A 56,441-nucleotide genomic window follows, 5' to 3' on the forward strand; every position below is an offset into this window, starting at 1 on the left:
GCCGCGTACCGTTCTTCGCTGGCTACCGAGCCACCGCTGTGAACCAGGCCAGCGTGATCGCCACGGTCATCATGGACAGCAGCAGAGCGTCCAGCGGATCTGGCCGTGTCGGCAGGAACTGTGGCAGCAACGCACCGCCCGGCAGAGCACACCCTGCACTGGTCAACCTGACGACGAACAGCCCAAGCCCAAGCCCTACGATCCCACTACCAGCACAAACTCGGCCACCCAGCTTGAGACTTACTCGTCTAGGGCTCGAGCGTGGCGGGCATGTTGAAGGCGGCGACGTGACGGGCACCGATGAAGGCGTTGCTCTCTACGATCTTCCCGTTCTCGATCCGGAGTACGTCGACGACCAACGCCTCGTAGTGCGGGCTGCCGGGCCGGCGGAGATAGTTGATCAGTGCCGGGCGCCCGTTGGCCGAGCTGGGGAACGTACGCCAGTCGAGCGGTCGGCCGAGGAACTCCGCGGCCGCGTCGATCCCGACGACCGGCGGCTCGGGCGGCATCGTGATCCGTACGTCCTCGGCGAGCAGTGCCCGAATCGTCTCCGAGTCCTTCGCGTTGGCGTAGCGGCGCAGAATCTCTTCGTCCTCACTGGTGAGCTGCGGGCGGCGCCAGTCCTTCGGGTCCGACGGAGCGCGCCGCCGGAGGGTGTGGCGGGCCCGCTGGAGGAGGCTGTTGACGGCCGCTACGGCAGTGTCGAGCGCCGCGGCGATCTCCTGCGGCGTCCAGCCGTAGACGTCGCGCAGCACGAAAGCCGCCCGCTGCCGCGGCGGCAGGTACATCAGCGCTGCGATCACGGCCAGCTCGACGGTCTCCCGGGCGGCGAGACCGGTCTGCGGATCGTCGGCCAGCAGAGCGTCGGGATAGGGACCGAGCTCCGTGGACCACTCCAGCGGATCACCGTACGGTACCGTCCGGTGACCGGCCGCCTTGCGGCTGTCGAGGAAGACGTTCGTGGCGATCCGGTAGAACCAGGTGCGCGCCGAGGCCCGACCCTCGAAGCGGTCGCGAGCCCGCCAGGCACGCAGGAAGGTCTCCTGCACCAGGTCGTCCGCGTCGGTGACGTTCCCGGCGAGGCGGTAGCAGTGGACGTGTAGCTCACGCCGGTGCTCGTCGAAGGCGCGCTGCAGCCAGACCGCCTGCTCATCAGGCGAGTCGGACATGTGGTTTCCCCGGGGCTGAGTGGTCCGCACAACCGTACTGACGACCGCGGACCCATCCGTCATCGGTCACCGATGACGATCGCCGACTCGGTCGTCTGTACCTGTGACCGATCCCCATTCCACGAAGGAGATAGCCATGACGGCAACCCCCGCGTCCAGCGCTGCCGCGCCCCCGGTCGTCGACCGGGAGACCTGGCTGCGCGAGCGCGACGAACTGCTGGTCCGGGAGAAGGCCCATACCCGCGAAGGAGACGCGATCGCAGCCGCTCGTCGTCAACTGCCGATGACCTTGATGCCGACGGTGACGGTGCGGGGCCCTGGCGGGGACACCTCGCTGCTGGAGGTGTTCGAGGGCCGCCGGATGCTCATCGCCTACTTCCACATGTGGCACGACGGCAAACCGTACGAGCAGCAGTGCGAGGGGTGCACCTTCTCGACCTGTCACATGCAGATGCTGGACTACCTGCACGCTCGGGACGTCACCTACGCCGTGTTCTGCGAGGGTCCCTACGACGAAAGTGCCCCGTTCGCGGAGTTCATGGGCTACAGGTTCCCCTGGTATTCGGCGAAAGACTCCGACCCGGCTCTGGTCGACGGTCGTGGATGCGGGTTCATCGCGTGCTACCTGCGCGACGGCGACAAGGTCTACGAGACCTACTGGACCACCGGGCGGGGCGTGGAGGCGTTGATGACCACCTACCACGCCCTGGACCTCACGGTGTACGGCCGGCAGGAGAACTGGGAAAACTCGCCTCAAGGCTGGCTGCGGGTCACCGGGCACCCGTGGCGTCTCAACGGCCGCCCCACCGCGCAATGGTCACGCCCCGGCGTCGTACCGCGATGACGTCCTGACGATCGGGCAGCGCGGTGCCCTGACGGACCTACCCGAGCAGCGTCGCCACCGCGGCCACGGTGACCAGCGACAGCGTCGTGGTCACCACCACCGCCCGGTTGGCCACCGCCTCGCCGACGCCGTACTCCTGGCCGTAGATAAACGTGTTCTGCGCTGTCGGCAGGCCCGCGCACACCACCACGGCGAGCAACTGCGATACGGATAGGTGCAAGGCCAGCCCGGCCGCGTACGCGATGACCGGCTGCGCGACGAGCTTCAACGCGGTGATCACGGCCAGCTCGGCCAGCTCGGCCGGCTCGGCCGGCTCGGCCGGCTCTGCCCGCGACGGCGCCGTGCGGTGCAGCGACGCGCCGAGCGCGACCAGGGCGACCGGTACCGCGGCACCCGACAGCAGGGTGAGCGACGCGCCGGCCGCCGACGGCAGATGCAGGCCGGCAGCCGAACACGCGACACCGAGCAGCGACGCCAGGAGCACCGGGTTGCGTACCGGCAGGGAGGCGATACGGCGGACCCGTACCCGCCCGGCCGGGTCGCTGTGCCGGTCCAGGGCGACCAGGATCACGGGGGTCACCACCAGCACCTGCAGCAGCACCACCTCCGCCAGGAACGACACGTTGCCGAGAACCTGCGTTGCGATCGGGATGCCGAGGTTCGCCGAGTTCACGTACCCGGCGGCCATGCCCCAGATCGGCCGTTCGCCAGGCTCGCGACCGAACAGTCGGCTCGCGCCGACCCACCCGAACCCGATGACTGCGGCCGTGCTCACTCCAAAGGCGAGCAGCGAACGGCCGTCGAACTCGGAAAGCGGCATTCGGGACAGGGCTAGGAACAGGGCCGACGGCATCGCAAGATGGAACACGAACCGACCGAGCACCGACGCCACCGCCTCGCCCAGCAGGCCCCAACGACAAGCCGCGTAGCCGATCGCGGTAAGAATCCAGATCGGCACGAACGCCGACACCAAGCTCATCTTGACGTCACCGGCGCACCGGCGTCGCGCCGGCTCAGGGACCGGCGGGCGTCCGGGGCGTACGAGTCGAGAAAGCCGGCGACAATCTCCACTTGGGCGAGGAGGTCATCGACCTGCCGCAGGGTGAGCCCGGTTTCGTGGCACCCCACCGCGCTTTTGTCGACATTCAGATACATCGATGCATCCATGGTGCGACCAGACAACCGGGGCAGCCGGCGGATGTCCCCGTGTACGTTGATCGGGAAGCCACGCAGTCAGCCTCGCATCCCGTCCAGACCGAGCAAACATCCCACTCCCCCGCAGCTTCACGGGGTCATCCCCAACGTGCACCGGGCAGAACCCATGCGCTGTAACCAAAATGGCATAACAGCGGTCAGGTACGCCTTGTTGACGCGTTGTAAGTTCTAATTGGCAAAGCCGGCCAGGGCCAGACCGCCTGACCAGTAAGACCGACGGCATCGGATGCCGGCCTCCAGGCCCTGGGTCGCCTCGCCCGATACGCTGCCGGCATGCTGCCGGGCCTGGACACGATGCCGCTGACTGGCCGGGAACGCGAGTTGGCGGCGGTCACGGCGGCCGTGCGGGCCGGTCGTGTCCCCGGGGTACTGCTCGTCGGAGCGGCCGGGGTCGGCAAGACCCGGCTCGCGCAGGAGGCGGCGGCCGGTGCCCGGGCGGCCGGGCGGCGGGTGCTGACCGTCCGGCCCACCGCCGCGGGTCGCCGGTTGCCGCTCGCCGCGCTCCTCGGCCTGCTGCCCGGCGACCCTCGGGACGCGGCTGCACCGCCCGATACCGGGGCCGATCCGGCCACGCCGGCCGTGGGCCTGGTCGAACGCGGCCTACGCGGGCTGCGCCGATTGGTCGAGGGCACCCCCACGGTGCTGCTGGTCGACGACGCGCACCTGCTCGACGAGGTGTCCGCCGCCGTCGTACACCAGTTGGTCGTCGAACGGAGTGTCAGCCTGCTGGCCACGCTTCGGATCGACGAACTCGGAACCGGTTTCTCCGCCGCACCGGCCACCTCGACCGCCGGGTCGGTCACGCAGCTGTGGAAAGACCGGGACGTGCTCCGGATCGACCTTGCCCCGCTTTCCGACGCCGACACGGACACGCTGGTCAGCGCGGCACTGCGCGGCCCGGTCGAGGGCCGCACGCTGCGTCGGCTCCGGCAGGCCACCGGCGGCAATCCGCTGTTCCTCCGGGAGCTGCTGATCGCCGCCCGGGAAGCCGGCGTCCTGGACCGCGCCGGTGGGGTGTGGCGGCTGACCGGCCCATTGCGTCCGGTGCCTCGGCTCGTCGAACTGCTCCGGGACCGGCTCGCCGTCTCCGAACGGGCCGAACAGGACGCCCTCGAACTGCTCGCCCTCGGCGAGCCGGTGCCGCTGGCCGTCGCCGTGGACCTGGTCGGCGCGGCCAGCCTGGAGACGCTGGAGCGACGCGGGCTGCTCACCGTGGAGACCTCCATGCGGCGCCGCAGCGTACGGCTGAGCCACCCCCTCTACGGCGAGCTGCTCCGCGCCGACCTGCCGGAACTCGCCCGGCTCCGGCACAGCCGGCGGCTCGCCGACGCACTCGACGCGGTCGGCGTCCGCCGTGCCGAGGACGTCCTGCGGGTCGCGCTGTGGCGCCTCGACGGCGGCGGGAGGGTGCACCCGCAACGGATGCTCGCGGCGGCGGACCAGGCCGCGTTGATCCGGGAGTACGCCCTCGCGGAGCGGCTGGCCCGGCACGCGTACGACAGTGGCGCCGGGGTGCCCGCCGGGCTGGTCGAGGTGCGGGCGATGCTGGCGCTCGGCCGGGTCGACGAGGCGCTGCGCCGCTGCACCCACCTGGCCACGGAGGCCACCGGCGACGCCGAACGGGCGGAGGTCGCCATCCAGCACGCCGCCGCACTGGCCCACCAGGGTGACGACCTGCGCGCCGCCCGGGAGGTGCTGGACGCGGCGCCGGTGACCGAACCGCGATGGCGGGAGGCGATCACCGCCTCCCGGTACTACCTGCGCTCGTACGGGCTCGACTGTTCCGCGCTGGACCCGGCCCTGGCCGCGTACCGGGCGGCGGACACGGTGGAGGTCCGCCTCGCCGCCGCCAGCGCTGCCGCAGCGGCACTGATGCTGGCCGGCCGGCATGCCGAGACCGCACACCTGGTCGCTCAGGTCGCCCCGCTGGCGGCCCGGCACACCGGACCGAGCCGGGTGCACGGGGACAGCATGCGTCCAGCCGACGCCTGGATGCGGTGCAACCTGCTCGACCCACTCGGCGCGCTGACGCAGGCCGAACAGACGTACCAGGCGAGCCTGCATCCGCCGGACCGGGCGGCGCAGGCGCTCGGCGCATTCACGCTCGGCCTGGTTACGTTGCTGCTGGGACGGCCGGCGACCGCGCTGCGCTGGGCCACCGAGGCGTACGTCGTCGCCGAGCGGCTCCAGCGGGCGCTGCCCACCTGCCGGTGGGCGGCGGCGGTCCGGTTGCAGGCGGCGGCCCAGCACGGCGCCGCGGACGAGGTGGCCGCGGCCGTTGCTGACCTGGACCGACACCGGGGTGGCCCGGACCGGAACCGCCTCTTCGAGATGGAGGTCGCCCGGGCACTGGCCTGGCACGCCGCCGTCCGCACCGACCAGGCCGGGGTCCGCGCCGTCCTCGGCGAGGAGATCGCCCGGCACGGCGAACAGGGTGCCCTCGGGTCAGCCGTCCTCGGCGCGCTCGACCTGGTCCGGCTCGGAGAGGCCGACCTCGCCGCCCGGTTGCTCGGCCGGTACCCACCGCCGTCGGGTTGGGTTCTGGGCCAGCTCGTGCTCCGGTACGCGTCGACCGCGGCGACCGACGCGCCCGAGCTGTTCACTGTCGCCCGGGAGTTCGCCGGATACGGCCTGCCGCTGCACGCGGCCGAGGCGGCGAGCCGGGCCGCCGGGGCTTGGCGAGCCGCAGGCGAACCCCGACCAGCGACCCGGGCCCAGTTGTTCGCCGAGGTCCAACTCGGCCGGGCTGAACCGGCGGCCACCCCCGCGTTGCGGATGGCCGGCCCGGTGAGCGGACTGACCGAGCGGGAGCGGGAGGTGGCGCTGGCTGCTGCCCGGGGCGAACCGACCCGGCTGATCGCCGACCGGTTGCACCTGGCCGAGCGGACGGTCGAGAACCACCTGCACCGCGCGTACGGGAAACTTGGCGTCACCGGCCGGGCCGGCCTGCGCCAGGTGCTGGATTCCGCCCCGGTCGCACCCCGGCAAGCCGAACCGGCCGGCAGGCCGGCGGACTGAGCACCCGACCGCACAGATCTGAGTACCCCCGTACTCATGCCCTGCGGCTCGTGCCGTGCTGGAGTTACCCGGTCCCCGTGCCGGCGTACCCCGGTCGGGTCCGGCCGGCCCGGTCCGGCGGTCCCGGCCCGGCTCCGTCGGCCGACTCCGTCGCCGGCCTGGTCCGCCCGTCCGACCGCGGAGCCGAACCGGTCCTGCGTCCAGAAGGTTGCCCGTCGATGCGCGTTCCCGTGCTCTTCCGCCGACTACTCGCCCTGCCTCTCGCGGGGGCCCTCGTGGTCGGCGCCCTCATCCTCGGCGTCCCGACACCGGCCCAGGCCGACCCGCCCCGGGTCGTCCTGACCGCCTCCTGCGGTGTCGCCGCGCTCTCCTGGGACACCGGCACCATCGGCGGCACCGAGACCTGGCCGACCACCATCCGCCGCAACGACGTGATCATCGACCGGTTCGAGATGACGGACCGGGGCAGCCGCCGGTACGGCGCGGTCGACGGAGACGTCTTCGTGGTACGCCGCGACGGGCTGCCCGACCAGAATCTCGTGTTCCGCGCGCCGGGGGGCTGCACCGGCGCTGCCCAGTTGACCGTGACCGCCCAGACCGAGTGCTACGGCGTCGAGCTGCGGCTGGCCAACGCCGGCAGTGAACCGATCCGGGGGCTGCGGCTGCTCTCCCCCGCCGCGCCGGCCCCCGAGGAACTGGCCCCGGTGGCACCCGGCGCGGCGACCGTGGTGCTGCGGCTCGCCGACGGCGACAACTACCTGCTGGCCAGCGGCGGAACCGGTTCGGACATGGTGACCTGGTTCGCCGGGACGTACCGTGTCCCGGCGGGCTGCGGCCCGGATGCGGTCTCGGTGGCGGTGACCGACGCCTGCGACGGGGCGCGGATCGAGCTGACCAACCGGGCCGAGGGCGCCGTCCTGTTGCGGGTGACGGTCGACGGTCGGACGGCAGCGGACCGCAGGATCGCGGCCGGTGCCCGGGACGTCTTCACGGTGCCGGCCGAGCCCGGCGCGGAGGTGGTGGTGCGAAATCTCGACCTCGACCTCGAGCTCGCCCGGCACACCCGCACGGCGACACCCTGCCCGCCGTCGCCCTCCGCGACCCCGACCGACGGTGGTCCGGGCACCCCAGGCACCCCGGGCACCCCGAGCACCCCAGGCACCCCGGGCACCCCGAGCGCCCCAGGCACCCCGGGCACCCCAGGCGGGCCGGGCGACGGTGGTTCCGGTGGCGATGACGGCGGCGGGCTGCCGGTCACCGGCGCGTCCGTGGCGATGCTGGTCAGCGCGGGTGCGCTGGTCGTCGGTGCCGGTCTGGCGCTGCTGCTGGCCGCCCGCCGACGGCGCACCCGGTTCAGCGCCGACGGCTGATTCCCTCGGGAGGCGTTCGAGGATTCCGCTCGAACGCCTCCGCCGCGCAACGACGCCCACGTGGCCCGGCTAAGAGCGACCGGCAGTAGGGCGGTGGAGGCGAGGCGGGTCTTGGCCGAGGGTGGCAAGGCGGAGGAGGAGGCCATGCCGGTGTTGCATGGCCGACGACGACAACGCCGCCAGCCGAAGTGCCAGGGCGCGCCGGAGCCCCGCCAGCCCTACTGCCGGTCGCTCTAAACCAGGGGCACTGCTCGTAACCCGCCGCCGCACCACCTCTCAGGCCGTTGAGGCCCGCTGGCAGAGTGAGAGTCTGCTCAGACCCCATGCGGTACGAGGGGCGTCCGACGCACTAGCATTGCTGCGATCTGCGGCGGCTGAAACGAGGCGAGATGCGTTGGCTACGGCAGTTGCTGGGTAGCAAGCGGGTCCAGCTCGATCCAGAGCGGCAGCAGGCACTGCTGCGAGATGTCCGGCACCGGTACGGCACCGGCTCGCCGGTCCATTTTCCGGAGCAGGTCGAAGCGATCACCCGGATGCTGGACGACGACGACGGCCTGGTGGTGGCGGCCCACATGGTCAGCGAGGCCGCCGACGCGGCTCACGCGGACCTGCAGGCCCAAGCCCACGACGTGCACCGCCGCACGGGTCGGCGGCTCCTGGTGCACCGCCGAAACTACCGGCCGCTGTGGAAGGAGGCCGGACCGGCGCTGCGGTGGCCACTGTTCGCGCTGCCGCGCGGCCTCCACCCGTACGTGCAGGTGACCGCCGCCGTCTCAGTGGTCGGCAGCCGCGCCCCCCGGCTCGGCCAGGTGGCCGACCCGAACCTGCTCCTGGCCCGCGTGTTCGAGGTGCTCGACCTCACCATCATCGGCTGGGAGTACGGCCAGGTGCGGGTGGACACCGACGCCGCAGCCCTGGCCGATCGACTGATCTCGACCGCCGGGCAGGTTCTCACAGCCATCGACGACCCGCCCCGGCTGCCGCCTCCGGTCCGCGAGATGATGCGCCGCAACAACACCATCGACGTCCACGATCCAACCGGTCCTCACGTGGTCGGCGGCATCAATCCGGGCGCACGGATGCGGGAGAGTCTGCTGGTGTAGAACACCGAAGCGGACCACGATCGAGAACTGAATCCTCGTACAGCGCGCCTTCCTGACGATCGATTCTGGTGTTACCAGGCGCTCGCCCGCTCGACCTCGCCGCCCCAGCCGTTCCTGCTGGGCTGAGCATGGGAAACGATCGTTGTCTGCCGTGCGGGCGTCGCGGGCGTCACCCATTTCCGATGGTGCGGCAATCCGACCGCCATCGCGTGAGGAAGCCGGAAGGAAGATCAGATGATCACAGATCCGACGATCCTGCGGATCGGCGAGGCCGTGCAACTCAACCACGGAGGCGAGCGAGAAGCCGCTCGCCGCATGTTCGAGGAGATCTGGGAAGAGATCGGCGGAGAGCAAGGCGATCCCCTGCAACGCTGCACGCTCGCACATGCGATGGCCGATGCACAGGACGACGTCGAGCAGGAGCTGCTGTGGGACCAGCGGGCGCTGACGGCGGCCGGCCTGATCACCGAGGAGCGGATCGCGGAGGCCGGGGTGATGCTCTCGGTGGAAGGCCTGTACCCCTCGCTGCACCTGAACCTTAGCGAGTGCTACCGCAAGCTCGGCGACCTCGATCGGGCTCATGAGCACCTCAAGCAGGCACAGGCCACCATCGGGGCATTGGGCGACGACGCGTACGGGCAGTTGATCAGGGACGGTCTCAAGCAGATGACCGAGCGGTTGCGTTGACCAAGCCGCGCCGGATGACCCCGCCCCATTCCTGGTCGACACCGGGCTGATAGCGGGAACGGCGAAGATGACCAGTAGCGGGATCACGTACGCGTCGCACATCCGCACGAACCTTAGCGGCCCTCTCACTGGCCAAGCCTTCAGATTCGTAGTGCACGATCATTGAGTACGGTCGACTCGCCGACCCGCCACCGGTCCACTAGGGACTGTTGGTGAGCAGTTGCACAACATAGCGTTGCGGGAGACACCCCTTCCAACAGAGAGGGCGATCCCATGCCATTCGGGCTCTTCGAAGTTAGGCGGGGTTGAGGTGTCCGCGGTGGCGTCGGGTACGAAGAGCCAGTTTCCTCGCCCATGGTCTGTGAGGAAGTAGGGGCCGGTAGGGAGGTTCGGCTGATTGGCTCTTCGCGGTGCATTGTCCACGGTGCCATGGGCCGCCGATTTGGTGCAGCGTAATCCCTCGCTTCTGCCAGTAATCCGATTCATTCCTCAGCCGCTCAATGATGCCACGGAGTTCCTTCGCTGAGTACTGTGCGTCATGCATCCGGACTCGATCTCGCCACGGTTCAGCCGAAATCGCCAGGTCGAACGAATTGTCGAGCGGATGATGTCCTCCGCGCAGCCGGATCGATGTCGACGGCAGCGAAGACAACCGCCGTCATGCGCACTCGAAGTGCGCGCGGATGCTGCGGATCTGTGCCCGATGATCGACACAATCCGATTCGGACGTGGGCTACGAGGTACCGACGGACCTGCCTGGCAGACGCTGATTGTCGGCGGGCTACAGGTTGTTGATCCGGGCCAGCAGCTCTTCCTCGGTCAGGTTTTCCAGGACCGCATCCTGCTTGCGGCCCAGGACTGCCAGCAGCTTCTCCTTCTCCAGCTTCTTGGCCGCTGCCGCCTTTGCGGCCTGGTCCTCCGCGAGGCGGACGGCGATGACGTGCTTGACGACCTCCAACTTGGTCTCCAAAATCGCCTTTGCCGGATTGGCCTCCGTGGTGACGAACGACTCGGTGTCGACGGCCTTGAGTTCGGCGTTGACCGCCTTGGCCACGTCATCGAGGCTGAAGCCGGACTTGGCGGTCAGCGGAAGCTCCCACAACTGCTCCGTGGTCAGCAATCCCTTGGCCGACGGATAGCGGAACTTCTCCCGCGTGGCCTGCTCAAAGATGGTCACGATGGCCTCTCTCCGATTTCTGGGTAGGGAATCAGAACTGGATGCTGGTGAGGCGGCGCCGGCCGCCGGTCATGGTCACCTTGGCGATCACAGAGCTGCGGACCGTGGAGCTGAAGCCGAGGCCGGACAGCTGATCCGGAGACGGCTCACACTTCGTGCGGTCGCCGAGAACCTCGAACACCTTGCGATGCGGTTGCAGGTCGCCGCGGAGGAACTCGTTGTAGATCCCCCGCGTCGGCTGGTCGTTCACGCACCCCTTCAGGATGAAGAAGTAGTGCCGGTTGCCGACCTCGTTGTCGTCGAAGTAGTTCGGCGAGTACATGATCGTGGACACCGGCACGAACTGTTCGGTGGTGATGCCCCACAACTCCTTGCCCGCACTGCCCGGCTGCACGTCCTTACCCGGCCGGAAAGCGGTGATCACCCCGCCGACAACCGTCATCCGGCCCACCTCGACGGTCTCTTTGTGGCCGACCGCGCGCTCGTGGCTGTAATGCTCGATCTTCCCGTTGCTCTCGGTCTCGATCACGAAGCCGACGTCGCTGCTGTCCCGCTTGCGGTACTGGTTCACCTCGATCCGGTACTCACCGTCGGGGACACGGTCGGTCCAGGTGACGTTCTCCACCGGCTCGCGGGAGAGCGTCCCACCCGCGTTCATGTCGACGTCCAGCTTGTTGCGCTTCTCCTGGTACCAGATATGGTCGCCGTTCGGTTCGAACACATGCAGGTCGAGGTCGTCGTGGTTGAACCAGGACAGGCTCACCCGCAGCCTGCCGGTGACGTTGCCGCCGGCCCGCTTGACCTTCTCCTTGATCGAGTCGGTGACGTTGCCGTTGTAGGACCAGGCGAAATCGTTGTCCCAGGTGAACAGCCGCGGGGCGGCCGGGTGCCGGCCGGTGGTGAGACTGACGAGGTGCGGTTCGTGGCTGTTGGCGACCCACAGGTCGATGGTCGCGGCACCGGGCAGGATGTCTTTGATGAAGGAGACCACCGGAACCTCCTCCGGCTTCGCGTGATGGAGGCGCGCACCTGACGACCTGGTGGTGGCCGCCTGCATGAGCAGCCCTTCGATGCCGTCCTTCATCCGCGACTGGGTGTCGTTGTCGACCCACAACACGTTGGTGACCGACACGTCGGACAGCCGGGCGAACCGTCGCTGCAACGACTCCTCGATGCCCAGCTCGTCGATGGTCTTCATGGCGGCCTTCACCATGACCGGGGTGATCAACGCCCTGGGGCGCTGGTAATTCTGCGGCGCCACCTTCGTCTCGAACGACCGGACCGCCTGCTCCAGGTCGACGCCCACGGAGAGGTCCTGGGCGAGGGTGCCGATCACCGTGTTGCGGAACCGGGCCGCCGGGTTCATGGCGTTGGCGAAGACGAAGGCCCGTCCGTCGGTCGCCTTCGTCCACCGGTTCTGCAGCGACCGGAACTCGGTCACCGCCCGACGATGCTCCGTGCCACGGTAGAGGGCGTTGTCGTCGATAAGGTCGACGACGGTGTCCAGAGCGTGCTGGCTCAGCTCGGCCAGGCCACGCTGGAAGACCTGCACCGCGGCGTCGAACTGGCCCTGTGCCGCGCCGACGTCTTCGCTGCGATGCCGCTTCTCCACCCGGCCGTGCAGGTGGTGCCACACCTCGACCTGGCCGTCGCGCAGCGTTCGGGTGGTCTTCGTCCCGTACTGAGCCTGAGTGCACCGGAAGATGGTGGACAACGGCAGCGACAGAACGAACTCGTCCAGAGCGGCGGCGACGACGGAGAAGACCGGGTCGGAGGCCGACACCCCGGACCAGACGGTACGGACCCGCCCGTCGTCGATCTCAACGACGTTGCCGAAGTGCTTGATGAAACCGCGGCAGGTCGAGCAGTCGTACTCGGATCGCTCACGGAACCGCAGATTGGTGCCGGCGGGGAAGGAATCGAGGAAGGTGAGCCAGAGTGAGTCCCGGTCGAGACCGTCGCCGACGATGTACAACTCACCCTTGGACATCGTGGACAGACGCGTAGTCACATCCGTCACGAACTGCTGGAAATCGTCCACCGTTCCATCCCCCTTGATCGCGGAGATCTTACGGAGCGAGCGCCAACCGGAGAAACACGTTTCCGGTTGGCCGAATGGCCACGGACGGGCGCCGGTGGACGGCGGCCAGTCGACCGGTACGGCGGTGGGGTGCCGGTCGTGCGGTCAGCAGTTGACCGATGGCGCCGTTGAGTACGCCCCGGCTCAGGCTGTGGTTGCCTTGCCGGTCGACTGAATCGACGGTGACGAACCACCGTACGGCGTGCACTGGAGACCGCCTCGGTGGTGCGGTGGGCGGCAGGGCGTGCGTTCGTCTGGCTCGACGACGAAATCACCGACACCGACCGGCGTTGGGTCGCCGCACACCACCCACACCCGGCGCTGCTGCACCGCGTCGATCCGCATGTGGGACTGGCCGACACCGACCTCACGGCAGTCCGGCGGTGGCTCGACCACCGAGACACGGAAGTGTGACCCGCTGCGCCGTCCCTCACAGGCTCGCGCAGCTCGATGTGGTCCGCGACCAGCTGCTCACCCTGGCCGACCGGCTGCCGACGCCCGGGACGTACGCGGCGAACAGTTGATGGTTGCCGGGATCACACCGGCAGGAAGGAACAGGTGGATGTAGTTGAGTGTTCAACTAGATGTCACCGCCTCATCTCTTTCTCAACGCGTGCGGGGGGATTACGGAAAACGGAGGACATCATGGATAGCAGCGCGAGTCGTCGCAGTGGCTCCATCGGCACCGTGACCCAAGAGGGCATCCCCGAACAGGTGGATGTAGCCATCGTCGGGTCCGGCGGTGCGGGCCTGATGGCGGCACTGACCGCGGCCAAGGAGGGTGCACGAGTCCTGGTCGTCGAGTCCCGGGAAATCGTGGGCGGCGCTACGGGCATCTCTGCGGGTGCCGCGTGGATTCCCAACCACGGCTTCTCGACCAAGAGCCTGAAGGTGAAGGACGACCTGGAGCAGGCGCGACGCTACATTTACGGCGAAGGCCGCGACAAGGTCCTCGACCCCGACCTGGTGGAGAAGTTCCTGGTGACCGGACCGCAGGTTGCGCGGTACATCGAGGAGCACACGTCCTTTGGTTGGATCCCCACGATCTGGCCCGACTACCGCTCCGACATCGATGGCGCCTCCGTCGGTCGGGCGCTCTTCCCCGGCCCCTACTCCCCCACGGGGCTGGGAGATGCCGCGAAGTACGTGCGGCCAGCCCTGACGACGGGCATGGCCAAGAACCCGCTCCCGTTCTGGTTGCTGGGTGGAATCGGCATCGATGACGTCTGGCTCGCCGGACCGGCGCTGGTGGGGGCCCTGCTCGAGGCCGGCCTGCGCAATGGCGTCGACGTGCGGGTCGAGGCGCCCGCGACCCGACTCATCATCGAGGAGTCGGCGGTGCGGGGGATTGTCGTACGAGCTGACGACGGCGTGGAGCACACCGTTCGCGCCACCAGGGGTGTCCTGCTGGCCAGCGGCGGGTTCGAGAGCTCGAGCGACCTGACGACAACGTATCTCGACGCGCCATTCGGCGTGCAGGTCTCCCCCAAGGGCCACGACGGCATCGCGGTTCAGCTGGCCAAGGACGTGGGCGCTGACCTGACCGGTATGGAGGACGCCTGGTGGATGCCGGGCGTACAACTGCCCGGTGAAGAACTGGAGGGCCGTCCGCTCAGTCGCGTCTTCCTGGGCGAACGAGCGCTGCCACACAGCATCATGGTGAACAGCAACGGGGAGCGCTTCGCGAACGAGGCGCTCGCCTACGACCAGTTCGGAAAGATCATGCGCGAGGTCGACTCGGAGACGGGCACCATGCCGAACGCCACGGCGTGGCTGATCTTCGACCAGAACTACTGGACGAAGTTCGGGATCTTTGGCGTGACTCCAAGGGGACCCGTCCCCGACTACCTCCACAGCGCCGACACCTTGTCGGAGCTGGCCGCCAAGATCGGGGTCGACGAGGTCGGACTGCTCCGCACGGTCGACCGGTTCAACCCGGAAGCGCGCCGAGGTCGTGACCCTCAGTTCAACCGCGGTGAGACCCTGTTCGACCGCTACTTCGGCGCCTACTACCCCAGGCTGGGCAGGTACTCGCCCGATGCGCTCTTCCCCGCCGCGACGGCGAAGGCGCGGATGCGTATCGCCGCCCTGCTCGGTCCGGTCGTGCGCAAGCTGGCGGGGCGGGTGGCGAAGAAGGCCGACCCCGAGCGCCTGCGTTCCGTCGTGGTCGGCCCCCTGGCGAAGATCATCCGCCCGATGCTGAAGAGCCCGAGGTCGAGCGTGCTCGGCCCGGTCGACACCGCGCCCTACTACGCGCTCAAGGTGCAGGCCAGTGCGCTCGGAACGGTGGGTGGTCCCCGGACCGACGCATCGGGACGCGCGCTGAACACCGAAGGCAAGACCATCCCCGGCCTGTACGCCGCCGGCAACGCGGGTGGCGCTCCCATGAAGGGGTTCTACGGAGGCGCCGGAGGGACGATCTCGCTGGGGCTGGTGTTCGGCTACCTGGCGGGCCGCGACGCCGCGCGACGGCAAGGATGACCCTCCCCGTTGGTGGCCCCGACCGTCGAGACGACGGTCGCGGCCACCCCGCACTGCCAACCGAGACCTTGGACAGCCTGGTCATCGGCGGCGGGCAGGCTGGCCTCGCCGCGTCCTTCTTCCTCCGGGAAAGGGGCATCGATCATGTGGTTCTCGATGCCAACCCGGCGCCCGGGGGCGCCTGGCAGCACCGCTGGGACTCGCTCACCATGGAGGATGTCCATGGGGTCGCCGACCTGCCGGCCGCACCGGCGCCAGCGCGGTCGCACCGGCGGGCCAACGAGGTGATCCCTGCCTACTTCGGAGAGTACGAGCGGCGGCATCGGCTGCCGGTGGTCCGACCCGTCCACGTCACTCGTGTGGAAGCCGACGGTGATCTGCTTCTGGTGCACGCCGGCGAGCGGCGATGGCGTACGCGCACCCTGGTCAACGCAACCGGCACCTGGACGCGACCGTTCGTGCCGTACTACCCAGGGATCACGTCGTTCACCGGCGAGCAGCTCCACACCGTGGCTTTCCCCGGGGCCGAGCACTTCCGCGACAGGCGGGTGCTCGTCGTCGGTGGCGGCGCCTCGGCTGTGCAGTTCCTCGGTGAGCTTGCACCGGTCACCGACACCCTGTGGGTCACCCGGCGTCCACCGGTGTGGCGTGACGACGACTTCGACTCCGAGGCCGGTCTCGCCGCCGTGGCAAGGGTTGAGGAGCGCGTACGCCAAGGACTTCCACCGGCCAGTGTGGTGAGCGTGACCGGCCTGGCGCTGCGGCCCCAGGAGCGTCGCGCGGCGGAGCTCGGCGCCTACGTGCGGCGTCCCATGTTCTCGGTGATCGAGCCGGACGGGGTGCGGTGGGCCGACGGTTCCTTCGAGGCGGTGGACGTGATCTTGTGGGCAACCGGATTCCGCGCTGCTGTCGACCATCTGGCTCCGCTCGGACTGCGGTCACCGCAGGGCGGCATCGCCCTCGTGCAGGTCCCCGGCAACGTTCAGGGCGCCACCACGGCCGTGCGAGATCCGCGCGTGCAGTTGGTCGGCTACGGCCCGTCAGCGAGCACCGTCGGGGCGAGCCGGGCCGGACGGGCCGCCGCAGCCGCCGTCGTGCGGCACCTGGCGCGCGACGCCGCGGCGACACCGTCAGCGTGGAGGTGACCTCGGAGCACGCGTGGCGCTGCACCAGCAATGAGGCCATGCACGTCGGGGTGCTCCGGTGCCACCGGGTGGTGCCGACGCGGGTGGCGCACCCTCCCCACGCACGTGGGGGTGCTCCGTTGGGGTTGCCCCGGGACCTTGCTGAGGCGAGGATACGGCAATGACAGCGCTCCAGCCGGCACGATCCGCGGCGCCGAAACCCTGCACTGTGCCCCGCGTGCGGCGGATCGTGGCACCGGCATGACGGCCGCCCATCGTCACCGCCCGGTCGTCACGCTGGCCGCTCTCTACGGCGCGGGTGGCAGCGTCGTCGGGCCCCGGGTGGCCGAGCGGCTCGGCGTGCCGTACCTCGACCGGGCGATTCCGGATGCGGTCGTCCGGCAGACCGGCCTGCCTTCGGACGCCGTCGCGGATGTCGACGATCAGCCCCACAGCGCCATGCGGCGGCTGGTCGCCCGCCTTGGCCGCAGCACGACCGCCACCGGCGGCGCGGCCGGGTCCGCCGAGCACCTCGACCTGGCTGAACGCACGGTGCGCGCCTACATTGAGGAGGCCCTGGCTCGGGCGAGTGCGGCCGGCGGGGTGGCGCTCGGACGGGGCGGCATGGTCGTTCTGCGGTCGGTGCCCTGGGCCTTGCACGTTCATCTGGGCGGGCCGCAGGAAAACCGCCTGCGGCAACGGATGGTGATCGAGGGCATCGACCGGGAGACCGCCGCGAGGCGGCAGCGGGTCGAGGACCGCACCCGCAGGCAGTACGTACGCCGCGCGTACGGCGTCGACGGCGATGACCCCAGCCTGTACCACCTGATGATCGACTCGACCGCGATCGACCTGGATACCTGCGTCGACTTGATCGTGGCGGCCAGCCAGGCGCGGGTCCGGGCATTGGAGGGCCAGGCGTGACGAACGAGACGGCATCCTTGGGGGCTCGGGGCGACGCGCCGGCACGGTTGCGGCGTGCCCAGTACCTCGGTTACGCCGCCGGAGACGTCGGGAACAATCTCACGTTCTCGCTCGCCGCGACCTTCCTGCTCATCTACTACACGGATGTGGTCGGCATCGCGGCGGCGACCGCGGGCACCCTGTTCCTGGTCATCCGGATCTGGGGCGGAGTCACCGATCTGTTCGCCGGCCGGATCGTGGACTCCACGTCCACGCGGTGGGGACGGTTCCGCCCGTACGTGCTGTTCGGATCGATTCCACTACTGGCGCTCAACGTCGCCCTGTTCACGATCCCGAGCGGCCTGAGCCCGGGGGCGAAGGTGACGTACGCGTACGTGTCGTACGCCCTGTTCAGCCTCGCGTACAGCTTCGTGAACATCCCGTACGGCTCCCTTTCGGCCGCGATGACGCAGCTGCCCGAGGAACGCGCCAAGCTCTCCACCGCCCGCATGGTCGCCTCCAGCCTCACCATCCTGCTCATCGCCGTCGTCGTGGCGCCGCAGATCCAGAGTGCGGACAATCTGCAGCGGTCGCTGACGGCCATCACCGTCGCGTTCGGCGTGATCGGCTTCGTCCTGTACCTGGGCACCTTCGCCACCTCCCGGGAATCGGTGCATCGCAGCACCGCAAAGGTCAGCATGGGTCGCACGCTGGCCATGATGCGCCACAACCGTCCGCTGATCGTGTTGTGCGTATCCACTCTGCTGTGTCTAGCTGGCATGTTCTCGTTGCAGACGGTGGGGGTCTACTACGCCCGCGACGTGCTGAGCGACGCGAAGCTGTACATCGTGCTGGTCGTCGCGCAGAACGTCGGCATGATCGTGTCTGCCCTCGCGCTGCCCAAGGTCATCGACGTGCTGGGCAAGAAGGGCGGCTTCCTGGCTGGCGGCGTGGTTGCCGCCGTCGGCGGCGTCGGGCTGGCCCTGGCTCCCGGAGCACAGCCGTGGCTGGGCACCCTGGCCTTCGCCGTGCTGGGCGTCGGGCTGGGCATCACCAACACGCTCATCTTCGCGTTCCAGGCAGACACCGTCGATTACGGCGAGTGGCGCAGCGGCGTCCGGGCCGAGGGCAGCAGCTACGCCGTGCTGTCGTTCACCCGTAAGGCGGGGCAGGGCGTCGGCGGCGCCCTCGCGGCGTACACCATCGGTGTCGGTGGTTACATCTCCGGCGGCGTCAGCCAGACCGACGCGGCGGTCACCTCGATCCGGGTGGCTGCCGGGATCGTCCCGGCCGCGCTGATCATTGGCGCGGTCCTGGTCATGCTGGCCTACCCGCTGACCGAGAAGGCTTTCCGGGCGATGGTGGCCGAGACGGCGCAGCGCCGCGCCGCCGAGACCAACGGGACTCCGGCCGCGGCGGACACGACGGGCCCGCAATAGGGTTGGCGGGGCTGTGGTGCGCCCAGTCGCTCCTGTTGGGCTCTCTCATCACGGTGGTCCGACCAGGGTCAGCACGGATTCCTGCGGAGCGAAACCGGCCGGCATGCCGGGGCAACGCCAGGTGCCGGCCGGCGCGTCGGGCGGCAGCCACTCGAGCCGGAAGGCGCCGAGGGCGAGGTCGAGATCTTCCAGGGCAGTACGCAGCGCCGGGTCGGTCAGGGGGGTACGAAGGTGCTCGGCCCAGAGCCGGACCCGTAGGTCGCGCACCGCGGTGCCGGTCGTCACCGTCGCGACGGTCAGTTCGGTGTCGACTCCCGCCATTGACCGGCTGAAGAAGTTCGCCGATCCGACGCTGGCGAACACGTCGTCGACGATGACGAGCTTCGCGTGCACGGTCAGGTGATTCACCCGCCAGAGTCCCACGGTGCGGCGCAGGTGTGGCGGCAGCGGCTCGATGAGCCGGTCCTGCAGATCCTGGTTGAGCGTACGGTTGATCAGCGGTGCGCGTTCGGCCGGGTCGCGGGTGCCCGAGCCGACGAGGATCACCTTGACCCCTCGCATGGCGGCCGCGCGCAGGTGGGGGTAGAGCCCGTAGCGGTCGTCCCCGCCGGGGTACTCCTGGAAGTACTGATCCTCGATGTAGACGTACCTGCGCGCCGCGCCGATCGCCTGGACCAGGGCCAGGTAGACCTCCTGGACGCCCTCCGGTGGCACCGAGGTGTAGTGTCGCCGACCCCATGGCACGAGCGAGTCGACGTACCAGGGCCCCACCGAGCGCAGCAGTTGGACGGCGACGCCCGACGCCGGAGCCTGTGGCTGCGGCGCCGCCGGTGGGATCTCGGATGTGATCAGTGACGGGTTGAGGACGGGGAAGCGCCGCGGTGTCCAGATGAACCGGCGGCGGGGCAGGCTCGTTCCGTTGATCCAGCGCATCCGGAAGACGTGCCAGACGTCGGCGGTCGCCGGCCCCCGCACGATGGCGCCCGCGTCGTGCCATCCCCAGCGTCCGCCACGGACGGTCAGCCGGCGGTGCGGAAACTCGTCGATGCGGTTGGCGGCGTAGTCGAATCCGCCGACCGCAGCGGTGATCTCGTTGTCACGCCGCACCAGCGTGAACTTCTGATGATTGGTGCCGATACCGGAACCGGACCAGTCGAGCAGCACCCGGCCCCGCAGCGGCTGCTGCCCGGCCGGTGCCTTTGCCGACCGCCAGTGCCGTAGCCGGTGCGCGGTGCGTACGTTGTCCCGGAACGGCCCGATCTTGAGATTCCTCAGGCTGCTGGCCACGACCGCTCCGGCCAGCACCACTCGTACGTCCACGCCGCGCTCGGCCAGTCCGGCCAGCAGTTCGCCGAGCGGCTCGTACCCCGGCTCGCCCGGCTTCCGCCCGGTCAGGTCCATGTTGTGGTCGAGCTGGAGCCCACAGATGTACACCGCGTCGCCGGGGCCGGCCGAGCCGAGCAACTCGCGCATCCGCAGCATCCACTGCCGGCCGTCGACGACCATCTCGACCGTCGAGTCCTCCCGGTGCACCGGTACCGCCGGTGCGAGGTACCGGCCGATCAGCTGATCGAGGCCGGGCCGGTCCACGGAGCCGTCGGACCGGCCGCCGGCAACGTCCACCATGAGGGCAAACTATAACCTCGGTGCGATCGGCCCGCCCGCCATCGGCGGCCCCGGTCGGCCGTAGGCCACCCCGCAGCGGCGTGTCGTCGACGCGGTCGACAGCGGCGAGTTTTGAACCAGAATGAACAGGGCCACGAACACGTGGGGCGACACCATGGGGTGGACGATGTCACGGCGGTGGATCAGCGTCGCATGGCCGCTGGCACAGCAGAGCGCGGCCGCGGTCGTGGCCTGGCTGATCGCCGTGCATGTGGCGGGCCACGCGGAGCCGTTCTTCGCCCCGGTCGCGGCGGCGATCGGGCTGAACGCCACCCAGGGACGCCGCGGCTCGAACGCGGTACGGCTGCTGACCGGCGTCCTGATCGGCGTTCTTGTCGGCGAGGCAGCGGTCTGGCTGGTCGGAGGTGGTGCCTGGACCCTGGCGGTGGCGGCGTTCCTCGCGATGCTGGTTGCCCGGTTGGTGAATGATGCCCGGATCATCCAGGCCCAGGCCGCCGTTGCGGCGATCCTCGTCACCGTCTTCGGGCAGCCGGAGCAGGGATGGGACCGGTTGGTGGACGCGTTCATCGGCGCCGGGGTCGCAGTCGTGTTCAGCCAGGTGTTGTTCGCCCCGGAACCGCTGCGGTTACTGAGGCATGCCGAGGCCGCAGTCCTGTCCAGCTTGGCGGACGCCCTGAGGATGACCGCCGACGCGTTCGAATCCGGTGACGAGCAGCGCGCGGCGGCTGCCACGACGAAGCTGCGGGACCTGCGGGACAAGCTCGCCGCGCTCAGCACGACCCGGAAGGCCAGCGACCGGATCGTCCGCCACTCGCTGACCTGGCGGCGGCGGGCGGGACTGGTCGTGGCCGAACGGGAGCGCGCGGATCATCTCGATCTGCTCGCCGGTAGCTGCCTCATGCTCGCCCGTACGGCCTTGGCCATTGAGGGCCCCCTCCGCGCCCCGCTCGCGGCCGTGGTCCGGCAGCTGGCGGCCGCGATGGACGGCCTCGCCACGGACCCGGGGGACCGGCCCAATCGGCAGCACGCCGCCGACCGGGCCGCGGAACTGGCGAGGTGGCTGGTCGAGCACGGCGGGCAGGTGCCGGCCCGATCACCGCTCGCCGCCGCGTACGCCAGCATCCGGATGGTCGCGGCCGACGTCATGGTGTTCGCCGGGGTCGACCCCGAACAGGCGTTCCAGGATACGTTCCCAAGGCGGCGGGAGGAGTAGCTATGCGGCGGTGGGGCCGTCGCTGCCGGCCTCGTACTCTTCCAGCGGCACGGCGTCGTCGCGCCAGGCGCGCAGTACCGGTTCGACGATCCGCCACGTCTGCTCGGCCTGGTCGCCGCGTACCGACAGAGTCGGGTCACCGGCGAGCACCCCGGCGAGCACCTGGCCGTAGGCGGGCAGGTCTCCCGGCTCCGGGTCCACTTCCATGCCGGCCCGTCCGACGGTCCTCGGCTCTCCGGGGCCGTTGAGGTTGAAGTCCAACCGCAGCGTCTCAGGATCCAGCCCGATGTGAATTCGGTCGGGCCGCTGGTAGCCGTGCAGGCCTTCGGGAATCCAGTTGGGCTTCTTGAAGGTGATCACCACACGCTTGTCCAGGTTCCGCAGCGCCTTGCCGGTGCGCAGCCGGAACGGCACACCGGCCCAACGCCAGGTGTTCACCTCGACCACCATCTCGGCGAAGGTCTCGGTTCGCCGGGCCGGATCGACACCGTCCTCGTCCACGTACGACGGCACCACCTTTCCGCCCACCCTCCCGGCGGTGTACCGGGCCCGCCGGCTGGCGCGTACCGGATCGTTGTCCCACACCCGGGTAGCTCGCAACACCGTTGCGGCGCCGTCGCGAACGTCCCGGGCGCTGAGGGTGCTCGGCGGCTCCATGGTCAGCAGGGACAGGACGTGCAGGGCGTGGCTCTGCAGCATGTCGACCAGGGCGCCGGCGCCGTCGTAGTAGCCGGCCCGGCCCTCCAATGCCAGGCTCTCCTCCAGCAGGATGTCGACACTCGCGACGTGGTTGGAGTTCAGAACCGACTCAAGCATCCGGTTGGTGAAGCGCAACCCGAACAGGTTCAGCACGGTCGACAGGCCGAGGTAGTGATCCACGCGGAAGATCTGGCTCTCCGGCACCAACCCGGTGACCAGTTGGTTGAGGAACTCGGCGCTGGCCAGGTCACCGCCGAACGGCTTCTCCATCACCAGACGCGTCGTCGGTGGCAGATCAATTCCCGCGAGTGCCCGGCAGGCCCGTTCCGTGGCAGCGGGCGGCAACGCGAAGTACAGGATGAGCGAGCGCGACGAGCATGCGTTCAGCAGGCGGACGAGATCCTCCCTGACGGTGACATCGGCCGGCACGTAGCGCGTCGTGTCGACGATCGTACGAAGCTGTGGCGTGTCCTGCGGCTCCGCGGCGAAAATCTGCCGTACCCGGTTCCGCCACTGGTCATTGTCCCAGTCGAGCCGGTCGCTGCCGATCAGCTCGATCTCCAGCCCACGCCGACTCACCAGCCCGGCCAGGCCCGGCAGCAGCAGGCGAGCGGCGAGATCACCGGCCGCGCCCAGCACGACCAGCGTGGGGGCGGGATCCGTCGAAAAGTCTGGTGGCGAGATCACCGGCCTACTGTCTCAGCTTGCCCCGGCGGTGCGTCAAGGCAGAATGGTGCGATGCGGGTGGAATCGGTGACCGGACCTGTCGTTTACCACGGTGAGGGCCCGGTTTGGTACGAGGGCTGGGGTGGCCTGCGGTTCGTGGACATGCTGGCCGGAGACGTCATGTGCCTGATGAGCGATGGCTCGCTCGAACGCCGCCACGTCGGCTCGGTCGCCGCAGCGGTCCGGCCCCGGCGCGGCGGCGGTGCGGTGATCGGTGTGGCGCGCGGCTTCGCTCTGGAGGACCCCGACGGGACGGTGACGTCGTTGCCGCAGGTGTGGAGCGATCCCGGCGTACGGATGAACGAGGGCGGTTGCGACCCGGACGGCCGCTTCTACTGCGGTTCCATGGCCTACGACCAGTCGGTCGGCGCGGGCGCGCTCTACCGGCTCACCGCGGACGGCTCCGTGGAGGTCGTGCTGGAGCACGTCACGGTCTCCAACGGGTTGGAGTGGAGCCCCGACGGTTCGCGGGCCTACTACAACGACACCGCGACCCTTGCCATCTCCGTGTTCGACTACGACACCGCCACCGGGTTGACCAACCGGCGTACCTTCGTCGAACTGCCGGACGGCGGCCGTCCCGACGGGCTCACCGTCGACGCCGACGGCGGCGTCTGGACGGCCGTGTCCAACGGTGGCGCCGTCCACCGTTACAGCCCCGACGGCGTGCTGGTGGAGAAGCTCGCGGTGCCGGCACGCAAGGTGACCGCCTGCACCTTCGGCGGCGAGCACCTCGACCAGCTGTTCATCACCACCTCACAGGAGAACATCGACACCCGCGAGGACCCGCTGGCCGGATGCCTCTTCCGCGCCGAGGTGGGAGTCAAGGGCATTCCGGTGCGGCTCTTCGCCGGTTGAGGACGACCCGGATCGGGTCGGCCGGCCATGGTGAACTGCGCCTACCCACGTCATCGAAGGGATTCGACTTGTCAGACCTGACTCATCCGTGGCAGAACACCTCCTTGCCGCCCCGAGAGCGCGCCGAGAAGCTCGTCCGGGCCATGACGCTGGAGCAGAAGATCGCCCAGCTGCACGGCGCCATGGAGACCATCGACATCTACGCCCTCGCGGCGCAGGCCACAGACTCCGAGACGGGCCTGGAGCAACTCGCCGCCCAGATCCGGGTGGAGCGGCACGTCACCGCGATCGACGAACTGGGGATCCCGCGCTTCCGAATCACCAACGGTCCGGTGGGAGTCGGCATGGGCGACGGCACGCCGAGCCCGCCGGCCACCTCCCTGCCGATGACCATCGGCCTCGCTGCCGGGTTCGACCCCGAGCTGGCGTACGCCTACGGCGACATCATCGGCTCCGAGACGGCCACATTGGGCCAGCACGTCCTGGAAGGCCCGGGCGTTTGCCTGCACCGCACCACGATCGCTGGCCGCAACTTCGAGTACTTCTCCGAGGATCCGTACCTCACCGGGGTGATGGGAGTGGCGGTGACCAAGGCGATCCAGGCACACGACGTGATCGCCATGGGCAAGCACTACGTGGTCAACGACCAGGAGTACGAGCGGTTCCGGGCCAACGTCGAGGTCGACGAGCACGTGCTGCGTGAGCTCTATCTGCTGCCGTTCGAGATGCTCGTCAAGGACGCCGGAATCGGCGCGATCATGAGCGCCTACAACCGCATACGCGGCGTGTACGCCACCGAGTACCGCCACACGTTGACCGACATCCTGCGGACGGAATGGGGTTTCGAGGGGTACGTCCAGTCCGACTTCTGGTCGTGCCGCTCCGCCGCACCGTCGCTGAACGCCGGCATGGACCACGAGATGCCGGACGCCAAGTGGCTCAACGAAACCAACGTCAAGGCGGCCCTGAACGACACCAGCCTGGAGATCGAAACCGTCGACCGGGCTCTGGTCCGCCGCTACACGCAGATGTTCCGGTTCGGGCAGTTCGAGCGCCCGTACGATCCGGGCGAGATCGACGCCCGGGCGCACGGCGCAGTCGCCCGCACCATCGGGGCGCAGATCGCCGTCCTGCTCAAGAACGACTCCGGTGTGTTGCCGCTACGCCGGGACGCCGGTGCCATCGTCATCATCGGCCAGTCCACGTTCGTCGACGAGGCGTGCCTGGGCGGCGGCGGCTCCTCCAAGGTCATCCCCCTGTACACCGTCCGTCCTCTGGACGGCATGCGTGACGTGCTTCGCGAACTCGGTTCGTCCGCCACGGTGACCAAAGTGACCGTCGCCGACGACCTGTCGAATCTGGACGAGGCGAAGAACTCGGCCAGTGCGGCCGACGTGGTGGTGATCATGGCGGGTCTGGTGGCGACCGAGGGCGCGGATCAGCGGGATGCGAACATGCTCAACGAGCAGAACCGGATGATCGAGGAACTGCTGGGGGTCAATCCCACGACGGTCGTGGTGTTGAAGGACAGCAACCCGGTGCTGATGCCGTGGATCGACAAGGCCCCGGCGGTGCTGGAGGTGTGGAACCAGGGCGCCGAAGATGGGCACGTCGTCGCCGATCTGCTCTTCGGTGTCGTGAACCCGTCCGGCAAGGTGCCCACGTCGTACCCCAGGTCGGAGGCGGACACCCTGTATGCCGGTCACCCGGAGCGGTATCCCGGTACCGACGAGGGCGACGGCTACCCGGTGATCCGCTATTCCGAGGGCTTGGAGATCGGTTACCGCTGGTTCCAGGCGCAGGGCATCACGCCCCTGTTCGGCTTCGGGCACGGTCTGTCCTACACCAGCTTCGACATCACCGACGTGACGGTGCACGCCCCGGACGGCGCGCGTGCGCCGGTGACCGTGACGGCGTCGGTGACCAACACCGGCCCGGTGGCTGGGGCCGAGGTGGTGCAGGTCTATCTCGGCGTTCCGGTGCCGGGCCAGCCACCCAAGCGGCTCGTCGGTTTTCAGAAGGTGTTCGTAGCGCCCGGCGAGTCGAAGCCGGTGCAGATCACCATCGACCCGGCAGCGACGAACCACCCGTTCAGCGTGTGGGACTACGGCACCCAACGCTTCGCGATCAAGGCAGGGGCGTACGCCGTGTACGTCGGAAACTCGGCCGACAACACACCACACACGGCGACGATCACCGTACGGTAGGCCCAGCCGGCGGACATCCTCCCGGGACCTCTCTGAGCCGCCCCCGCCGCAAGGCGAACGCAACTCGCCGGTGCGGGGCCTGCAGCGCCGGGAGCCAGGTGTGGACGGCGTCGGCCCACGGCTCGTCGTCGCGTTCGAACCTCTGGCCTGTCGATCGGCGCCCCCGGCCGGCCACTGAGGCGCGCGGCGGCCGGCCGGCGGGTCGAACCGTCAGTTGACGTCGGGCTCGGCGGATGCCGGCGCGAGTTCGAACCGGGTCCGTTGGTCGATAGGCACCAGGTCGAGGTATTCCGGGTGACGTTGGATGTAGCCGCGGATGAACGGGCAGAACGGCAGGGCCCCAGATCCCTCTTCGCGGACGGCGTCCAGTGCACCCCGGGCCAGCTGCGAGCCCAGGCCTCGGCCCTCGAAGTCCGACTCGATCACCGTGTGGGTGAAGGAGACGTTTCCTTTCCTGCGCCGGTACTCCGCGAACCCGGCCACCTGCCCGTCGACGACGATCTCGAACCGCCCGGCCGATGGGTTGTCCACCACTGTTGGCTCCATGTGGTCCATCCTCACCCAGCGGCGGCGTCGGTGCAGCGGACGTCAGCTTCCACTTGCCCAGACTCCGACCGGGCGACCAGCACGCGCGCGTCCTGGCGTAGGTCCAGGCGTTACGATTCGGACAACGTGTTACGCGGATCGTCGCCATGGATCTCCGTGTGCGTGAACACGACGAGCTGGTCGGTCTTCTGGTACGCGGCGAGGCCCAGTGCCCGCCCGTCACGGACGACCTCGTAGCGCTGCCGCTCGGGCACGTCGATGACCTGCAGGCTCATGGCGCGCTCCTCGGGGCAGCGTTCGGCGTGACGGGGTGGAGGGGCTTGACCGGGTGACGGCTGATGATGGACAGCCGGTTGAACGAATTTATCGCGATCGTCACCCAACTGATCGCGGAAATCTCCTCCGCGCTCAAGACATCGCCGGCCTCGGCGTAGTCATGCTCCTGCATCCGATCGTCGGGCAGCGTGGTCAGCGACTCCGCAAGCGCCAACGCGGCGCGTTCCTTGGCAGTGAACAGGTCGGTGTTTCGCCAGGCCGGCAGCACCGCGAGCCGTTGCGAGGTCTCGCCGCCAAGCAGCGCGTCACGGACATGGACGTGAAGGCAGTACGCACACCGGTTGATCTGGGAGACCCGGATGTTCACCAGCTCGACCAGGGTCCGGCCAAGACCCGCCGCTTCTACCGCCGACCTGACCGCCTTGGCGACCTCGAGCTGGGCCCGGTAGACACCCGGATGCTGCTTGTCGATCCGCACCCGCCGGAAATCGTCACGGCCCATCAGCTGCACCATTTCCCTTCGGCCCGCTCCGCGCCGTAGATCTTGACGGGGACGGGCAACACGTTGTCTGCCGGCTAGGATCGCACCCTTGGCGCTGGCCCGCGACGACGAGGAGCCTCCATGATCACCCCATACGGCTGCACCGTCAGCACCGCAGGCGCGCGATGACCAACCTGGACGTGAACCCACAGGAAGTGGTCTGCGCCGAGGACCCTGCCCGGACCACCACCCAACTGCTGACCCCGCGCATGGTGCCCCTGGGCGGACCGCGGGCGATGACCGTACGCCGGACCCTGCCACAACGGGCACGGTCCCTGATCGGCTCCTGGTGCTTCGCCGACCACTACGGCCCGGACCTGGTCTCCGAATCCGGGGGCATGACCGTGGCCCGCCACCCCCACACCGGCCTGGCGACGGTGAGCTGGCTGTTCACCGGCGAGATCTCCCACCTCGACTCCGCCGGCTACCAGGCGATCGTCCGCCCCGGAGAAATCAACCTGATGATCGCCGGGCGCGGCATCTCCCACCAGGAGTTCTCCACCCCCGACACCACGAACCTGCACGGGGTGCAACTGTGGTACGCCCTACCCGAGACCACCCGACACATGACCCCGACCTTCGAGCACCACACACCGGAACCGGTGGAGCTGACCGGAGCCGTGCTACGGGTTCCCATCGGGTCGATGGCCGGTTCCACCTCCCCGGTCCGTACCCACACCCCGCCACTACTGGCCGCCGAGATCCTGCTGGAGGCCGGAGCCCGGGTAGAGCTGGAGTTGGATCCGACCTTCGAGCACGGCGTGCTGCTCGACACCGGGAACCTGGTTCTCAACGGAACCCCGGTGCCGACGGGCCACCTGGCCTACCAGCCCGTCGGACCGGACTCCCTCCTGCTCCAGGCCGGGGACGCCCCGGTACGGGCGATGCTCATCGGCGGCGTACCGCTGGGAGAGCAGATCGTGATGTGGTGGAACTTCATCGGCCGCACCCACGACGAAATCGTCGCCTACCGCGCGGCCTGGCAGGCCGAGATCGGCGCAGAACCAGCCGACCCGCCCACCAGCGGCAGCTATCCCGACCATGCGCCCTACCCCCGGTTCGGTCCCTACCCCGACGGCCAACCCGCTCCCCTGCCGGCCCCGGCCCTGCCCACCGTCCAGCTACGCCCCCGCGGCTGAACCCGACCGAGAATCGCCGGACGGCGGTGTCCAGAAACGTTCACCGGGCCGCACCGGCGCCCAGCCGACGACCGGCGGCGTTGGAATCGGGCCTGGATACAACACCGGTGTCCAGGGCCGATTCCGCTCTGGGACAACCGCAGTACCGCCCACTACGCCAACCGTGACTACGGATCCGCCCGGCGGGTCCCTTCCGCCGCTTCGGCAGCCGCAAAGGGTGTTCCAGGAACTGCTCGCCGAACGGGTGGCGCGCCTCGGCGCGGCGGTGGACAGCGGGCCGCCCCCGCTATGCCCCGGGGCGCCCCAGCCGGGCAGAGCCACCGCCTCCGTCTCGGCATACGGACGGCGGGGGTGGCGTAACGTCCGCCCGGGGCTGCATTCGTGCAGCCCAATCGCCGTGTTCGGGGCCATCTCGGTGGCGGAACCCGTTCGCCCTTCCGCCTATTCCTATCTGCTAAGTAGGTTGTGCGGACCAGTCGCCACCCGGCCAAGGAGGGGCAATGAGCGCCACGCAGTCACCGCCAGCCCCCAGTCTGCTCGACGCGCGGCGACGCCGGGCGGATCAGGCCAGGCAGGTCGCCGATGTGCTACGTCACCAGGCGCTTGCCGGCTCGTTCGGCACCGGCGCACTGCCACGCGAGGAACAGCTGTGCCGCGAGTTCGCCGTCTCGCGGAACACCGTCCGAGAGGCGCTCTCCCTGCTGGTCGCCGAAGGGCTTGTGGAGCGGGTCCCGGGCATCGGCACGACCGTGGTCACCGGCAAGTACCCGCACGGGCTGCACCGGCTCATGGGTCTGGCCGAGACGCTGCACGAGCATGGCGAGATCAGCAACGAGGTGCGCGCGGTCGCCATCATCCGGGCGCCATCCGCGGTCGCTCACCGGCTCCGGCTGCCCCAAGGGGAACATGTCGTCTACATCGAGCGCGTCCGGCAGCTGGGTGGTGCGCCGCTGTCGCTGGATCTGACCTACCTGCCCCGAGACGTCGGCGAGCCACTGCTGGCCGCCGACCTGGCCAACTGCGACATCTTCGGCCTCATCGAGCAGCTCACCGGCCAACCGCTGGGCACCGCTGACCTCTCGTTCGAGGCGGTGAACGCCGACCCGCACACCGCCGTCCTGCTCGACACCGCAGACCGGGCCGCTCTGCTGATGGTCGAACGCCTCACCCATCTCGCCGACGGTCGTCCGGTCGACCTGGAGTGGATCAGGTTCCGCGGCGACCGCATCACCATGCACGGCCCGATCCACCGGGCCCAATCCCATCCCGCCTGAGGAGCAGGCCATGCCGCTGGTTCCGCAACGCCTCGATGTTCCGGTCACGATCGACGCCAGCCGGTGTATCGACGGCTGCACGTTGTGCGTCGACATCTGCCCACTGGACTCTCTTGCCATCGATCCCACCACCAACAAGGCGTACATGCACGTCGACGAATGCTGGTACTGCGGACCGTGCGCCGCCCGCTGCCCCACCTCCGCGGTGACCGTCAACATGCCCTACCTGCTCAGGTGAAGGACCCTGCCATGCGCAAGACTGCCGCCTGCATCACCGTTCTGGCTCTCACCGCCGGTGGCTGTTCCGTGGCCGGCGCCTGGGGCGACGACACCACCGAGACCGTCGTGGTCGGCTACCAGTCGAAGACCATCAACACCGTAACCGCCGGCACGCTGCTCCGCGCTCAGGGCTACTTCGAGAAGCGGTTGGCCGAACTCGGCGCGAGGACCGGCAGGACGTATACGGTCACCTGGCAGGACTACGACACCGGCGCCCCCATCACGGCACAGATGATAGCCGGAAAGATCGATATCGGATCGATGGGCGACTACCCGCTGCTGATCAATGGCGCGCGCGGACAGCAGGATGCCGAAACCCGTACCCAACTGATCTCGGTTACCGGATACAACGTGCGCGGCGGGCTCAACAGCATCGTCGTGGCACCGGACTCGCACATTCGCACCCTCGCCGACCTTAAGGGACAGACAGTGTCCGCCAGCATCGGCTCGGCCGGGCACGGCCTGCTCGTGCAGGCGGCGCGCAAGGCCGGACTCGATCCCGGTAAAGACTTCAAGACCGAGAACCAGCAGCCACAGGTCGGCGCGACCGCCCTGGAGTCCGGTTCCGTCGCCGCCCTGTCCCAGTTCGTGGCCTGGCCGGGTCTGCTGGTTCATCAGGGCAGGGCGCAGACCCGCGCCGCCATGCAACGACTGCTGATCGAGGTGCTCAGCGCGACGTCCCCCACCGTCGTGTTCGTCACCCACGACGTCGACGAGGCTCTGCTGCTCGGCGACCGAGTCGCCGTACTCACCCCTGGCGGTATCCGGGAGCTGATCGACGTGCCGGCGCCCCGCGACCTGGCCGCCCGCGACGCGGCCGAGGTGGCCACCGCCCGTACCCGCATCCTGGCCGCCCTGGAGGCACAACCATGCAGGTCCCGTCCCTGACCGACCGCCTCGAACTGGACTGTGACGTGCTCGTCGTGGGTGGTGGCACCGCCGGCACGATGGCCGCGATCTCCGCCGCCGAGGCCGGCGCACAGGTCCTGGTCCTGGAGAAGGCTCACGTACGTCACTCCGGCGCGCTCGCCATGGGCATGGACGGGGTGAACAACGCGGTCATCCCCGGCAAAGCCACGCCCGAGGAGTACGTCGCCGAGATCACCCGCGCCAACGACGGCATCGTCAACCAGCGCACCATCTACCAGACCGCCAGTCGCGGCCACGACATGATCCGCCGGCTGGAACGCTACGGCGTGAAGTTCGAAAAGGACGCCCACGGTCAGTACGCGGTCCGCCAGGTGCACCGCTCCGGCAGCTACGTACTGCCCATGCCCGAGGGCCGGGACATCAAGAAGGTTCTCTACCGGGTGCTGCGGGAACGCTCCATGCGGCAGCGGGTGCGCATCGAGAACCGCGTCATGCCGGTACGGGTTCTCACCGACAAAGGCCGCGCCGTCGGGATCGCCGGCCTGCACACCCGCACCGGCGAATTCGTCACCGTCACCGCCGGCGCGGTGGTCCTGGCCACCGGAGCATGCGGACGCCTGGGCCTGCCGGCGAGCGGCTACCTCTACGGCACCTACGAGAACCCGACCAACGCCGGTGACGGCTACGCCATGGCCTATCACGCCGGCGCCGAGCTGTCCGGCATCGAATGCTTCCAGATCAACCCTCTGATCAAGGACTACAACGGCCCCGCCTGCGCGTACGTGGCCAACCCCTTCGGCGGCTACCAGGTCAACAACCGGGGCGACCGGTTCGTCGACTGCGACTACTGGTCCGGACAGATGATGGCGGAGGTCGCCCGCGAGATCGCCTCCGCACGTGGCCCCATCTACCTGAAACTCACCCACCTGCCCGAGGAGACCATCTCCGCCCTTGAAGGCATCCTGCACTCCACCGAGCGTCCCACTCGGGGCACCTTCCACGCCGGTCGTGGCCACGATTACCGCAGCCACGACGTCGAGATGCACATCTCCGAGGTCGGGCTCTGCGGTGGGCACTCGGCCTCCGGAGTGTGGGTGGACGAGAACGGCGCCACCACTGTCCCCGGTCTCTACGCCGCCGGCGATCTCGCCTGCGTGCCACACAACTACATGATCGGCGCCTTCGTCTTCGGTGACCTTGCCGGGACGCACGCCGCCGGCTCGTTCGTCAGGCCGACCGGTTTGCCGGCCGACCAGGTCGCGGAAGCCCACGCGCTCGTGTACCGGCCCCTCGCCAACCCCGACGGGCTACCGCAGCCGCAGGTCGAGTACAAGTTGCGCCGGATGGTCAACGACTACCTGGCCCCGCCGAAGACCGCGGCCAAGCTCGACATCGCCGTCGAGACCTTCGACCGGATGCGCGCCGAGATCGCCGCGTTGGGTGCGCGGACGCCACACGAGCTGATGCGCTGCGCCGAGGTGACCTTCATCCGTGACTGTGCCGAGATGGCAGCCCGGGCCTCGCTCGTCCGGACGGAAAGCAGATGGGGTCTCTACCACGACCGGGCCGACCTGCCACAGCGCAACGACGACGACTGGTTCTGCCACCTCAACCTCAGCCGAGACGCACAGGGCACCATGCGATTCCGCAAGCGGCAGGTCGCGCCGTACCTGGTGCCAGTCGAAGGTTTCACCCCACCGGCCGCCGGCATCGAGGAGGTCATCGCGGTTCAGCTCGACCGTCCGGGACGCTCCGACCAGCACATCGTCGCCCACGGCGAGCCGGCCTCCGTACCCGCCGCCGACGGCGCGGTGCTGGCCGTGCTCCGCCTCGCCGAGCAGCAGCCGAGCCTTGATGTGCTGGAGCCGTACCTGAGCGCCCCGGACGCCGACGTACGGCGCACCGCGTTGCTGGCCCTTACCGAGTCCGCACCCGAGGGCACCGCGCCGGCACTGGTTGCCGCACTCGCCGACGACGATCCCACGGTACGCGTCGCCGCCGTTGCCGGTCTGCGGGAACTCGCCGACATTCTGCCCGCCGACATCGGGCAGTCGCTCCGCGTGTACACCGCCAGCCCGGACGTCACCGTCCGCGCTCTCGTCGTGGAACTCCTGCGGGTCACCGGGGCCGGTCAACGCGCCGACTTCACCGCCGCACTTGCCGACCAGGCCGCCGGCGTACGCACTCAGGCTGTTCGTGGCCTGGTCCGCCACCGCGACACCGCGAGCCTCGCATCCGCCGCCACGGATCCGTCCCGGGAGGTACGCATCGCCGTCGCACACGCCCTTGGCGACCTCGCCGATTCGGCCGCGATCCCCGCCGTGTCGCGGCTGGCCGCCGACCCGGACGTGCTCGTACGGGCGGCGGCGCTCCGCGCGGCGGCCACGCTGCGCTGCCCCGAACCGCTGGCCGCCATGGCGGTCGCCGGCCTCACGGACCCGACGTGGCAGGTGCGCGAGGGTGCGGCACTCGGCCTCGCCGGGGCACCCGCCTCGGTTGCCGTGCCGCCACTGCTCGACGCGGCGCGTGACGGCAACCTCGACGTCCGGCGGGCCGTGGTTCGGGTCCTCGGTAGCTGGACGGCCCGACCCGAGGTCGCCGCGCTGCTCCGGGCCGCCGCCGACGCAGACACCGACGCCGACGTCCGCGCATACGCACGCCGAGCCCTGGCCGCACCGGCACCAGCCGCAGCCGGCTGAGATCCGCACTCGCGGGCAGGCCGCCGCTGGTGGCCGGAACCACCAGCGGCGTGCGGTCCGTCATCCGCGCAACAGCGGCAGAAGCTGGTCACCCTGGCGTTTGATCTCCGGCAGGTAGGGCGTGTCGGAGAGCACGAAGTGAGAGATGCCCAGCCCTTGGTACTTGCGCAGCGACGCCGCCACGTCCTCGGCCGAGCCCACCAGCCAGGTGCTGCCCGCACCGCCGCCGCCGAACCTGCCGGGCGTGGTGTAAAGGTTGCCGTCGAGCACCTCGCCCCGGGCGGCGAGGGCGAGCAACCGCTGCTGACCCACGGCAGCCTGCCAGCGCGGAGAGCCGTGGATGTTCCCCACCCGGCCGGCGAGCTGCGCGACCTTCGCCTCAGCGTCGGCCCATGCTTGCTCGGTGGTGTCCCGCACCAGCGTGGTGATCCGTAGCCCGAACTCCAGCGGGGCGTGCTCACGCCCGAGGCTGTCACTGAGTTGCGTGAGCCGCTCGATCCGCTCGGCGACTCCGTCGAGCGGCTCACCCCAGAAGAGCTGGACGTCAGCCTCGGTGGCGGCGACCTTCTCGGCGGCGGGCGAGGCACCACCGAAGTAGATCCGCGGGTGCTTGCGGTCTCCGCGAACGACCGGTCGGGGCAACACGGTGGAGTCGGCGACGCTGAAGTGCCGGCCCTGGTAGGTGACGTTCTCCTGGGTCCACAGCTTGCGCACGAGCCGGATGAACTCCTTGGTTCGGGCGTAACGGTCGGCCTGGTCGCCGTCGCTGTCGCCGTACGCTGCCAGGTTGTCCTTGCCCGACACGATGTTGATCAGCACTCGTCCACCGCTGAGCTGGTCGAGCGTCGCCGCAGCGGAAGCGAAGTTCGCCGGGCGCCAGTAGCCGGGGCGGATCGCGATCAGTGGTTGAAAGGTCGTGGTCCGGGCGGCCAGGGCGGTGGCGACCGTGAGGGTATCGGGCCGTCCCCAGCCGGTCCCGATGAGTGCGCCGCCCCACCCGTGGTCTTCAATCGCCTGCGCCTGGGTGGTGAGGGTGTCGAGGCTGTTGTGGTTGTCGACGATGTCGTCGCCGCGGTGCCCCGGCTCTACCTGGTTGGGGATGTACCAGAGGAACTCGACGCTCATCAGCGGATCTCCTTGCCCTGTCGACGGTCGCTGTGGGGCCTGTGTCGAAGGCCTTCGCCGGCCTGGGCGCGCGGACGACGACCGGCGATTCGGGGATTGGTCCGGCTGCGACAGCGCGCCGGACCAATCCCCGTGGTGCTGGCCGCCCGCCCGGGCGTTAGCGGAACAGCAGTGATGCGTTGCGGACGGCGTGCGCGGCGACGTCACGGCCGAGTTCGACGCCGGCCTCGTCCGCGGTCCGGGTGTGAATCCCCGACCAGACGCGGGCGTCGACGTTCTCCAACGTGGGACGCCGCCAGTCGCGGTAGGTCCGGGTGGCGCCGGGTTGGCTGGGGCTGCCGATCGTGTACGGCTCCCGCGCTCGCGGCCCGATCAGGGCGGTGAGCACCTGCTCGGCGGCACCGGAGTAGGTGTTGTGTCCGCTCGGGTAGTCCGGGTGCGCGGGCGTCGTGTGCAGTGGCGTCCAGTCCGGGTCGGCGCCGGCTCGGATGGCGGTGACAGGTCGCCAGCGTAGATAGGCGTACTTGGCATCGGAGGTCGCGATCTGGGTGTCGACGAGCGCCACGTGGAAGACGGCTACGAGGCTTGCCCGCCAGGCGACGTGCCGGGTGGACTGCGCGAGTGCGGCGCGGAGGATCCCGGTGTAGAGAGTCAGGGACGAGCCGAGCCAGAAGGTGGCCGTGTCGGTCTGTTGCGGTGTACGTACCACACTGTCGGCGGCACCGTACGCGCGGACCTCGGCAAGATCCGTGCGGTAACGCGCCGAGTCCAGCGCGGGCGGTGGAGCAGGCCGGTAGCGGTCGACCCGGTCGAGCAGGAACGGCGTGGCGAAGCGGTTTCCGGCCTGCTGGGCGGCTCCGAAGCTCGGTGGGGTGGGTTGCCAGATTCCGGGTGCCGGTTCGGGCGCGGGGTATGCCGGGTTGACCGAGGCGGAATCGAGACCGTCACCGGCCCGCTGGGCGAGCAATGACCGCGCTTGCGCCTGGCCGGCGGCGATGCCTCGCTCCTCGGCGCGTCCGTCGGGGATCCGGGTCAACGTGGCCTGTAGGGCCGCGTCGAGGGTGGGGGCGGCCTCAGGGATCAGACTGCTCAGCGCGGTGTGGATCGCGGACGCGAGCGCGGCGTCCCGGTAGTGGTGTGCGGTGCCGATGGGCACCGTACGCACCGCGCGGGCGGCGGCGAGCCAGCCGATCGCCCACGCCCGGCTGTTCGTGACCTGCGGGCGGGTACCGGTTGCGACGGCGACCGCAGTGACGTCGTACCACTCCAGAACGGTGTCGACCTTCTTGGTGGCGGCGGCAGCCGGTGCGGCGGCGGGTAGGCCGACCAGAAGCACGGCGGCTGCGATACCGGCCACCGTACGGCGCCAGGCGCCTCCTGTCAGAAATGTCATGGCTCCTGCACTCCTTCGGGAGATGGGGAAAAGCTGGTCACTGGGCTCCTCCAACGAGGGCCGCCGACGTGGGACCGCGACGGCGCACCCCCGGGTCGGTCAGCGACGGCGGCTGGTAGCCGGCGTCGGCGGGGTTCAGCGTGGTGCCGGGAGGAACGATGACGTCGATGCGGTCCAGCACGTCGCGGGACAGCGTGACCTTGGCGGCGTCGAGCTGCGACTCCAGGTGGGCCAGGGTGCGCGGTCCGATGATCGCCGAGGTGACCGCGGGATGTTCCAGGACGAACGCGATGGCCAGGTGGATGAGGGAGAGCCCGGCCTCGTCGGCGAGGGTCGCAAGCTGGTCGACGGCGGCCAGCTTGGCGGCGTTCGCCGGCAGGGTCGGGTCAAACCGGGCGGGGAACCGGTCGACGCGACGGGAGATCGGGGCGTCCAGCCCACCGTGGTAGCGCCCGGACAGCCAACCGCCGGCGAGTGGACTCCACGGAATCACCGCCAGCCCGTACCGCTGGGCCACGGGCAGCACCTCGCGTTCGATCCCGCGCGCCAGGATCGAGTACGGCGGCTGCTCGCTGACCACCCGCTCGCGGTTGCGTCGCTGCGCGATCCACTGGCCTTCCACGATGGCCGACGGTTCGAAGGTGGAGGTGCCGATGTAGCGGACCTTGCCCTGGCGGACCAGGTCGCTGAGCGCGCCAAGGGTGTCGTCGAAGTCGGTGTCGGGCTCCGGTCGGTGCACCTGGTACAGGTCGATCCAGTCGGTGTTCAGCCTGCGCAGGCTGTTCTCCACGGCGCGGGCGATCCAGCGGCGCGAGTTGCCCCGGTGGTGCGGGTTGTCGCCGACCTGGCCGTGGAACTTGGTGGCGAGAAAGACGTCGTCCCGACGTCCGCCGGCGAGGGCCTTGCCGACGATCTCCTCGGATTCGCCGTGGGAGTAGACGTCAGCGGTGTCGATGGAGTTGATGCCTTCGTCGAGCGCCCGGTGGATGATGCGGATGCCGTCGGAGTGGTCCGGGTTGCCCCGTTGACCGAAGTTCATCGCGCCGAGCGTCAGCGAGCTGATCTGGACACCGGTACGTCCGAAGGGCCGATAGTTGGCCATGAGAGTCCTTTCGAGGTCAGTGCGACGCGGCCGTGAGCTGCCGGGTGAACTGGTTGGCCGGGCGGGGCAGCCCGTAGTGCTCGCGCAGGGTCGTTCCGGTGTACTCGGTACGGAACAGCCCGCGGCGTTGCAGGATCGGCACGACGTGGTCGACGAAGGCTTCCAGCCCGGACGGCAGCACCGGTGGCATGATGTTGAAGCCGTCGGCCGCGCCGCTGCGGTACCACTGCTCGATGGCGTCGGCGACCTGCTCCGGCGTGCCGGCGAAGGTGCGGTGCCCGCGCCCGCCGCCGAGCCGGCCGATGAGCTGACGAACCGTCAGCCGTTCCCGCCGGGCCAGCGTGACGATCAGTGTGTATCGGCTCTTGGCGCCCTCGATCTGGTCCTCGCCGGGCAGGTCGGCGGGGAGTTCCTTGTCCAGGTCGAGGTCGTCCGGGTCGACCCGCAGCGTGGTGGCGAGTTGCTGGCGGGCGTACTCCGGTTTGATCAGCCGGTCGAGTTCGTCCTCCAGCGCGCGGGCCTCGGCCTCGGTGGCGCCGATCGCCGGGACGATGCCCGGCAGGATCTTGAGGGTGTCCGGGTCGCGGCCGGCCGGCTCGGTACGCCGCTTCAGGTCGCGGTAGAACTCCTGGGCCTCGCCCAGGGTCTGTTGGGCGGTGAAGACGGCCTCGGCGTAGCGGGCGGCCAGTTCCTTGCCGTCCTCCGACGACCCGGCCTGCACCAGCAGCGGGTAGCCCTGCGGCGAGCGGGGAACGTTGAGCGGACCGGCCACCCGGAAGTGTCGCCCGATATGCTCCGGTGGGTAGAGCAGGTCGTCGTCGCCCCACCGTCCGGCGTTCTTGTCACCGAGCGGCGCGGTGTCGTCCCAGCTGTCCCAGAGCTTGAGCGACACCTCGACGAACTCCGCGGCCCGCGCGTACCGGTCCCGGTGGGCGGGCAACGCGTCGAGGTTGAAGTTGCGGGCCGCCTGCTCGCCTGCGGTGGTGACGATGTTCCAGCCGGCGCGGCCGCCGCTGATGTGGTCCAGCGACGCGAACCGACGGGCGAGGTTGAAGGGCTCGTTGTACGTCGTCGAGGCGGTGGCGATCAGTCCGATGTGGTTGGTCACGCCGGCGAGCGCGGCGAGCAGCACGGTCGGTTCGAGCGTGCCGCCCGGCCGCCGGCCGATGCTGTTCCACAGCACCGGGCTGTCGGCAAGAAAGAGCGAGTCGAGCTTGCCGCGTTCAGCGATCCGGGCGAGACGCTTGAAGTGCTCGACCTCGGTCTGCGCGAACGGGTTGCTCTGCGGCAGCCGCCAGGCCGCCTCGTGATGGCCGACGCCCATCAGGAAGGCGTTGAGGTGCAGCATGAGTCATCCTTCCGAGTGGTTGACGCCGAGGGCTCGCAGCAGCGTTTCGCGGTACGCGAGGAACTGCGGCTGCCGGTGCGAGCGCTGCGCCGGGAGATCGATGGTGAGGTCGACGGCTATCCGTCCGCTGTCGAGCAGCAGCACTCGGTCGGCCAGCGTGACGGCCTCGTCGACGTCGTGGGTGACGAGCAGCACCGTGGGCCGGTGCCGGGCGTACAGTTCGCGCAGCAGATCGTGCATGCGCAGCCGGGTCAACGCGTCAAGCGCGCCGAAGGGCTCGTCGGCCAGCAGCAGTTCCGGCTCGGAGACCAGGGCCCGGGCCAGTGCCACCCGCTGTTGTTCACCACCGGACAACTCGTTCGGCCAGGCGTTCTCCCGCCCGGCGAGGCCGACCTCGGCGAGGGCCGCCAGGCCGCGTTCGTGGGCATTGGATCTGCGTAGGCCGAGAACGACGTTGTCCAGCACGCGCTGCCAGGGCAGCAGCCGGGCATCCTGGAACACGACCGAGGACTTCTCCGGCACGTCGATCATGCCTGAGCCATCGGCATCGCTGTCGAGGCCGGCGAGTGCACGCAGTAGGGTGCTCTTTCCCGAACCGCTGCGGCCCAGCAGGGCGACGAACTCGCCTGAGCCGATCTCCAGGTCGAACCCGTCCAGGACAGCGCGGCTTCCGAAGCCGCGCACCAGCCGGTGGACCCGTACCGTCCCGGTGGCCGTCAGTCCGCCAAGGTTCGTCGCCACGACAACGCCCTCCTCTGCGCGAGCCGGACGGCGCCGTCGGACAGCAGCCCGAGAAGGCCGTACAGCACGAGCCCAACGATGATCACATCGGTCTGGCCGTACTCACGGGCCAGTTGCATCATGTAGCCGATCCCGCTTGTCGAGTTGATCTGTTCGACGACCACCAGAGCGAGCCACGCGTTCACCACCGCGAACCGCATGCCGAGCAGGAAGCCGGGCAGCGCGCCGGGCAGCACGATCCGGCGGAGGAAGACCGCCCGCGGCAGCCGCAGCGACTCGCCCAGTTCGACGTAGCGGCTGTCGATGCTGCGCAGCCCGTTGTGGGTGTGGATGTAGACCGGCACGAACACGCCGAGCGTGATGGTGATGACCTTCATCTGCTCGCCGATGCCGAACCAGAGGACGAGCAGCGGCAGCAGCGCGAGTGACGGGATGGCCCGCTTGATCTGGATGGGGCCGTCGAGCAACGCCTCACCCCACCGGCTGAGGCCGGCGACCACCGCGAGCACGGTGCCGATGACGGTGCCGATGACGAGCCCCAAGCCGGCCCGCTGGGCCGAGATGGCCAGGTTGTCCTGTAGCCGACCGTCGGCGATCAGGTCGCCGGCGGTCGTCACGACGGTCCAGGGCGCCGACAGGGTACGGGGGTCGATCCAGCCGGCCGCCGAGCCGGCCGCCCACACCGACAGGAGCAGGAACGGGCCGATCGCGGCTCCGAGCGGGATAGGACGGCCCGGCTTCAGGCGGCGACCCGGTTTGCGGACGGACGGGGTCGTCGTGCCCTGGAGGCGGGCGAGAACCGTGGCCGTCACCTGAGGTTCTCCGCGGCGAGCGCCTCGGCGGCCACCGACTCGTACCGCCGGTCGTACAGGTCCGCGGCATCGAGCCTCTTGTTCCCGGTCTCTCTGGCTAGCAGGTCGATGGTTTCCTGGTGTCGGGCGATGGCGCCGGTCCAGCTCGGCGGGATGTCGGCCACACCGGCGTTCTCGACCAGCCACTTGCCGTCCTCGGCGCTGAGTCCCTGGTCCTTGACGTAGTAGCGCTCGATCCACTCGTCCGGGTTGGCCTCCCGCCACCGCCAGGCCCGTGCCCAGGCCTGCACGTACTCGCGGATCGCGGCAGCCTTCCCCGGATCGGTGAGGACGGTGGCCGGCACGTACAGGTGACCTGGATCGTCCCGCAGACCGTGGGCGATGGTGGTGGCGCCGTCCCGGCCGTACTTGGTCTCGTAGCGTTTGACCTGCACGCCCCCGATCGGGGCGAGGTCGACCTGATGACTGGCGAGGGCGGTGGCGTAGACGTCACCGGTGCTCGGCAGCTCCACCAGTTTGACGTCCTCCTTGGCCAGTCCGGCCTTGTGCAGGACCCGCAGCACCAGCGCACCCTGGGCCTGTCCGGGGCTGTAGGCGACCTTCTTGCCACGGATGTCAGCGAGGGTGGTGACCGTGACACCGGGTGCGACGCCGAGGCGGTAGATGGGGTGGTTCAGTGGGTCCTGCCGAAACTTCGAAGCGACGATCTTGGTTGGGATGTTCGTCCAGTGGGAGTGGATCGGCGGGATGTCGGCGACCGAGCCGATGTCGAGGGCCTTGGCCCGGAACGCCTCCAGGGTTTGCGGGCCACCGCTGATGTTGGCCCACTCCACCTCGAACGAGAACTTCTCCGCCTCGCCGGAGAACTCGATCGCCTTCTGATGTTCCTTGTCGCCGACGACGAGCTTGGTGCCCTTCGGCACCGAATCGGGCAGCGGTGCGCCCAGGGCGAGCGCCGCCTGGGGCGTGTCATCGGCGGCGCAAGCGGTGACGCCCAGTGCGACCGCGCCGAGGGCGGCGGACAGCAACGCCCGACGGTCCAGGATGATTGGCGGCTTCACCTACGACTCCTTCGTGGAGGGGTTCAGGGCGGCGTACCGCCCCTCGTGGTACAGCAGGGGGGTGCCCTCGCCGTGGCTTCCGGCCACCGGCTGGGCCAACACGATCGCGTGGTCACCGGCGACCACCCGCTGGTGTACCCGGCACAACAACCAGGCGATCGGCTCGTGCAGCAGCGGCACCCTGTGCGGGCCGTACTGCCACTGGGAATGGGCGGCGAACCGGTCGATGCCGCTGGTGGCGAACGTCCGCGCGACATCCTGCTGGTGCTGACCGAGCAGGTGCACCGCCACATGCTCCGCTTTGGCGACGGTCGGCCAGCTCGACGAAGACCGGTCCAGGCAGAAAGACACCAGCGGTGGGCGCAGCGAAACCGACGTGAACGAGGTGGCGGTGAATCCCACCGGCGGGGCGCCCGCGACGGTGATGACCGTGACCGACGCGGCCTGTCGCCGCAGCAGACCACGGAAGGTTTCGGAATCGACCGGAACGTCCCGTTCGACAATGACGGCCATGACGTCCTCCTGTTGAGGTACGACGAGCACGCGCCGGGCAGGTGTGGGCGCGGCGCGTTACAGGGGTGGAACAGGTGTGCGCAGAGGTAGCCGGACGTCGTCGAACCGGCAGCGCAGGGGTGGGAGCGGATCAGGATTGCGCGTTCACCGGCAGCAGCCGCGCGCAGCGGTCCAGCCACGACAGCATCCCCGCGACACCGCGACCGCGGTGCCGTCGAGCGGGGTTCCCTGGCTGATCATGCCATTCACGATAACCCCTAAAACCTACGGAATAAATAGGGATTTCAGCCACTGGGACAGCGCGCCCTGGCACGCAGCCCGCTTGCAACACGTGCGGCGATCGGACACCGTCCATCCATCGATCACTCCGCCGCCGTGAGGTATGCCGGTGGTGACAACACGGCCCGTCCCGGCCCCGGCCGCACCATCGCAGCGATCCGACGGACAGCTGGTGGCGATGGCGGGCGAACGCCTCCATCCGCCCGGCTGGACGGAGATCAGCACCGTCTGCACCGCCCCGAATACCGCGTCCAGGGCCTGACCACCGGCTTGTCCGCGCGATCGCCGCCAGCATCCGCACCACACCGCCTCACGTTGCGGCGCGGGCGCGGTCCTCGGCTATCGCAGGGGCTCCGTGTTCCGGTCCTGCAACCCGATCGTCGGCATGCGGCTCCAGATGTCGTTGCATTCGGCGCAGACCGCCTCGGGGATCCATCCGGTCCGCATGAGCCCCGCGAAGATCGCGCAGCCCACCTGTCATGTGGTTGCCTCGTGGCGGGCCCTCAGGAAAGCCGCGACGACCGGGCGCGTGGCCGTCAGCCAGTCAGCGTAGGCCGCAGGCTCGTCGTGCTCACGGTCGATGACGAACAGTCCACGCCCGGGAACGGTCGCGCCGATCTCGGTGAGCACCGGCCGCAGGGTGAGCTCCGCGGCCAGGTGATGCTGCGGTGCAGCGCCGACCAGCAGCGGGACGGCGAGCCCGCGCAGCCCGGTCCCGCCAGCGAACCGGTCGAGGAAGAGCTTGAGCAGACCCGTGTAGGTGCCCTTGTACGTCGGGCTCGCCACCACCACAAGGTCGGCCGCACCAACCTCGGCCACCAGGGCGGCCACGCCCGGATCGTCCCAGTCCAGCAGGGCCGGACCCAGGGTGGCGAGATCGACGGTCAGATCCGGCTCGCGGCCGGCGAGCTGCCGAGCGACGTACCCCGCTGCGGCGAGGGTACGGCTGGCCGGTCGAGGGTTACCGACCACGACCGCGACCCGGGCGCTCACCGCGCCACCGGCTTCGCCGCGACCGGCGCCGCGCCGAAGGGTACTGCCGGTGCCGCCTGCCGGACGGGCACCGGGTGCTGCCAGAGACCACGGCGGGACAACTCGGGCAGCACGCCCTCGCCGAACCGGTACGCCTCCTCCAGATGCGGGTAGCCGGAGAGCACGAACTCGCTGATTCCCGCCTCGACGTACTGCTCGATGAGGTCGGCTACCTGCTGATGGTCTCCGACGAGCGCGGTGCCGGCGCCGCCACGTACCAGCCCGACACCGGCCCACAGGTTCGGATGGATCTCCAGCCCGTCCTTGGTGCCGCCGTTGAGGGCGAGCATCCGGCGCTGACCCTCGGACTCGCTGCGGCGCAGGCCCGCCTGGACCTGGCGGATCTGATCCTCGGAGATGCCGGACAGCAGCCGGTCGGCCTCCGCCCAGGCCTCCTCGGCGGTGTCGCGGGCGATGGTGTGCACCCGCAGACCGAACGCGAGGGTCCGCCCCTGTCGCTCGGCGAGCTCGCGGACCCGGCGCACCTTCTCGGCCACGGCGGCCGGAGGTTCACCCCAGGTCAGGTAGACATCGACGTGCCGGGCCGCCACGTCCAGAGCCGCCGGTGACGAGCCGCCGAAGTAGACGCGTGGCACCGGGTCGGGGATCTGGGTCAGGACCGCGTCGGCGAGCTGGAAGTGCGTGCCCTCGACGTCGACGGGCTTGCCCGACCACAGCGCCCGGACGATCTCCAGGAATTCTCCGGTGCGCTGATAGCGGGCGTCCTTGTCAAGAAAGTCGCCGTACATCCGCTGCTCGTGGCTCTCGCCCCCGGTGACCACGTTGAGCAGCAGTCGGCCGCCGGAGAGGTTCTGGAAGGTGCCGGCCATCTGCGCGGCGAGGTACGGCGACGTGAGGCCGGGCCGGAACGCGACGAGGAACTTCAGCCGCGCCGACACGCTGCTCAGCATCGCGGTGGTGATCCAGGCGTCCTCGCACCAGGCGCCGGTGGGGGTCAGCGCGGCCTCGAAGCCCAACTGCTCCGCCGAGCGGGCGATCTGCCCGAGGTAGGCGACAGATGCTGCCCGGGCGCCCACGTCGGCCGGGGTGCCGTGTCCGCCGCCGACAATCTGCCGGCCGTCGCCGCCGTTGGTCGGTAGGAACCAATGGAACTTCAGATCGGTCATGAGCTCACACCTGTCCGTGGTTGAGGGTGGGGTGCGGTCGACGGCCCGGGCCGTCTCGGCCAGCAGCGCCTCGCTGCCGTGCACGGCCAGTTCGACCTCCCCCGAAGGCGCGTACCATCAGGGGGTCGTCGGCCGCCCGGTCGACGTGCGCGTCCGGGTAGGGTCGGCTCTTCTGGCCGATGTTGGGGTCGCCGGCCGACAGCAGCCGGAACACCTCCACGGCCGTCTCCACCGGCAGGTCCGCTCCGCCGTGCCGGGCGGGGACGGTGATAGCCAGCAGCCCGGACCCGCTGAGTCCGTCGACCTCCGCCAGCGGAAGGATGCGTCGCGCGTCGCGGTCGGCCGCGTCCCGGGAGAAGTCGGCGGCGAGCGCGATCGCCTGCGCCGAGGACAGGACGGGAACATTCGTCATGCCGGCTCCCATGGCACCGCGATGCACAGCCACTGCGGGTACTCATGCCGAGGTGCGATGACGTCCTCGCTGGTTGCGTGCTCGACGATCCGGCAGTCCTTCGTGACCGTGACGCGGTCGCCCATGGGGATGGATCACTCCTTGGTCGTCAGGCTGCGGCTGGTACGCCGAGACGGTCGAGCAGGTGCCGGCGCAGCGCGCCGAAACCAGGGTCATCCGGCGCACGCGGATGAGTCAGCGGCACCGGTGTGTCGTCAACGACCCGACCCCCGGCCAGGACCAGCGTGCGGTCCGCGAGCAGCAGCGCCTCCTCGACGTCGTGGGTGACCAGCAGCGCGGCGAACCCGTGCTCGGCGCGCAACCGGCCGAACAGTGCCTGCATCCGCAGCCGGGTCAGCGCGTCCAGCGCACCGAACGGCTCGTCGAGCAGCAACAGGTCCGGCTCGCGGACCAGGGCCCGGGCCACCGCGACACGCTGGGACTGGCCGCCCGACAGCTCGGCCGGCCAGGCCCGCTCCCGGCCAGCCAGGCCGACCTCGGTCAACGCCGCAGCCGTGCGGCGCTGGACGTCGGGGCCGGGCACGCCGAGCGCCACGTTGTCGGCGACCCGCTTCCAGGGCAGCAGCCGGTGCTCCTGGAAGACCACCGCCAGGTTGCCGCGTACCTGCCAGTCGCCGGTCGCGTCCTGGTCGAGGCCGGCGAGTATCCGCAGCAGGGTGGTCTTGCCCGACCCGCTGCCACCGAGTAGTGCGACCACCTCGCCGGAACCGATCGTCAGGTCGATGCCGTCGAGGACCACCGTGTCCCCGAAGACACGTCGTACGCCGGTGGCGGTGACTACGTCGCCTGTAGGCCGCGTCGCCACGTCAGAGTCCTCCTCTCGACCGCCCGCAAGATCAGATCCGACAGCAGCCCGAGCAGGGCATAGATGAACAGGCCGACGAGGACGACGTTGGTCTGGCTGAACTCGCGGGCCTCCATCATCAGGAAGCCGATGCCGCTCTGGGTAGCGACCGTCTCGCCTACCACCAGGCTCAGCCATGCGGCCCCGGTCGCCAGGCGCAGTCCGAGGAACAGTGCCGGCAGTGTGCCGGGCAACACGACGTGTCGGATGCGGGCCACCGCGCCGAGGCCACAGGTGCGTGCCGCCTCGACCAGCCGCTCGTCGATGTCACGGATGCCGGCGTAGAGGTTGAAGTACATCGGATAGAACACACCCAGGGCCACCAAGGTGACCTTCAGCGACTCGCCGATACCGACCCAGATGATCAGTAGTGGCACCAGCGCGAGGTGTGGCAGCATCCGGGCCATCTGCACCGGCGGATCGACCAGATCATCGCCGAGCCGCAGCAGACCCGCGATCGATCCGAGCACCAGCGCAAGACCGACGCCGATAGCCAGGCCGGCACCGGCCCGGGCCAGTGAGTCGAGCAGATGGGTGGCGAGCGTGCCATCCTCGGCAAGCCGCCATCCGGCGCGTACCACCTCACTGATCGGAGGGAGCTTCTCCTCCGGTAGCACACCCACGCGCGAGGACGTCTCCCAGAGCACGACGAGCACGACTGGGGTGGTCAGGCGCCGCCATCGCCTACGGTTGGGCCGTGCGGCCGGTCGCGCGGTCTTTTGCGCGGTGGCCGACGGTCGGGTGGCCAGCTCCGTCATGTGAAGACCCCGGTGAACTGGGGTTCGATGCGGGCCTTGATGTCGATGGGCTCGGGGATCAGCTCCAGTTCGGCAAAGCCGTCGGCGATCGCCTGCAACTCGTCGCCGATCGCCGCCGAGACCGGGGCCAGCGACTTGGCGCTGCGGTCCAGCGAGCGTTTCGCCACGTCTTCGGCAATCTTGAGCTCGGGGGCGAGCAGCCGAGCCCGTTCCTCGGGGTTGTCGATGCCCCATTGGGTGGTGGTGTTGAGTTGGGTCAGCAGGTCGCGTACCTGGTCTGTCTTCTTCTCGACGGCGTCTGGAGCGGCCAGAATGTACTGCCGGTTACTCGCCAGCCCGGTCGCGTCGGCCAGCACCTTGACGCCGGGCTGCTCGGCGAGGGCGAAGTAGGGATCCCAGATGATCCACGCGTCGACCTGCCCGGCGTCGAAAGCGGGCCGCCCTTCGGCGGGTTTGAGGTACTGGACCGTGATGTCCTGCAAGGTCATGTTGTTGGCTTCGAGCAACTTGACCAGCAGCCAGTGCACGTTGGAGCCCTTGTTCAGCGCGACCGTCCTACCCTTGAGATCGGCGAACGTCCGGAACCCGCTGCTCTCCTTGACCAGCACGGCCTCGCCCTGCGGCACCTCGTCCGAGGTCGCCACGATCTTGAAGGGAATCTTTCCGGCCGCCGCGAAGATGGGCGGAGCCTCCCCGGTCTCACCGATGTCGATCGACCCAGCTTTGAGCGCCTCGGTGAGGGCCGGTCCGCTCTCGAACAACGACCAGGTCACGCCAGGTGCCTCGTTGCGGGCCTTGAGCAAGCTCAGGCTGCCGTAGCGCTGGTAACCCACTCGCAGCTGCCCATCACCGCCCCCACTGTCCTCCGCATCGCCGCAGGCAGTGAGCGCCGCGGCAGCGACCAAGATTGCTCCGAACGTGGCGAGCGCGCGGCGGCGCCATAGGGACCTGTGCATACCGCAAAGTCTACTGAACCTATGGGAAAGATGGGAAGTGCGTTCGCCTCGCAGCGCTTCACCAGTTCAGCGCCGAGCGGATCCGACTCGGCCCGAGTCCAAACAGTTGGAGGTTGTCGGCCACGCTGACGGTGGGGGCGGCGCTCGCTGAAGTCCTGCCCCCCACACCCAACCCGGACGACATTCTCGGCGTCGACGGCCAAGGCGCACTCCGCTTCCCATGACCGCCGTCACCCCACGCTTCGACGCGCGGTGTTACCTGCCGCTGCCATCGACAGCTGAGCGGAGGCGTCGGTGCATCAAGGCTGAACGCCCGCATGGCCGGTCGGTCGCAGGGCCAATGGTCGGATCGACCCGAGCGACCCGGTCAACGGGTCTGGGGCGTTGGGCTGATCCCTTCGATCGCCAGGCTCAGCAGCCGGCTCGTCTCGGCGGCCGGGTCCGAATGGTGTTCGGTCGCCAGCGCGAGACCGGTGACCAGTGTGAGCAGGTCCGTGATGGTCACGCCGGCCGCCACCGCGCCGTCCTGGGCGGCGCGCCGCACCAGGGGGTCACCGGCCTCGGTGAGTTGCGCGGAGGCGCAGTGCACGTGCGCCGCGCCGGGTTCGGTCGCGCAGCTGTGGGCCAGCGCGACCGCCAGTCCCCGGATGGTCGCGGTGGAAGCGGTGACGGCGCCCAGCCAGGTGAGCAGCGCCGTTCGGGCGTCGGACGAGTCGGCGAGATCGCGGGCGTGGTCACGGAGGGTCTCGATGCGGGCGCGGAAGACCGCCTCCAGCAGTGCATGCCGGTTAGGAAAGTGCCGACGTACGGTGCCAGATCCCACCCCTGCCCTGCGGCCGATCTGCTCCATGGACGCGTCAGCTCCGTACCGGGCGATCTCCTCTTCGGCAACGGCGAGTAGGAGCGCGTAGTTGCGCCGAGCGTCCGCTCGCTGACCGGGCATGGGGCACCTCACGATTGCTAAGTGGCGGGGCCCGCCGTATCGTACCAGGAGTAAGCGGCGGCCCCCGCCGTTTAACTTGACCTGTCACGAGGAGACCACGTGTCCATCGATTCCGCACCGGTCCTGGTCGTCGGCGCCACCGGACAGCAGGGTGGAGCCACCGCCCGCGCCCTGCTCGCCGCGGGCGTACCCGTCCGGGCGCTGGTCCGCGACCCCGCCACCGAACGGGCCAGGACCATCGAGGCGTTCGGCGCCGAACTGCGTGCCGGTGACCTGGACGATCGCGACTCCCTGACCAGCGCGGCCCAGGGCGCCCGAGCGGTCTTCTCGGTCCAGCGGCCCCCGATGAAGGACGGCGGACTCGACTTCCCCGGCGAGCAGCGCCAGGGCGTCAACCTGATCGAGGCCGCAATCGCCGCGGGCGTACCGCAGTTCGTGCAGACCACGGTCTCCGGCGCCGGGCAGCACACCGAGTTCCCCGGCTGGGCGGAAGGCCGCTGGGCGCCCATGGAGCCCTACTACACCGCCAAGGCGGGGATCCAGGACCGGGTACGCGAGGCCGGTTTCACCCACTGGACGCTCCTCAAGCCGGGCTTCTTCATGGAGAACCTGCTGCCCGCGGCGGCGTACCTGTTCCCGCGCGGCGTCGAGGGCGGCCTGGTAACCGTGCTGAAGCCGCAGACCCGACTCTCCCTCGTCGCGGTCGAGGACATCGGCCGGGCCGCCGCCGCGGCGATCGCCGAACCACAACGGTTCCACCGGATCGAGTTGGAACTGGCCAGCGACTACCTGGCGATGAGCGAGATCGCCGAGATCCTCTCCCGCGCCCTGGGCATCGAACTGACCGCGCCCGACATGACGGCCGAGGAGGCTGTCGCCGCGGGCATGCCGGACTGGGCAGTCATCGGGCACGAACTCACGGAGGCTGTGGGACAGCCGGCCCGTCCCGAGTACGCTCGCGCACTCGGCATCCCGCTCACGACCTTCGAGGAATGGACGAACCGACACCTACGGTCCGCGGCCTGACCGACAAGACCCAGGGCTGCCGCCACGACCGCAGGTCGCGGACCGCTGGAACTGTGGGACAACCTCGCCGAGGCTGGCGCTCCGGTTGATCTATCCACTCGGCGATCCCCGCGGATGACGCGGCTCGTGGACCAGGGTCTGACCAGGTGGTGCTGTCCCACCGCTACATCACCGACCGGTTCCTGCCGGACAAGGCCATCGACCTGCTCGACCAGGCGGGGGCACGGGTCCGGCTGCGTTCCCGAACCCCAGCTCCGGACAAAAAGGAGATCGAGAAGCGGCTGTCCCAGGTGCGCCGGGAGAAGGACAGCGCGGTCGCTGAAGGCCGAGATCGGTGCGGCCGAGCGAGACCTGGCGGCAGCGCAGGAGGGCACGCTTCCGGTGCCCGAGGTGCACAGCCTCCGGTGCCCGGCCACTGCGGCGCAGCATCCAGCGTGAGCTGGAAGACCGGCTGTCGACCCTGCTGGGCGAGGACGGGGCGAATCCCAGCGACACCATCGAGGTTGAGCATCCGCTCGTCCCAGGGTCGGATCAGAAAGGTTGGTCAGCTTCATCTCCTCGCCGCGCCCACAGCCCGTGGGGTCCCGCGCCGGGGTACGCGCGGATCCGTCCCAGCAGCGGGCGCATGCCATGCCACGTGGATCACGACTGGCCCAGGTTGGTGACCAGGTTGACGGCGACGGCCAGGATGCCAGTTCCGAAGGTGTACGAGAGCAGCGCGTGCGCGAGCGCGATCCGGCGCATATGGTTACTCGTCGGTTCGTTCTCGCCCGGGGCGTAGGACATGCCGACCGTGAAAGCGACGTATGCGAAGTCGGCGTACGCCGGTGGATCATCCCGCTTGAAGTCGATGCCACCGCCGTTGTCGCGGTAGTACAGCCGGGCGTACTTCAACGCGAAGACCGTGTTCACCAGCACCCACGCCAAGACCACCCCGACGACGCTAAGGATCACCAGCGTGACAGCCACCATGTCCTGCTGGTTCGAGGCGCGCACGAGCGCCTCGCCCACGGCGGCGAGACTGACAACGGACGCGATCAGGATCGCCGAGTCGGTGGAACGGGAGTGCTGCTCCGCCTCAGCAAGCTGCTCGGTACGCTTCGGGCTCGCCGACCAGCAGGCCCGCCACACCCAGACAAGGATCGTGCCCGCCGCGATCGTCCAGATCACCAGCGGCGTCAACTCCGGCGCCCCGACCAGCGCGGCGGCCGCCCCGGCTACGACACCGGCGGCCAACGACCACAACGCACGCCTGACCGACAGCAGGCGTCCCAGCGCCGGTCGTCCCGATCGCTGCTCCACCCATTCAGCGTTCCGGATCAACCGGGTCGAGCAGCGGAAACCCGGAGCCATCACCGGATCGGGCTGCGCGACCGTAGCGAGTCGACGGCGATGCACGCGCCGCGCCTCGCGGCCTGCTGCCGCGCCTCGCCGAGGGCAACCAGGCCGTGGCCCACGTGCTGGAGGAAAAGGTTGACCGCACGCCGGCGCGCGGATTCATCCTGTTCTTCGTGGCGCTGGTCGGCTTTTTCACGTTCTACGTGCTGGAACGCGCCACCCATCGCTCAAACGGCCACCAGCAGGAACCCACCCGGGCAGTCTTCGCGTTCCAACCCGGTTTCTTCGCTCTCTACAGCGGGTTGATCACGTACACCCTGGCGACCAAGCTGCACGCCGGGCTCGGGCCGGCGGTGCTGTTCGCCGTCGCCATGGGGCTGCACGTGCTGGCCACCGACGGCGTGCTGGCCCAGCACTTTCCGGTCAGCCTCACCACCCGGTGGCGCCTCGTCCTCGTCGCCGAGGCCGGCACCGGCTGGCTGACCGATGTCGTCGCCCAGCCCACCGGCATACCGGTAAACCTGCTCACCGCGTTCATGGGCGGCGGGAGCCTGCTCAACGTCTTCGTCGACGAACACACCTTCCGCAGGCTCACACCATGGTGGCCGACGCCGCAGTGCTGGTGCCGGTGACCTCGACGTGGCTCCTACCGAGCGGCAGCCGGAGATCATATAAGCGATGGACCTGGTCCGCAGCTACCGGCAACGCCCCGGGACTGTTCCGCGGGAGTCCCGGGAGCTGACCGACGAGCGCGCAGAAGAGAGGTCACCGCGGGTCAGGCCGTACCCTGGCGGTTGACCCGCCCCTGCCCCGCCGCCTTCGACCGGCCATGGTCGCGCTCGGTGCCGGCCGATCCGGTTGCGGTGCGTTCGTGCCGCTGGTCCGGCGAGTGCTCCACGGTGGCCCCTTGCCGGCCGCGCGCTCCGCTGCCCGGGTGCCGACGGCCCCGCGCCGACTCACCGCCGCTGTCATGCTTGTTGCGCTTGTGGCTACCCATGCCCGGTGGGTACCCGGCACTCGGGCCGCCCATGCTTTCGAGCGGACGGCTCCGACGACGGATGCCGAACTTGCTCGGTTTGCCAAGCTCTTCAAGACGGACACGGACGGCGGCCTTCCATCATCTGCACCGTTATCGGGCCTGCGGGCGCCGCCGGAGTCGATGAACCCTGACCACACCCGCACTCGGACAAGCCCTCCCTGATCCAGAATAGGGTGAATCACCCTAAAACCGACACACCGGAAAGACCTAACAAAGTGCTACTACGCACCACGACAAATTTCGATCGGCTTTGCTGCAGTTGCCCCTGTGGCCCCTACCAGCCGCTCCGTGACCTGCCTCAGCGGCGGGCTGCTGTGGACAATCTCTTCATCCTTTGCCAGGCCGCTCGGGCCGGAGATCCGCCCAGACCCCACCGCCACCAGCCGCCGCCACCCGGTTCTACGGCCGAGATGCCGACCCGCGTCCAGTCCGTCACGCTCACGGAAGACGAATCCGAAAGAGCGGCACCCGTGTTCGACAGCCCCAGCCCGCCGCCGAACTCGCAGCAGCACTGCGGTAGATCACCATACGAACGCCTCCCCATCTCGGCTACGTCCGGACGCTGTGGTGGCCGCGGGAGCAGTCACCGTCCGTGGCACGCGGCGGCACTTCCGGGCGCGGGCTCGCCCGCGTACGCCGCCAGTGCCACCTCGCCTGCCCCGGCCAGCCAGCGCTCGGCCGCGCAGCCCTCGGAGGAGGACACCGCACCTCAGGGGTCCGGCACGCCCCGGAGCAGCTGATAGCACTGCATGAGCCGCCGTGGCAGGTCGGTTCACGCATCCTGCGCCGGCTCGTAGGAAGCCTGCGGGCAGGCCGATCAATCGGCAGCTGCCGGACGTCGATGACGGCCGTCTGGCATTCCCGATATCCGCCGCTTTGCTGCCAAGTCTGATGACACCCTGAACGCGGGGGGCGCGGTCGCGAGTCAGGAGAGGCGGCATCAAGATCACGGTGAACGGCTTTTGATGCGTACCGCGCTGATCGTGTTGGCCGCGCTGGCGGCGGCCGTGGTCGCGGACCTGGTCTCCGCCGTGCTGATCCGTTGGGGTGCCCTTGGCCGCTACAAGTGGCTGCTGGAGCCGCTGCGGCAGGCCTGCCGCAGCCCGGCGGCCGCGGTACTGCTGGTCGGGGCGCTGTACTACGCGCTGCCGCCCGGGCCGGCCGAGTGGCAGCGTTATCTGCGGCACGCCATCCTGCTGGTCCTGATCAGCGTCAGTGCGTGGCTGGTGATCAAGGCATTGAATGTTGCCGAAGCGGTCGCGTTCAGCCGGCTGCCGAGCGATCTGGTCACGAGCCGGCGGGTCCGGCGGGCCCGGACCCAGATTCGCCCGATGCGGCGGCTCACGGTGGCCGTTGTCACGGTCCTCGCAGTCGGCCTGATCCTGATGACCTTCCGGCCGGTACGCCTCGTCGGCATCTCCATTCTGACCTCGGCCGGGGTGGTCGGCGCGGTGATCGGTCTCTCCGCTCGAACCGCGCTCGGCAACGCGTTCGCCGGCATCCAGGTCGCCTTCGCCGACGGGCTACACGTCGGCGACGTGCTGGTGGTGGACGGCGAATGGGGTCGGGTCGAGGAGGTGAAGCTGACCAACGTGGTGATCCGGCTCTGGGACGAACGGATGCTCATCCTGCCGACCACGTACTTCACCGAGCGGCCGTTTCAGAACTGGACTCGGAACGAGTCGCGGGTGATCGGCAAGATCCAGATCCATGTCGACCACACCGCCGACCTGGACGACCTGCGCCGGGAGGCACGCCGACTGGTCGAGTCCTCACCGCTGTGGGATCGAGACCGGTGGGTGCTCCAGATGGTCGACGCCACCCCGCAGACCGTGGTCATCCAGGTGCGGGCCTCGGCCGCGGACGGCGCCAGCGCCTGGGACCTGCGCTGCGACCTACGCGAGGGACTGATCCGCTACCTGCGCGACCAGCACCCCCAGTGGCTACCCCGCACCCGCAGCCAGTACCAGCCCTGACCGGCGGGTCGGGCGTGCTCGTTCCGGACGCCGATGGATGAGTTGGTGCCGCCATCCTCGACCGCCTTCTGCACCACTGCGACGTCGTCGCGATCAACTGACCCAGCTACCGGCTCAAGAACCGCCTCACCGCCGTCGATGGCCAAGCCAACGTCGCCTGACGTCGACCACTGCTTCGCCGGATAGGCAGCTACCCGGCCACACGCAGGCCACGCGCTTCAAGATGCTCCTCGATCCCTGCAGTCATTCGCGCGAACTCCGCAGCTAAGTCGACGCCATACCGATCCGCAAGAACCAAGACCGACCAGAGACAGTCAGCCAGCTCATGACCGAGCCGCTCACGAGCATCGGTGATTTCACGACGCCCGTCGACGGCCATCACGAGCTTCGCTAGATCCCCGACGTCACCGACGAACCCCAACGCCAGGTCACCAGTGCTCCAAGCCGCGCGACCCGCGGCGACGTTGTGCCGGTCATACAACTCAGCGATCGCAACTGCCCTCAGCCCCAAGCTCTCAAGATCCATAGCCGCAACCTACAGCGGCAGCAGCACCTGGTCCCGTTGATTCGTACCTAGCCGGACACCTTCATCCGTACGCCGACAAAAGTGGCCGGGTGGCCGCGGCTGGCGAGGTAACCGACGATATGGACCGTCATCGCGCTGGTGGCAGCGCCGTGGGCCGTGAACGTACCCGCGAGGATCCAAAACCTGGCGTCACGCAATGGCGGCGCGAGCGACAGATGCCCGCTGCATGATGTCCTGCCGCTCGGGCGGCGCCGACAGCTCGGCCGACGGGGCCGGAGGTTTGCGGATGGTGAGGGCGTGCAGAGGCACGGTCACTACGCCGTAGATAGCGGCGAGGATCAGCAGAGTGCCGCGCCAGCCGAGATGTGCGTCGAGGAAGCTGGTGAGCGGTATGAAGATGGTGCTGCCGAACCCGGCGACGATGGTCACGGCGAGCAGCGCGGTGGCGCGCCGCTCGGGGGTGAACCAGGTGACGATCACGGCGAAGGCCGGTTCGTAAAGGACCATCGCGCCGGTGACGCCGATGCCGATCATGACGGCGTAGAGCTGCCCGACGGTCTGGACCTGGGACCAGGCGATCAGCAGGACAGTGGCGGTGATGGAGCCGGTGGTCATGAGGGCGCGTCCGCCGTGGTGGTCGAGCCACCGGCCGACGGGGATCGCCATCGAAGCACCGGCGAGGACAGAGGCGGTGAGAGCGCCGGTGACAGCGGTGGCGGAAACGCCGAGCGTGGCCGCCATCGGGCGAAGCAGAACCGCATAGGCGTAGTAGAGAGTGCCGTAGCCGATGGTGGTCGTGATGGGCCGCGACGATGCGCCGGCCATGGGCGTGGTGCCCGCCGACCTGTCGGCCGGCGGGCACCGTGGTGAGATTGGTGGCCATCAGCTGCCGCAGCAGCCGCCGGTCTGGCCGTCGACGGGTGCGACGTCGAGGCTGATGAGGTTCAGCGGCACGGACAGCAGCCCGCCGGAGATGCCGGTCGCCAACCCCTTACCGGCGGGCTGGGCTGCGGGGGCGGGTCCGCAGCAGCTGTCGGTGCCGGTGGAATCGGCGGGGTTGCTGTTGCAGACGCCAGTTTCGGGCAGGTCGAGCTGGACCTCGCGGGCTGCCTGCCAGTCGCCGGCGAGGGCGGCGACGACGGATCGGACCTGTTCGTAGCCGGTGGCCATGAGGAAGGTCGGCGCGCAGCCGTAGCTCTTCATGCCGACGGCGTAGTAGCCGGTCTCGGGGTGGGCGAGTTCGTCGACGCCGTGCGGTGGGACGGTGCCGCAGGAGTGCTCGTTGGGGTCGATCAGCGGGGCGAGTGCGCGGGTGGCGCCCATGACCGGGTCCAGGTCGAGCCGCAGTTCGGCGGCGATCGTGTGGTCGGGGCGGAAGCCGGTAGCGGCGACGATCCGGTCCACGGTCATTTGCTCCTCGCTACCGTCGGCGTGGCGGACGACCACGGCGACTCGGCCATCGGTCGGGGTGAGTGCGTGCACGGAGAAGCCGGTGAGCAGCCGGATCCGGCCGGCTTCCACGTGTTCGCGTAGCCGGGAACCGAGGGCGCCGCGGGCGGGCAGCGCATCAGCGTCGCCGCCTCCGTAGGTGCGGGCCGGGCTCGCCGAGCGGATTGCCCACGTCACCTGGGTGCTCGGTTCCGCGGCGGCAAGCTCGGCTAGGGAGAGCAGGGTGTTGGCGGCGGAGTGGCCGGCGCCGACAACCAGGGTGCGTCGGCCGGCGAACCGGTCACGATCCGCGCCGAGCACGTCGGGCAGGGCGTGCTCGAGGAACGCTGCGGCGTTCTTTTCGCCGTGGGCTGGCAGGCCGGAAGCGCCGAGGACGTTGGGGGTGCCCCAGGTGCCGGATGCGTCGATGACGGCCCGGGCAAGCAGCTCGTCGCCGTCGTCGAGGCGGATCAGGAACGGCGTCTGCTCGCGGCCGGCGGTGCGCAGCCTGTCCAGGCCGAGGCGGCTGATCGCCTCCACCCGCGCACCGTAGCGCAGGTGCGGCTTGAGCTGCGGCAGCTCTGCAAGAGGCTGCAGGTAGTCGGCGACGAGGTCCGCGCCGGTGGGCAGGGCGTCTTCGGCCGGGGCGACCCAGCCGGCGTCGTCGAGCAGCCGGCGGGCGGCGGGGTCGATGTTGTACCGCCACGGGGAGAACACCCGCACGTGCCCCCACTGCCGCACCGCCGCGCCGGCGGTGTCACCAGCCTCCAGAACAAGGAAGGGCAGGCCACGCTCGTGCAGGTGGGCGGCAGCGGCCAGACCGACCGGGCCGGCGCCGATCACCACGACGGGCAGCTCGTCCAGGACACTCATCGGAAAACTCCTCTGTGTTCGAAAACTGTCGAATCAGAAAGGTGCAGTGGTGCAGGGTTAGGCAGAGTTCGAGGGGCTCAGATAAGGGGGCTGCGACGCTCGAGCAGGACGACGTCGCGCCACCGGCCGTGGTGCCGGCCGACCCGCTCGCGGGTGCCGATGATGC

The 56,441-nt window shown here is 69.5% G+C and carries 53 protein-coding genes and 2 pseudogenes (1 of these 55 running past the window's edge); 23 read left to right on the forward strand and 32 right to left on the reverse strand.

Going from position 1 to position 56,441, the window contains the following annotated elements; all coding sequences use genetic code 11:
* Window positions 1–248: 248 nt before the first annotated feature.
* Window positions 249–1,169 carry an RNA polymerase subunit sigma-70 gene (locus tag Vlu01_RS25350; protein ID WP_204004135.1) on the reverse strand — a complete coding sequence of 307 codons (921 nt, stop codon included), beginning with the start codon at window positions 1,167–1,169 and terminating at the stop codon, window positions 249–251.
* A gap of 136 nt (window positions 1,170–1,305) precedes the next feature.
* On the opposite strand from Vlu01_RS25350, the gene Vlu01_RS25355 reads away from it, so the two are divergent.
* On the forward strand, window positions 1,306–2,013 hold the full coding sequence (locus Vlu01_RS25355) for a DUF899 family protein (protein ID WP_204004136.1): 708 nt from the start codon (window positions 1,306–1,308) through the stop codon (window positions 2,011–2,013).
* A 37-nt stretch (window positions 2,014–2,050) separates the two neighbouring features.
* Here Vlu01_RS25355 and Vlu01_RS25360 read toward each other — a convergent pair whose 3' ends face one another.
* Complete coding sequence (locus Vlu01_RS25360; protein ID WP_204004138.1) at window positions 2,051–2,992, reverse strand: AEC family transporter; 942 nt, start codon at window positions 2,990–2,992, stop codon at window positions 2,051–2,053.
* Window positions 2,989–3,168, reverse strand: coding sequence for a hypothetical protein (locus Vlu01_RS25365; protein ID WP_204004140.1), 180 nt, complete (start codon window positions 3,166–3,168; stop codon window positions 2,989–2,991). The genes Vlu01_RS25360 and Vlu01_RS25365 overlap by 4 nt, the downstream gene beginning before the upstream one ends.
* Before the next feature lie 333 nt (window positions 3,169–3,501).
* On the opposite strand from Vlu01_RS25365, the gene Vlu01_RS25370 reads away from it, so the two are divergent.
* The 4 genes from Vlu01_RS25370 to Vlu01_RS25385 all read left to right on the forward strand — a co-directional run bounded on the left by Vlu01_RS25370 (window position 3,502) and on the right by Vlu01_RS25385 (window position 9,406).
* Window positions 3,502–6,246 carry an AAA family ATPase gene (locus Vlu01_RS25370; protein WP_204004143.1) on the forward strand — a complete coding sequence of 915 codons (2,745 nt, stop codon included), beginning with the start codon at window positions 3,502–3,504 and terminating at the stop codon, window positions 6,244–6,246.
* A gap of 218 nt (window positions 6,247–6,464) precedes the next feature.
* Window positions 6,465–7,616: a hypothetical protein gene (locus Vlu01_RS25375; RefSeq protein WP_204004145.1), complete on the forward strand. Its 1,152-nt coding sequence runs from the start codon at window positions 6,465–6,467 to the stop codon at window positions 7,614–7,616.
* Between the two features lie 389 nt (window positions 7,617–8,005).
* Window positions 8,006–8,719: a hypothetical protein gene (locus tag Vlu01_RS25380; RefSeq protein ID WP_204004147.1), complete on the forward strand. Its 714-nt coding sequence runs from the start codon at window positions 8,006–8,008 to the stop codon at window positions 8,717–8,719.
* A 234-nt stretch (window positions 8,720–8,953) separates the two neighbouring features.
* A complete protein-coding gene (locus Vlu01_RS25385) occupies window positions 8,954–9,406 on the forward strand; it encodes a hypothetical protein (protein ID WP_204004149.1) in 453 nt (150 codons plus the stop codon).
* 781 nt (window positions 9,407–10,187) lie between these two features.
* On the opposite strand, the gene Vlu01_RS25390 is transcribed toward Vlu01_RS25385, so the two are convergent.
* Together Vlu01_RS25390 and Vlu01_RS25395 are read right to left on the reverse strand one after the other, a co-directional pair.
* The gene (locus Vlu01_RS25390; RefSeq protein ID WP_204004151.1) at window positions 10,188–10,583 is read right to left on the reverse strand and encodes a hypothetical protein; all 396 of its coding nucleotides are present in this window, start codon (window positions 10,581–10,583) and stop codon (window positions 10,188–10,190) included.
* Between the two features lie 31 nt (window positions 10,584–10,614).
* Window positions 10,615–12,624: a DUF8224 domain-containing phage-derived protein gene (locus Vlu01_RS25395; protein ID WP_204004153.1), complete on the reverse strand. Its 2,010-nt coding sequence runs from the start codon at window positions 12,622–12,624 to the stop codon at window positions 10,615–10,617.
* 261 nt (window positions 12,625–12,885) lie between these two features.
* Here Vlu01_RS25395 and Vlu01_RS25400 point away from each other — a divergent pair, with 261 nt between their 5' ends.
* From Vlu01_RS25400 to Vlu01_RS25420, 5 genes are all read left to right on the forward strand, one after another.
* Complete coding sequence (locus tag Vlu01_RS25400) at window positions 12,886–13,077, forward strand: hypothetical protein (protein WP_204004155.1); 192 nt, start codon at window positions 12,886–12,888, stop codon at window positions 13,075–13,077.
* A 144-nt stretch (window positions 13,078–13,221) separates the two neighbouring features.
* Window positions 13,222–15,144, forward strand: coding sequence for an FAD-dependent oxidoreductase (locus Vlu01_RS25405; protein ID WP_204004157.1), 1,923 nt, complete (start codon window positions 13,222–13,224; stop codon window positions 15,142–15,144).
* Window positions 15,141–16,289 carry an NAD(P)-binding domain-containing protein gene (locus Vlu01_RS25410; RefSeq protein ID WP_204004160.1) on the forward strand — a complete coding sequence of 383 codons (1,149 nt, stop codon included), beginning with the start codon at window positions 15,141–15,143 and terminating at the stop codon, window positions 16,287–16,289. The genes Vlu01_RS25405 and Vlu01_RS25410 overlap by 4 nt, the downstream gene beginning before the upstream one ends.
* A 240-nt stretch (window positions 16,290–16,529) precedes the next feature.
* Window positions 16,530–17,192 carry a cytidylate kinase-like family protein gene (locus tag Vlu01_RS25415; protein ID WP_204004163.1) on the forward strand — a complete coding sequence of 221 codons (663 nt, stop codon included), beginning with the start codon at window positions 16,530–16,532 and terminating at the stop codon, window positions 17,190–17,192.
* On the forward strand, window positions 17,189–18,610 hold the full coding sequence (locus Vlu01_RS25420; RefSeq protein ID WP_204004166.1) for a glycoside-pentoside-hexuronide (GPH):cation symporter: 1,422 nt from the start codon (window positions 17,189–17,191) through the stop codon (window positions 18,608–18,610). The genes Vlu01_RS25415 and Vlu01_RS25420 overlap by 4 nt, the downstream gene beginning before the upstream one ends.
* 48 nt (window positions 18,611–18,658) lie before the next feature.
* Here the strand turns inward: Vlu01_RS25420 and Vlu01_RS25425 are convergent, their stop codons facing one another.
* Window positions 18,659–20,236 (reverse strand): phospholipase D-like domain-containing protein, encoded by a 1,578-nt coding sequence (locus tag Vlu01_RS25425; RefSeq protein WP_204004169.1) that lies wholly within the window; start codon window positions 20,234–20,236, stop codon window positions 18,659–18,661.
* Window positions 20,237–20,402: 166 nt separating this feature from the next.
* On the opposite strand from Vlu01_RS25425, the gene Vlu01_RS25430 reads away from it, so the two are divergent.
* Window positions 20,403–21,449, forward strand: a complete 1,047-nt coding sequence (locus Vlu01_RS25430) for an FUSC family protein (protein ID WP_204004172.1) — start codon at window positions 20,403–20,405, stop codon at window positions 21,447–21,449.
* Here the strand turns inward: Vlu01_RS25430 and Vlu01_RS25435 are convergent, their stop codons facing one another.
* On the reverse strand, window positions 21,450–22,835 hold the full coding sequence (locus tag Vlu01_RS25435) for a glucose-6-phosphate dehydrogenase (RefSeq protein WP_204004174.1): 1,386 nt from the start codon (window positions 22,833–22,835) through the stop codon (window positions 21,450–21,452).
* Window positions 22,836–22,886: 51 nt separating this feature from the next.
* On the opposite strand from Vlu01_RS25435, the gene Vlu01_RS25440 reads away from it, so the two are divergent.
* Window positions 22,887–23,732 (forward strand): SMP-30/gluconolactonase/LRE family protein, encoded by an 846-nt coding sequence (locus Vlu01_RS25440; protein ID WP_204004177.1) that lies wholly within the window; start codon window positions 22,887–22,889, stop codon window positions 23,730–23,732.
* 68 nt (window positions 23,733–23,800) lie between these two features.
* The gene (locus Vlu01_RS25445) at window positions 23,801–25,939 is read left to right on the forward strand and encodes a beta-glucosidase family protein (protein WP_204004179.1); all 2,139 of its coding nucleotides are present in this window, start codon (window positions 23,801–23,803) and stop codon (window positions 25,937–25,939) included.
* Window positions 25,940–26,149: 210 nt separating this feature from the next.
* Here Vlu01_RS25445 and Vlu01_RS25450 read toward each other — a convergent pair whose 3' ends face one another.
* The 3 genes from Vlu01_RS25450 to Vlu01_RS25460 form a co-directional block, all read right to left on the reverse strand.
* Complete coding sequence (locus tag Vlu01_RS25450; RefSeq protein WP_204004181.1) at window positions 26,150–26,485, reverse strand: GNAT family N-acetyltransferase; 336 nt, start codon at window positions 26,483–26,485, stop codon at window positions 26,150–26,152.
* A 110-nt stretch (window positions 26,486–26,595) separates the two neighbouring features.
* Window positions 26,596–26,760 carry a GNAT family N-acetyltransferase gene (locus Vlu01_RS25455; RefSeq protein ID WP_204004183.1) on the reverse strand — a complete coding sequence of 55 codons (165 nt, stop codon included), beginning with the start codon at window positions 26,758–26,760 and terminating at the stop codon, window positions 26,596–26,598.
* Window positions 26,757–27,275, reverse strand: coding sequence for a carboxymuconolactone decarboxylase family protein (locus Vlu01_RS25460; protein ID WP_204004185.1), 519 nt, complete (start codon window positions 27,273–27,275; stop codon window positions 26,757–26,759). Before Vlu01_RS25460 ends, Vlu01_RS25455 begins: the two co-directional genes overlap by 4 nt.
* Window positions 27,276–27,427: 152 nt before the next feature.
* Here Vlu01_RS25460 and Vlu01_RS25465 point away from each other — a divergent pair, with 152 nt between their 5' ends.
* The 5 genes from Vlu01_RS25465 (at window position 27,428) to Vlu01_RS25485 (ending at window position 33,563) form a co-directional block, all read left to right on the forward strand.
* Window positions 27,428–28,441, forward strand: coding sequence for a pirin family protein (locus Vlu01_RS25465; protein WP_204004187.1), 1,014 nt, complete (start codon window positions 27,428–27,430; stop codon window positions 28,439–28,441).
* A gap of 500 nt (window positions 28,442–28,941) precedes the next feature.
* Window positions 28,942–29,715 (forward strand): GntR family transcriptional regulator, encoded by a 774-nt coding sequence (locus Vlu01_RS25470; protein WP_204004189.1) that lies wholly within the window; start codon window positions 28,942–28,944, stop codon window positions 29,713–29,715.
* 10 nt (window positions 29,716–29,725) lie between these two features.
* Window positions 29,726–29,953, forward strand: coding sequence for a 4Fe-4S dicluster domain-containing protein (locus Vlu01_RS25475; protein WP_204004191.1), 228 nt, complete (start codon window positions 29,726–29,728; stop codon window positions 29,951–29,953).
* An 11-nt stretch (window positions 29,954–29,964) separates the two neighbouring features.
* The gene (locus Vlu01_RS25480; protein ID WP_204004193.1) at window positions 29,965–30,882 is read left to right on the forward strand and encodes a PhnD/SsuA/transferrin family substrate-binding protein; all 918 of its coding nucleotides are present in this window, start codon (window positions 29,965–29,967) and stop codon (window positions 30,880–30,882) included.
* Entirely contained in the window at window positions 30,864–33,563 is a 2,700-nt protein-coding gene (locus tag Vlu01_RS25485) for a fumarate reductase/succinate dehydrogenase flavoprotein subunit (protein WP_204004195.1), read from the forward strand. The genes Vlu01_RS25480 and Vlu01_RS25485 overlap by 19 nt, the downstream gene beginning before the upstream one ends.
* 60 nt (window positions 33,564–33,623) lie before the next feature.
* On the opposite strand, the gene Vlu01_RS25490 is transcribed toward Vlu01_RS25485, so the two are convergent.
* The 16 genes from Vlu01_RS25490 to Vlu01_RS25555 form a co-directional block, all read right to left on the reverse strand.
* The gene (locus Vlu01_RS25490) at window positions 33,624–34,688 is read right to left on the reverse strand and encodes an LLM class flavin-dependent oxidoreductase (protein WP_204004198.1); all 1,065 of its coding nucleotides are present in this window, start codon (window positions 34,686–34,688) and stop codon (window positions 33,624–33,626) included.
* Window positions 34,689–34,845: 157 nt separating this feature from the next.
* Window positions 34,846–36,081: a vanadium-dependent haloperoxidase gene (locus Vlu01_RS25495; protein WP_204004201.1), complete on the reverse strand. Its 1,236-nt coding sequence runs from the start codon at window positions 36,079–36,081 to the stop codon at window positions 34,846–34,848.
* 37 nt (window positions 36,082–36,118) lie between these two features.
* Entirely contained in the window at window positions 36,119–37,183 is a 1,065-nt protein-coding gene (locus Vlu01_RS25500) for an aldo/keto reductase (RefSeq protein ID WP_204004205.1), read from the reverse strand.
* Between the two features lie 16 nt (window positions 37,184–37,199).
* Window positions 37,200–38,531, reverse strand: a complete 1,332-nt coding sequence (locus Vlu01_RS25505; RefSeq protein ID WP_204004207.1) for an LLM class flavin-dependent oxidoreductase — start codon at window positions 38,529–38,531, stop codon at window positions 37,200–37,202.
* 3 nt (window positions 38,532–38,534) lie between these two features.
* Window positions 38,535–39,272, reverse strand: coding sequence for an ABC transporter ATP-binding protein (locus Vlu01_RS25510; protein WP_204004209.1), 738 nt, complete (start codon window positions 39,270–39,272; stop codon window positions 38,535–38,537).
* Window positions 39,248–40,084, reverse strand: coding sequence for an ABC transporter permease (locus tag Vlu01_RS25515; protein WP_204004211.1), 837 nt, complete (start codon window positions 40,082–40,084; stop codon window positions 39,248–39,250). The genes Vlu01_RS25510 and Vlu01_RS25515 overlap by 25 nt, the downstream gene beginning before the upstream one ends.
* A complete protein-coding gene (locus Vlu01_RS25520) occupies window positions 40,081–41,145 on the reverse strand; it encodes an ABC transporter substrate-binding protein (RefSeq protein ID WP_239096118.1) in 1,065 nt (354 codons plus the stop codon). Before Vlu01_RS25520 ends, Vlu01_RS25515 begins: the two co-directional genes overlap by 4 nt.
* Entirely contained in the window at window positions 41,146–41,658 is a 513-nt protein-coding gene (locus tag Vlu01_RS25525; RefSeq protein WP_204004213.1) for a flavin reductase family protein, read from the reverse strand. It abuts the gene before it with no gap.
* A 756-nt stretch (window positions 41,659–42,414) separates the two neighbouring features.
* Window positions 42,415–42,930, reverse strand: coding sequence for an NADPH-dependent FMN reductase (locus Vlu01_RS25530; RefSeq protein ID WP_204004215.1), 516 nt, complete (start codon window positions 42,928–42,930; stop codon window positions 42,415–42,417).
* Entirely contained in the window at window positions 42,927–44,096 is a 1,170-nt protein-coding gene (locus Vlu01_RS25535) for an LLM class flavin-dependent oxidoreductase (RefSeq protein ID WP_204004217.1), read from the reverse strand. Before Vlu01_RS25535 ends, Vlu01_RS25530 begins: the two co-directional genes overlap by 4 nt.
* 4 nt (window positions 44,097–44,100) lie before the next feature.
* Window positions 44,101–44,508: a hypothetical protein gene (locus Vlu01_RS25540; protein ID WP_204004219.1), complete on the reverse strand. Its 408-nt coding sequence runs from the start codon at window positions 44,506–44,508 to the stop codon at window positions 44,101–44,103.
* Window positions 44,505–44,633, reverse strand: a complete 129-nt coding sequence (locus Vlu01_RS27810; protein WP_275409486.1) for a hypothetical protein — start codon at window positions 44,631–44,633, stop codon at window positions 44,505–44,507. Before Vlu01_RS27810 ends, Vlu01_RS25540 begins: the two co-directional genes overlap by 4 nt.
* Window positions 44,634–44,656: 23 nt before the next feature.
* The gene (locus tag Vlu01_RS25545) at window positions 44,657–45,373 is read right to left on the reverse strand and encodes an ABC transporter ATP-binding protein (protein ID WP_239096119.1); all 717 of its coding nucleotides are present in this window, start codon (window positions 45,371–45,373) and stop codon (window positions 44,657–44,659) included.
* On the reverse strand, window positions 45,346–46,035 hold the full coding sequence (locus tag Vlu01_RS27680; protein ID WP_239096120.1) for an ABC transporter permease: 690 nt from the start codon (window positions 46,033–46,035) through the stop codon (window positions 45,346–45,348). Before Vlu01_RS27680 ends, Vlu01_RS25545 begins: the two co-directional genes overlap by 28 nt.
* A 131-nt stretch (window positions 46,036–46,166) precedes the next feature.
* Window positions 46,167–47,003, reverse strand: a complete 837-nt coding sequence (locus tag Vlu01_RS25550) for an aliphatic sulfonate ABC transporter substrate-binding protein (RefSeq protein WP_239096121.1) — start codon at window positions 47,001–47,003, stop codon at window positions 46,167–46,169.
* Between the two features lie 490 nt (window positions 47,004–47,493).
* Window positions 47,494–48,069, reverse strand: a complete 576-nt coding sequence (locus Vlu01_RS25555; RefSeq protein WP_204004225.1) for a TetR/AcrR family transcriptional regulator — start codon at window positions 48,067–48,069, stop codon at window positions 47,494–47,496.
* A 99-nt stretch (window positions 48,070–48,168) separates the two neighbouring features.
* Between Vlu01_RS25555 and Vlu01_RS25560 the strand changes: the two genes are divergently transcribed.
* The 3 genes and pseudogenes from Vlu01_RS25560 to Vlu01_RS28020 all read left to right on the forward strand — a co-directional run.
* On the forward strand, window positions 48,169–49,095 hold the full coding sequence (locus Vlu01_RS25560; protein ID WP_204004227.1) for an NmrA/HSCARG family protein: 927 nt from the start codon (window positions 48,169–48,171) through the stop codon (window positions 49,093–49,095).
* Between the two features lie 146 nt (window positions 49,096–49,241).
* A pseudogene (locus Vlu01_RS25565) lies at window positions 49,242–49,415 on the forward strand (hypothetical protein); the annotation flags it as partial.
* Between the two features lie 14 nt (window positions 49,416–49,429).
* A pseudogene (locus tag Vlu01_RS28020) lies at window positions 49,430–49,588 on the forward strand (ClpB D2-like domain containing protein); the annotation flags it as partial.
* Window positions 49,589–49,737: 149 nt separating this feature from the next.
* Here Vlu01_RS28020 and Vlu01_RS25570 read toward each other — a convergent pair.
* Entirely contained in the window at window positions 49,738–50,397 is a 660-nt protein-coding gene (locus Vlu01_RS25570) for a DUF1345 domain-containing protein (RefSeq protein ID WP_239096122.1), read from the reverse strand.
* A gap of 146 nt (window positions 50,398–50,543) precedes the next feature.
* Between Vlu01_RS25570 and Vlu01_RS25575 the strand changes: the two genes are divergently transcribed.
* Window positions 50,544–51,065: a hypothetical protein gene (locus Vlu01_RS25575; protein ID WP_239096123.1), complete on the forward strand. Its 522-nt coding sequence runs from the start codon at window positions 50,544–50,546 to the stop codon at window positions 51,063–51,065.
* A gap of 143 nt (window positions 51,066–51,208) precedes the next feature.
* Here Vlu01_RS25575 and Vlu01_RS25580 read toward each other — a convergent pair whose 3' ends face one another.
* Window positions 51,209–51,430 carry a hypothetical protein gene (locus tag Vlu01_RS25580; protein ID WP_204004232.1) on the reverse strand — a complete coding sequence of 74 codons (222 nt, stop codon included), beginning with the start codon at window positions 51,428–51,430 and terminating at the stop codon, window positions 51,209–51,211.
* Window positions 51,431–52,437: 1,007 nt separating this feature from the next.
* Between Vlu01_RS25580 and Vlu01_RS25585 the strand changes: the two genes are divergently transcribed.
* Window positions 52,438–53,448: a mechanosensitive ion channel family protein gene (locus tag Vlu01_RS25585; RefSeq protein WP_204004234.1), complete on the forward strand. Its 1,011-nt coding sequence runs from the start codon at window positions 52,438–52,440 to the stop codon at window positions 53,446–53,448.
* Between the two features lie 190 nt (window positions 53,449–53,638).
* On the opposite strand, the gene Vlu01_RS25590 is transcribed toward Vlu01_RS25585, so the two are convergent.
* The 4 genes from Vlu01_RS25590 to Vlu01_RS25605 all read right to left on the reverse strand — a co-directional run.
* Window positions 53,639–53,974: a nucleoside triphosphate pyrophosphohydrolase family protein gene (locus tag Vlu01_RS25590; RefSeq protein ID WP_204004237.1), complete on the reverse strand. Its 336-nt coding sequence runs from the start codon at window positions 53,972–53,974 to the stop codon at window positions 53,639–53,641.
* Between the two features lie 189 nt (window positions 53,975–54,163).
* Window positions 54,164–54,799, reverse strand: coding sequence for an MFS transporter (locus tag Vlu01_RS25595; protein ID WP_239096124.1), 636 nt, complete (start codon window positions 54,797–54,799; stop codon window positions 54,164–54,166).
* 57 nt (window positions 54,800–54,856) lie between these two features.
* Window positions 54,857–56,275, reverse strand: coding sequence for an FAD-dependent oxidoreductase (locus Vlu01_RS25600; RefSeq protein ID WP_204004239.1), 1,419 nt, complete (start codon window positions 56,273–56,275; stop codon window positions 54,857–54,859).
* Between the two features lie 77 nt (window positions 56,276–56,352).
* On the reverse strand, window positions 56,353–56,441 hold the final stretch of the coding sequence (locus tag Vlu01_RS25605; protein WP_204004241.1) for a GNAT family N-acetyltransferase. The gene runs 406 nt beyond the window's last position; only the last 89 of its 495 coding nucleotides appear in the window; its start codon lies off the right edge, out of view; it ends in the stop codon at window positions 56,353–56,355.

Origin of the sequence: Micromonospora lutea, from assembly GCF_016863535.1 — a bacterium.
Taxonomy (GTDB): Bacteria; Actinomycetota; Actinomycetes; order Mycobacteriales; family Micromonosporaceae; genus Micromonospora; species Micromonospora lutea.

Coding starts and splice junctions, on each gene's coding strand:
- Vlu01_RS25350 (WP_204004135.1), bottom strand. CDS start 1,169: ATGTCCGACTCGCCTGATGAGCAGGCGGTCTGGCTGCAGCGCGCCTTC.
- Vlu01_RS25355 (WP_204004136.1), top strand. CDS start 1,306: ATGACGGCAACCCCCGCGTCCAGCGCTGCCGCGCCCCCGGTCGTCGAC.
- Vlu01_RS25360 (WP_204004138.1), bottom strand. CDS start 2,992: ATGAGCTTGGTGTCGGCGTTCGTGCCGATCTGGATTCTTACCGCGATC.
- Vlu01_RS25365 (WP_204004140.1), bottom strand. CDS start 3,168: ATGTATCTGAATGTCGACAAAAGCGCGGTGGGGTGCCACGAAACCGGG.
- Vlu01_RS25370 (WP_204004143.1), top strand. CDS start 3,502: ATGCTGCCGGGCCTGGACACGATGCCGCTGACTGGCCGGGAACGCGAG.
- Vlu01_RS25375 (WP_204004145.1), top strand. CDS start 6,465: ATGCGCGTTCCCGTGCTCTTCCGCCGACTACTCGCCCTGCCTCTCGCG.
- Vlu01_RS25380 (WP_204004147.1), top strand. CDS start 8,006: ATGCGTTGGCTACGGCAGTTGCTGGGTAGCAAGCGGGTCCAGCTCGAT.
- Vlu01_RS25385 (WP_204004149.1), top strand. CDS start 8,954: ATGATCACAGATCCGACGATCCTGCGGATCGGCGAGGCCGTGCAACTC.
- Vlu01_RS25410 (WP_204004160.1), top strand. CDS start 15,141: ATGACCCTCCCCGTTGGTGGCCCCGACCGTCGAGACGACGGTCGCGGC.
- Vlu01_RS25415 (WP_204004163.1), top strand. CDS start 16,530: ATGACGGCCGCCCATCGTCACCGCCCGGTCGTCACGCTGGCCGCTCTC.
- Vlu01_RS25425 (WP_204004169.1), bottom strand. CDS start 20,236: ATGGTGGACGTTGCCGGCGGCCGGTCCGACGGCTCCGTGGACCGGCCC.
- Vlu01_RS25430 (WP_204004172.1), top strand. CDS start 20,403: ATGTCACGGCGGTGGATCAGCGTCGCATGGCCGCTGGCACAGCAGAGC.
- Vlu01_RS25440 (WP_204004177.1), top strand. CDS start 22,887: ATGCGGGTGGAATCGGTGACCGGACCTGTCGTTTACCACGGTGAGGGC.
- Vlu01_RS25450 (WP_204004181.1), bottom strand. CDS start 26,485: ATGGAGCCAACAGTGGTGGACAACCCATCGGCCGGGCGGTTCGAGATC.
- Vlu01_RS25455 (WP_204004183.1), bottom strand. CDS start 26,760: ATGAGCCTGCAGGTCATCGACGTGCCCGAGCGGCAGCGCTACGAGGTC.
- Vlu01_RS25460 (WP_204004185.1), bottom strand. CDS start 27,275: ATGGTGCAGCTGATGGGCCGTGACGATTTCCGGCGGGTGCGGATCGAC.
- Vlu01_RS25465 (WP_204004187.1), top strand. CDS start 27,428: ATGACCAACCTGGACGTGAACCCACAGGAAGTGGTCTGCGCCGAGGAC.
- Vlu01_RS25470 (WP_204004189.1), top strand. CDS start 28,942: ATGAGCGCCACGCAGTCACCGCCAGCCCCCAGTCTGCTCGACGCGCGG.
- Vlu01_RS25475 (WP_204004191.1), top strand. CDS start 29,726: ATGCCGCTGGTTCCGCAACGCCTCGATGTTCCGGTCACGATCGACGCC.
- Vlu01_RS25480 (WP_204004193.1), top strand. CDS start 29,965: ATGCGCAAGACTGCCGCCTGCATCACCGTTCTGGCTCTCACCGCCGGT.
- Vlu01_RS25485 (WP_204004195.1), top strand. CDS start 30,864: ATGCAGGTCCCGTCCCTGACCGACCGCCTCGAACTGGACTGTGACGTG.
- Vlu01_RS25490 (WP_204004198.1), bottom strand. CDS start 34,688: ATGAGCGTCGAGTTCCTCTGGTACATCCCCAACCAGGTAGAGCCGGGG.
- Vlu01_RS25495 (WP_204004201.1), bottom strand. CDS start 36,081: ATGACATTTCTGACAGGAGGCGCCTGGCGCCGTACGGTGGCCGGTATC.
- Vlu01_RS25500 (WP_204004205.1), bottom strand. CDS start 37,183: ATGGCCAACTATCGGCCCTTCGGACGTACCGGTGTCCAGATCAGCTCG.
- Vlu01_RS25505 (WP_204004207.1), bottom strand. CDS start 38,531: ATGCTGCACCTCAACGCCTTCCTGATGGGCGTCGGCCATCACGAGGCG.
- Vlu01_RS25525 (WP_204004213.1), bottom strand. CDS start 41,658: ATGGCCGTCATTGTCGAACGGGACGTTCCGGTCGATTCCGAAACCTTC.
- Vlu01_RS25535 (WP_204004217.1), bottom strand. CDS start 44,096: ATGACCGATCTGAAGTTCCATTGGTTCCTACCGACCAACGGCGGCGAC.
- Vlu01_RS25540 (WP_204004219.1), bottom strand. CDS start 44,508: ATGACGAATGTTCCCGTCCTGTCCTCGGCGCAGGCGATCGCGCTCGCC.
- Vlu01_RS27810 (WP_275409486.1), bottom strand. CDS start 44,633: ATGGGCGACCGCGTCACGGTCACGAAGGACTGCCGGATCGTCGAGCAC.
- Vlu01_RS25555 (WP_204004225.1), bottom strand. CDS start 48,069: ATGCCCGGTCAGCGAGCGGACGCTCGGCGCAACTACGCGCTCCTACTC.
- Vlu01_RS25580 (WP_204004232.1), bottom strand. CDS start 51,430: ATGGGTAGCCACAAGCGCAACAAGCATGACAGCGGCGGTGAGTCGGCG.
- Vlu01_RS25585 (WP_204004234.1), top strand. CDS start 52,438: ATGCGTACCGCGCTGATCGTGTTGGCCGCGCTGGCGGCGGCCGTGGTC.
- Vlu01_RS25590 (WP_204004237.1), bottom strand. CDS start 53,974: ATGGATCTTGAGAGCTTGGGGCTGAGGGCAGTTGCGATCGCTGAGTTG.
- Vlu01_RS25595 (WP_239096124.1), bottom strand. CDS start 54,799: ATGGCCGGCGCATCGTCGCGGCCCATCACGACCACCATCGGCTACGGC.
- Vlu01_RS25600 (WP_204004239.1), bottom strand. CDS start 56,275: ATGAGTGTCCTGGACGAGCTGCCCGTCGTGGTGATCGGCGCCGGCCCG.